Annotated in this window: 45 protein-coding genes, 2 tRNA genes, 1 rRNA gene, 1 other RNA gene and 1 riboswitch (1 of these 50 only partly in view); of the genes, 36 read left to right on the top strand and 13 right to left on the bottom strand. The window is 65.7% G+C overall.

Translation table 11 applies throughout. The annotated features are described in order from the left end of the window. Window positions 1–613: the 3' portion of an SPFH domain-containing protein gene (locus B5F40_RS08490; protein ID WP_239442969.1), read on the top strand. The gene continues 389 nt to the left of window position 1, outside the view; the window shows 613 of its 1,002 coding nt (coding positions 390–1,002); the start codon falls outside the window, past its left edge; its stop codon occupies window positions 611–613. Window positions 614–662: 49 nt separating this feature from the next. Then, window positions 663–857: a hypothetical protein gene (locus B5F40_RS08495; protein WP_087193953.1), complete on the top strand. Its 195-nt coding sequence runs from the start codon at window positions 663–665 to the stop codon at window positions 855–857. Between the two features lie 128 nt (window positions 858–985). Here B5F40_RS08495 and B5F40_RS08500 read toward each other — a convergent pair whose 3' ends face one another. Then, window positions 986–2,296: a hypothetical protein gene (locus B5F40_RS08500; protein WP_087193900.1), complete on the bottom strand. Its 1,311-nt coding sequence runs from the start codon at window positions 2,294–2,296 to the stop codon at window positions 986–988. A 204-nt stretch (window positions 2,297–2,500) separates the two neighbouring features. On the opposite strand from B5F40_RS08500, the gene map reads away from it, so the two are divergent. Next, window positions 2,501–3,271 carry a type I methionyl aminopeptidase gene (gene map / locus B5F40_RS08505; protein WP_087193901.1) on the top strand — a complete coding sequence of 257 codons (771 nt, stop codon included), beginning with the start codon at window positions 2,501–2,503 and terminating at the stop codon, window positions 3,269–3,271. Between the two features lie 29 nt (window positions 3,272–3,300). Here map and B5F40_RS08510 read toward each other — a convergent pair whose 3' ends face one another. The 3 genes from B5F40_RS08510 to B5F40_RS08520 form a co-directional block, all read right to left on the bottom strand. After that, complete coding sequence (locus B5F40_RS08510; RefSeq protein WP_087193902.1) at window positions 3,301–3,639, bottom strand: DUF1648 domain-containing protein; 339 nt, start codon at window positions 3,637–3,639, stop codon at window positions 3,301–3,303. Window positions 3,640–3,664: 25 nt separating this feature from the next. Beyond that, window positions 3,665–4,954, bottom strand: a complete 1,290-nt coding sequence (locus B5F40_RS08515) for a carboxylate--amine ligase (protein WP_087193903.1) — start codon at window positions 4,952–4,954, stop codon at window positions 3,665–3,667. Between the two features lie 203 nt (window positions 4,955–5,157). Continuing rightward, window positions 5,158–6,705: an Ada metal-binding domain-containing protein gene (locus B5F40_RS08520; protein WP_087193904.1), complete on the bottom strand. Its 1,548-nt coding sequence runs from the start codon at window positions 6,703–6,705 to the stop codon at window positions 5,158–5,160. A 321-nt stretch (window positions 6,706–7,026) separates the two neighbouring features. Between B5F40_RS08520 and asnB the strand changes: the two genes are divergently transcribed. Next, complete coding sequence (asnB, locus tag B5F40_RS08525; RefSeq protein ID WP_087193905.1) at window positions 7,027–8,988, top strand: asparagine synthase (glutamine-hydrolyzing); 1,962 nt, start codon at window positions 7,027–7,029, stop codon at window positions 8,986–8,988. Between the two features lie 1,774 nt (window positions 8,989–10,762). Beyond that, window positions 10,763–11,128 carry a hypothetical protein gene (locus B5F40_RS15950; protein ID WP_140396458.1) on the top strand — a complete coding sequence of 122 codons (366 nt, stop codon included), beginning with the start codon at window positions 10,763–10,765 and terminating at the stop codon, window positions 11,126–11,128. Here B5F40_RS15950 and B5F40_RS08535 read toward each other — a convergent pair. Further along, entirely contained in the window at window positions 11,107–11,874 is a 768-nt protein-coding gene (locus tag B5F40_RS08535) for a nucleotidyltransferase family protein (protein WP_087193907.1), read from the bottom strand. The two genes, B5F40_RS15950 and B5F40_RS08535, sit on opposite strands and share 22 nt — an antisense overlap. An 816-nt stretch (window positions 11,875–12,690) precedes the next feature. Continuing rightward, window positions 12,691–14,796: a murein biosynthesis integral membrane protein MurJ gene (gene murJ, locus B5F40_RS08540; protein ID WP_087193908.1), complete on the bottom strand. Its 2,106-nt coding sequence runs from the start codon at window positions 14,794–14,796 to the stop codon at window positions 12,691–12,693. A gap of 65 nt (window positions 14,797–14,861) precedes the next feature. On the opposite strand from murJ, the gene B5F40_RS08545 reads away from it, so the two are divergent. Beyond that, entirely contained in the window at window positions 14,862–15,842 is a 981-nt protein-coding gene (locus tag B5F40_RS08545; RefSeq protein ID WP_087193909.1) for an NAD(+)/NADH kinase, read from the top strand. A gap of 116 nt (window positions 15,843–15,958) precedes the next feature. On the opposite strand, the gene B5F40_RS08550 is transcribed toward B5F40_RS08545, so the two are convergent. Next, on the bottom strand, window positions 15,959–16,732 hold the full coding sequence (locus B5F40_RS08550) for a hypothetical protein (protein WP_087193910.1): 774 nt from the start codon (window positions 16,730–16,732) through the stop codon (window positions 15,959–15,961). Between the two features lie 176 nt (window positions 16,733–16,908). On the opposite strand from B5F40_RS08550, the gene B5F40_RS08555 reads away from it, so the two are divergent. Further along, complete coding sequence (locus B5F40_RS08555; RefSeq protein WP_087193911.1) at window positions 16,909–17,505, top strand: helix-turn-helix transcriptional regulator; 597 nt, start codon at window positions 16,909–16,911, stop codon at window positions 17,503–17,505. 128 nt (window positions 17,506–17,633) lie between these two features. Here B5F40_RS08555 and B5F40_RS08560 read toward each other — a convergent pair whose 3' ends face one another. After that, complete coding sequence (locus B5F40_RS08560) at window positions 17,634–19,115, bottom strand: DUF1846 domain-containing protein (RefSeq protein WP_087193912.1); 1,482 nt, start codon at window positions 19,113–19,115, stop codon at window positions 17,634–17,636. 246 nt (window positions 19,116–19,361) lie between these two features. On the opposite strand from B5F40_RS08560, the gene B5F40_RS08565 reads away from it, so the two are divergent. The 20 genes from B5F40_RS08565 to B5F40_RS08660 all read left to right on the top strand — a co-directional run bounded on the left by B5F40_RS08565 (window position 19,362) and on the right by B5F40_RS08660 (window position 42,648). Then, entirely contained in the window at window positions 19,362–20,276 is a 915-nt protein-coding gene (locus B5F40_RS08565) for a site-specific tyrosine recombinase (RefSeq protein ID WP_087193954.1), read from the top strand. Window positions 20,277–21,152: 876 nt separating this feature from the next. Then, complete coding sequence (locus B5F40_RS08570; RefSeq protein ID WP_087193913.1) at window positions 21,153–21,608, top strand: division/cell wall cluster transcriptional repressor MraZ; 456 nt, start codon at window positions 21,153–21,155, stop codon at window positions 21,606–21,608. A gap of 12 nt (window positions 21,609–21,620) precedes the next feature. Further along, the gene (gene rsmH / locus B5F40_RS08575) at window positions 21,621–22,577 is read left to right on the top strand and encodes a 16S rRNA (cytosine(1402)-N(4))-methyltransferase RsmH (RefSeq protein WP_087193955.1); all 957 of its coding nucleotides are present in this window, start codon (window positions 21,621–21,623) and stop codon (window positions 22,575–22,577) included. An 89-nt stretch (window positions 22,578–22,666) separates the two neighbouring features. Then, window positions 22,667–23,131: a cell division protein FtsL gene (locus tag B5F40_RS08580; protein ID WP_087193914.1), complete on the top strand. Its 465-nt coding sequence runs from the start codon at window positions 22,667–22,669 to the stop codon at window positions 23,129–23,131. A gap of 155 nt (window positions 23,132–23,286) precedes the next feature. Continuing rightward, window positions 23,287–25,056, top strand: coding sequence for a peptidoglycan D,D-transpeptidase FtsI family protein (locus B5F40_RS08585; RefSeq protein WP_239442972.1), 1,770 nt, complete (start codon window positions 23,287–23,289; stop codon window positions 25,054–25,056). Window positions 25,057–25,066: 10 nt separating this feature from the next. Continuing rightward, window positions 25,067–26,602, top strand: a complete 1,536-nt coding sequence (locus B5F40_RS08590; protein WP_087193916.1) for a UDP-N-acetylmuramoyl-L-alanyl-D-glutamate--2,6-diaminopimelate ligase — start codon at window positions 25,067–25,069, stop codon at window positions 26,600–26,602. A 1-nt stretch (window position 26,603) separates the two neighbouring features. Next, complete coding sequence (locus tag B5F40_RS08595; RefSeq protein WP_087193917.1) at window positions 26,604–28,109, top strand: UDP-N-acetylmuramoyl-tripeptide--D-alanyl-D-alanine ligase; 1,506 nt, start codon at window positions 26,604–26,606, stop codon at window positions 28,107–28,109. Further along, window positions 28,109–29,155 (top strand): phospho-N-acetylmuramoyl-pentapeptide-transferase, encoded by a 1,047-nt coding sequence (gene mraY, locus B5F40_RS08600; protein ID WP_087193918.1) that lies wholly within the window; start codon window positions 28,109–28,111, stop codon window positions 29,153–29,155. The genes B5F40_RS08595 and mraY overlap by 1 nt, the downstream gene beginning before the upstream one ends. 3 nt (window positions 29,156–29,158) lie before the next feature. Then, complete coding sequence (gene murD, locus B5F40_RS08605; protein WP_087193919.1) at window positions 29,159–30,670, top strand: UDP-N-acetylmuramoyl-L-alanine--D-glutamate ligase; 1,512 nt, start codon at window positions 29,159–29,161, stop codon at window positions 30,668–30,670. 8 nt (window positions 30,671–30,678) lie between these two features. Next, window positions 30,679–31,956, top strand: a complete 1,278-nt coding sequence (locus B5F40_RS08610; RefSeq protein ID WP_087193920.1) for an FtsW/RodA/SpoVE family cell cycle protein — start codon at window positions 30,679–30,681, stop codon at window positions 31,954–31,956. 3 nt (window positions 31,957–31,959) lie between these two features. Further along, window positions 31,960–33,084: an undecaprenyldiphospho-muramoylpentapeptide beta-N-acetylglucosaminyltransferase gene (gene murG / locus B5F40_RS08615; RefSeq protein WP_087193921.1), complete on the top strand. Its 1,125-nt coding sequence runs from the start codon at window positions 31,960–31,962 to the stop codon at window positions 33,082–33,084. A gap of 126 nt (window positions 33,085–33,210) precedes the next feature. Beyond that, window positions 33,211–34,650: a UDP-N-acetylmuramate--L-alanine ligase gene (murC, locus tag B5F40_RS08620; RefSeq protein ID WP_087193922.1), complete on the top strand. Its 1,440-nt coding sequence runs from the start codon at window positions 33,211–33,213 to the stop codon at window positions 34,648–34,650. Between the two features lie 7 nt (window positions 34,651–34,657). Beyond that, window positions 34,658–35,584, top strand: coding sequence for a UDP-N-acetylmuramate dehydrogenase (gene murB, locus B5F40_RS08625; RefSeq protein ID WP_087193923.1), 927 nt, complete (start codon window positions 34,658–34,660; stop codon window positions 35,582–35,584). Further along, window positions 35,538–36,569 (top strand): cell division protein FtsQ/DivIB, encoded by a 1,032-nt coding sequence (locus B5F40_RS08630; protein ID WP_087193924.1) that lies wholly within the window; start codon window positions 35,538–35,540, stop codon window positions 36,567–36,569. Before murB ends, B5F40_RS08630 begins: the two co-directional genes overlap by 47 nt. Before the next feature lie 1,271 nt (window positions 36,570–37,840). Continuing rightward, the gene (ftsZ, locus tag B5F40_RS08635) at window positions 37,841–38,977 is read left to right on the top strand and encodes a cell division protein FtsZ (RefSeq protein WP_087193925.1); all 1,137 of its coding nucleotides are present in this window, start codon (window positions 37,841–37,843) and stop codon (window positions 38,975–38,977) included. Between the two features lie 14 nt (window positions 38,978–38,991). Further along, the gene (locus B5F40_RS08640) at window positions 38,992–39,837 is read left to right on the top strand and encodes a polyphenol oxidase family protein (protein ID WP_087193926.1); all 846 of its coding nucleotides are present in this window, start codon (window positions 38,992–38,994) and stop codon (window positions 39,835–39,837) included. A 1-nt stretch (window position 39,838) separates the two neighbouring features. After that, window positions 39,839–40,543: a YggS family pyridoxal phosphate-dependent enzyme gene (locus B5F40_RS08645; protein WP_087193927.1), complete on the top strand. Its 705-nt coding sequence runs from the start codon at window positions 39,839–39,841 to the stop codon at window positions 40,541–40,543. 72 nt (window positions 40,544–40,615) lie between these two features. Continuing rightward, window positions 40,616–41,485 carry a cell division protein SepF gene (gene sepF / locus B5F40_RS08650; RefSeq protein ID WP_087193928.1) on the top strand — a complete coding sequence of 290 codons (870 nt, stop codon included), beginning with the start codon at window positions 40,616–40,618 and terminating at the stop codon, window positions 41,483–41,485. Between the two features lie 40 nt (window positions 41,486–41,525). Continuing rightward, window positions 41,526–41,786 carry a YggT family protein gene (locus tag B5F40_RS08655; protein ID WP_087193929.1) on the top strand — a complete coding sequence of 87 codons (261 nt, stop codon included), beginning with the start codon at window positions 41,526–41,528 and terminating at the stop codon, window positions 41,784–41,786. Between the two features lie 49 nt (window positions 41,787–41,835). Beyond that, a complete protein-coding gene (locus tag B5F40_RS08660; RefSeq protein ID WP_087193930.1) occupies window positions 41,836–42,648 on the top strand; it encodes a DivIVA domain-containing protein in 813 nt (270 codons plus the stop codon). 111 nt (window positions 42,649–42,759) lie between these two features. Here the strand turns inward: B5F40_RS08660 and rnpB are convergent. Beyond that, window positions 42,760–43,119, bottom strand: an RNA gene (rnpB, locus tag B5F40_RS08665) — RNase P RNA component class A. A 259-nt stretch (window positions 43,120–43,378) separates the two neighbouring features. Between rnpB and B5F40_RS08670 the strand changes: the two genes are divergently transcribed. After that, window positions 43,379–44,011: a thiamine diphosphokinase gene (locus tag B5F40_RS08670; protein WP_087193931.1), complete on the top strand. Its 633-nt coding sequence runs from the start codon at window positions 43,379–43,381 to the stop codon at window positions 44,009–44,011. 36 nt (window positions 44,012–44,047) lie between these two features. Here the strand turns inward: B5F40_RS08670 and B5F40_RS08675 are convergent, their stop codons facing one another. Continuing rightward, window positions 44,048–44,266, bottom strand: coding sequence for a helix-turn-helix domain-containing protein (locus B5F40_RS08675; RefSeq protein WP_087193932.1), 219 nt, complete (start codon window positions 44,264–44,266; stop codon window positions 44,048–44,050). A 360-nt stretch (window positions 44,267–44,626) separates the two neighbouring features. Continuing rightward, window positions 44,627–44,754: riboswitch (TPP riboswitch) on the top strand. On the opposite strand from B5F40_RS08675, the gene thiC reads away from it, so the two are divergent. The 5 genes from thiC (at window position 44,743) to B5F40_RS08700 (ending at window position 49,361) form a co-directional block, all read left to right on the top strand. Next, complete coding sequence (gene thiC, locus B5F40_RS08680) at window positions 44,743–46,083, top strand: phosphomethylpyrimidine synthase ThiC (protein WP_087193933.1); 1,341 nt, start codon at window positions 44,743–44,745, stop codon at window positions 46,081–46,083. (Overlaps the previous riboswitch by 12 nt.) Before the next feature lie 109 nt (window positions 46,084–46,192). Beyond that, window positions 46,193–47,029 (top strand): hydroxyethylthiazole kinase, encoded by an 837-nt coding sequence (gene thiM / locus B5F40_RS08685; protein ID WP_087193934.1) that lies wholly within the window; start codon window positions 46,193–46,195, stop codon window positions 47,027–47,029. A 10-nt stretch (window positions 47,030–47,039) separates the two neighbouring features. After that, entirely contained in the window at window positions 47,040–47,690 is a 651-nt protein-coding gene (gene thiE, locus B5F40_RS08690) for a thiamine phosphate synthase (protein ID WP_087193935.1), read from the top strand. 107 nt (window positions 47,691–47,797) lie between these two features. Then, entirely contained in the window at window positions 47,798–48,589 is a 792-nt protein-coding gene (gene thiD, locus B5F40_RS08695) for a bifunctional hydroxymethylpyrimidine kinase/phosphomethylpyrimidine kinase (protein ID WP_087193936.1), read from the top strand. Between the two features lie 7 nt (window positions 48,590–48,596). Further along, entirely contained in the window at window positions 48,597–49,361 is a 765-nt protein-coding gene (locus B5F40_RS08700) for an aminoglycoside 3'-phosphotransferase (protein WP_087193937.1), read from the top strand. 19 nt (window positions 49,362–49,380) lie between these two features. On the opposite strand, the gene B5F40_RS08705 is transcribed toward B5F40_RS08700, so the two are convergent. Next, window positions 49,381–51,021, bottom strand: a complete 1,641-nt coding sequence (locus tag B5F40_RS08705) for an amidohydrolase (protein WP_087193938.1) — start codon at window positions 51,019–51,021, stop codon at window positions 49,381–49,383. Between the two features lie 391 nt (window positions 51,022–51,412). Between B5F40_RS08705 and B5F40_RS08710 the strand changes: the two genes are divergently transcribed. Together B5F40_RS08710 and B5F40_RS08715 are read left to right on the top strand one after the other, a co-directional pair. Continuing rightward, window positions 51,413–51,486: transfer RNA gene (locus tag B5F40_RS08710), tRNA-Gln, on the top strand. 27 nt (window positions 51,487–51,513) lie between these two features. Beyond that, window positions 51,514–51,590: transfer RNA gene (locus B5F40_RS08715), tRNA-Glu, on the top strand. An 87-nt stretch (window positions 51,591–51,677) separates the two neighbouring features. Here the strand turns inward: B5F40_RS08715 and B5F40_RS08720 are convergent. Further along, window positions 51,678–52,397 carry a CDGSH iron-sulfur domain-containing protein gene (locus B5F40_RS08720; protein ID WP_224759209.1) on the bottom strand — a complete coding sequence of 240 codons (720 nt, stop codon included), beginning with the start codon at window positions 52,395–52,397 and terminating at the stop codon, window positions 51,678–51,680. A 175-nt stretch (window positions 52,398–52,572) separates the two neighbouring features. Then, on the bottom strand, window positions 52,573–53,988 hold the full coding sequence (locus B5F40_RS08725; protein ID WP_087193939.1) for a CCA tRNA nucleotidyltransferase: 1,416 nt from the start codon (window positions 53,986–53,988) through the stop codon (window positions 52,573–52,575). Window positions 53,989–54,623: 635 nt separating this feature from the next. On the opposite strand from B5F40_RS08725, the gene B5F40_RS08735 reads away from it, so the two are divergent. Further along, a 16S ribosomal RNA gene (locus B5F40_RS08735) occupies window positions 54,624–54,971 on the top strand; the annotation flags it as partial.

Genomic DNA, 54,971 nt, shown 5'->3' on the forward strand with positions numbered 1-54,971 from the left:
GCCGGCAGCGCTGTCCACGAAGGTCTCGCTGCGCGCCCGCACGTACAACGGCGAGCATCTGAAGGTGAACGACAAGTGCGGCAACCCCATCGAGATCGCCGACGTCATCGTGTGGCGCGTCGAGAACACGGCCAAGGCCCTGTTCGACGTGGACGACTACAACTCCTACGTGCACACGCAGAGCGAGACGGCGCTGCGCCACGTGGCCACCACCTACGCCTACGACCAGATGCCCGGCGAGCCCGAGGGTGAGATCACGCTGCGCAGCAACATCGAGGAGGTGTCGGCCGCCCTCAAGGAGGAGCTGGCCGTGCGCCTGGAGAAGGCCGGCGTGGTCATCGATGACGCGCGTCTCACGCACCTGGCGTACGCGCCGGAGATCGCCCAGGCGATGCTGCGCCGCCAGCAGGCCGACGCCGTGATTGCCGCGCGCGAGAAGATCGTACAGGGCGCCGTGGGCATGGTGGAGATGGCGCTGGGCGAGCTGTCGCGCAAGAACGTGGTAGACTTGGACGACGAGCGCAAGGCCGCCATGGTGTCGAACCTCATGGTGGTGCTGTGCGGCGAGTCCGACGCCCAGCCCGTGCTGAACACGGGGACGCTGTACCAGTAGGGAAGGGCGGGCGGCCCGCGCGTTTGCCGGGGTGCCCGCGGTGTGCGGCATGGCGAAACGCAAACAATACCCGCTGCGCGTCGACCCGGCTCTCTGGGAGGCTGTCGAGCGCTGGGCTGCGGACGACCTGCGCAGCGTGAACGCGCAGGTGGAGTTCATCCTGCGCCGGGCGCTGAAGGATGCCGGCCGATTGAAGCCGCCCGGCGACGGTCGTGCCGGCGACGAGGGACGGGACGAGGCGTAGGGCAAAGACTGCGCCCTTCTACCATCTGAAGGCGATCCCGGCCAGACGGCAAAAGAAAACTCCCGCCTCACGAAAACAGGGCGCCCGCCGGGCGCCCTGTTCGCTTGCCAGCAGTGGGTGGTGTGCGTTTACGCGAGCACGGCCTCGCGCTCTTCCTTGGCCTGCCGCTCCACCTCGTGGGCGCTCTTGCCGTAGCCCTGCACGCGGGCGAGCTTGGTGTCGTCGTTCTCGCGGTCGCGCAATTCCGGGATGGGGTTCTCGGCGTCCTCGGAGCGGTAGTCCTCGCCGTCGCGCTCGATGAGCTGGTTCACGGCCTCATGGCTCGGCACATCCTGGACGCGGCCGTTCACCGTGTCGTTCCACGTGAAGAAGCGGAAGTCGCTCGGCACATCGTCGATGTCGACGAACTCCTCGTCCTGCGCGGTGAGCGTGACCTGCTCGGCCAGAACCTGGCGGACGTAGTCCTTCGAGGGGTGGAAGTCCAGAAGCTCGGGGAACTCGCCGTCGGGGATGACCTGCTGCCATTCGGTGTTCTCGTACTTTTTCAGGAGGTCGCAGGCCATGGCCAGGTGCATGCACTCCTGCTCGAAGTGCATCTCCCACATCTTCTTGACGCGAGCGTCGACCTCGGTCTCGTAGAAGGAGTAGTACAGGTAGCATTCCTGGTACTCGTGCCACAGCAGCATCTCGAGCCAGCTCATGGACGGGTCGATGAGCGAGCCGTAATGCGTCACGTGCTGCTCCTCCACCATGCCGATCTCCTGGTAGAGGTCGCGGCCGGGGCCCTCGGGCACCGTGTTGCCCAGGTTCATGTAGAAGTTCATCGTCTGCTGCTCGCCGGCGGTGAGGATCAGCGCGCCGAGCGTGGTGCGGATGTCGCCCGTCTTGGAGTTGCGCGGCATGCGCACGGAGTCGAACGGATGGCGATGATGCGCGATGGTCGGGCGGCCCGGCGTGATCTCGATCGTGTCGCGGACGAGCTTGTGCGCGGGGATATCCTCGTCGAACTTGAGCTGGTCGGCGTAGCGGTACAGGTGGTCGAAGTCCTCGAGGAGCGCGAAGTCCATGCAGGACTTGGCGTACTCGTCGGGTTCGTGCATGGCGAGCCAGGCCGTCAGGTCGACGGCGAGCTGCTCGTAGCCGATGGTCAGTTCGAGCGTGGACTCGTTCGACGGGCTCATCCAGTTGATGCGCTTCTGCTGCTCCTGCTCCATGCGGCGGCACAGGGCCAGGTCGCGGCGCAAGTCGTTGTCCTCGCAGTGGCGGTTGAAGTTGTGGCCGAACATCGCCGCCTCAACCTCGATGCCGTTCATGAGGATGATGCGCGCCTTGGTGTAGGGGTCGGCCTCCAGCTTGTCGTAGGGCTTGACGGCGAGCTGCTTCCAGTTGGGGACCATGTCCATCAACGACTTCTTCGGCTTCTGCTCAAACGGGTTCATAGAGCCTCCTTCTTGCTGGTTCGGTGCGCTCCGGCCGGGGCGGCGCGGACGCGGATTCCCCTCCATGCTAGAGGGGTGCGCAGGCGGCCCCGGGGCGTGCGTGCAGGCGTTTTCCGAGCGTGGGGGATGCGTAACGGGGTGGAAAGGGAGTGCTATACTGGACGGCAGCAAACGGACGCGACGTGCGGAAGGTGTGGGCGAGGCATGATCATCAGGAAGTCACCGGCCGAGATAGAGGCCATGAAGGAAGCCGGTCGTGTGTCGGCCAAGGTGCTGCGAGAAGTGGGCGCGCAGGTGCGGCCTGGCGTGTCCACGCTCGAGCTTGACGAGCTGGCCGAGACGCTCATCCGCGCGGAAGGCGGCATCCCCGCGTTCAAGGGCTACGGTGGGTTTCCCGGCTCCATCTGCGCTTCCGTGAACGAGCAGATCGTCCACGGCATCCCGTCCGCGGGCGTCGTGCTGCAGGAGGGCGACATCATCTCCATCGACACGGGTGCCATCGTGGACGGCTGGGTGGGCGACAACGCCTGGACCTATGCAGTGGGCCGCATCTCGCCGGAGAAGAAGCGTCTGCTCGAAGTGACCGAGCAATGCATGTGGGCGGGCGTGGACGCGGCTCGACCCGGTAATCGGTTGGGCGACATCGGGCACGCGGTGCAGTCCATCGCCGAAGCGGCGGGTTTCGGCGTGGTGCGCGAGTACGTGGGGCACGGCATCGGTCGCGACATGCACGAAGAGCCGAACGTGCCGAACTTCGGCCGCAAGCACACCGGCGTGCGGCTCGAACCCGGCATGGTGCTGGCCATCGAGCCCATGATCAACCAGGGCACCTACAAGACGCGCCAGATGCCGGACGGTTGGCTGGTGTGCACGCGCGACGGCCTGCCCTCGGCCCACTTCGAGAAGACGGTCGCCATCACCGAGGACGGCCCGGTGGTGCTCACCTGCGAGGAGGGGCACCGGCGGCCGGTGTAAGAAGAAGCTCGCATCGCGCGGGCTTCTTCTTACTTCGTGCCGAACGCCATCCAGACGAGGAAGATAAGCTGCCAAACGTTCATGAGGGCGAGGGCGAACAGGAGCAACACGCGCCCGCTGTGCGCGTCGCTGTCGTACTTCGCGGCCAGCCGATCCATGCGCGCGTAGGCGACCGTGGCCAACGCGCCGAAGCTTACCAGGAAGGGGGCTAGTTCGAACGCGTCGAGCTTCGAGCCGATGCGGTCGATGCCGCTTGCGCCTGCATGGAGCGGGATCGTGTCGGGAAGCACGAACAGGACGGCGAGCCCGGTCGTGACGAGCGGCAGCACCGTGAGCACGATCATCGCGACCAATCCCCAGCGTTTCATTCCCGAACCCCTCCGTTTGTCCGTGCTACTTCAGCTGCTTGCCGTCGGTGTCCCAGTAGAAGCGCTTGAACTTGGGGATCTGGTTCACGTGCATCACGCGCGCCCAGAAGTTGTGCAAAAACGAGTCGGGCGCGTAGTGCAGCGGGTAGGGCTCGGGCGTGCGGCGCAGCACCTCGAGGGCCTGCTGGAGGCGCGCACGGTTCTCCATCGAGCGGTCCAGCACGTAGCGCGGCACGCAGGAGTAGACGAAGGGGTCGTACGCCTCGCGGTACTCGATGGGCTCGCCCAGGATGAACTCGCGCACGATGAGCTCGACGAAGTTCTGGCCGCCCAAGCTCATGTAGTAGGTGTTGCGGCCGCAGCGCGTGTTCACCTCGAAGAAGCGGAAGCTCCCGTCGCGCTCGTCGAGCTTGATGTCGAAGTTCGCGAAGCCGCGGTAGCCGACTTCCTTGAGGAAGCGCCGCGCGCCGTCGATGATGGCCTGCTCGCGCTCGCCCATGATGCAGAGCGGGTTCCCGAGCGCGGTGGGGTCGTGGTCCTGCAGGCACACGACGCCGCCCGACACCACGCGCAGCTCGCCCGATGCGTCCGAGAACGTGGTGAGCGTGCGGATGGCGTCGTCGCCGCCGGGGATGAAGTCCTGCAGCACCAGCTCGTTATCGTAGTCCGACGTGCGGATGGAGCGCCACACCTCTGCCAGCTCCTCCGGCGAGTCGATCTCGTAGATCTTGCGCCAGCCCTCGATGGTCGCTTCTTGGAACTGCGCCGAGTTCGAAGGCTTCGCGATGAGCGGGTAGGGGAAGTCGTGGACGGGCAGCTCCTCGGGACCGTCCGGGCCGCACGAGAAGTACCAGGTGCGCGGGTAGGGGATGTCCAGCTGCGCGCACAGCTCGTAGAAGCGGCGCTTCTGCGTGATGTCGTCGAGCAGGGCGAAGTCGAGGTAGGGCACCGTGTAGCCGCCGGCCTCGAGGCGCGGCTTGCCCGACGAGAGCATGCGCGCGTGACAGTCGTCGCAACCGAGCACGAGCAGCACGCGCTCGGGGTCTGCCGCGCGCACCTCGGCGGCCACGCGCTCGAGGGCGTCGTAGAGGCCCTCCGGGTCGTGGACGTTCGGCTCCAGGCGGTAGTCGGTGAAGCGGCTGGTCGAGAGCATCTTGATGTTGTGCGCGGCCAGCACGATGGTGCGCTCCACGCCGTAGGCGCGGTGCAGCTCGCGCACGTAGCTGTACGCGAGGATGTCGCCGCCCACCACGACGGGCTGCAAGCGGCGCGCCACGTCGGCGGCGGAGGCGATGCGGGGGGAGTTGTCGGTCATGTTCGGTGAATCTCCTTCAAGTGCGGTTGACCGGGCTATTATCCCATAGCTCGCCCGTCCTGCGTACGCTCCATGGAAAGAGTCAATAAGCGTACTGTGCGCCGGTGCGCACCGCGGGATGGTGCACGCACCGGCGGCGAATTGGCTCGTAGCCGGTGCGCAGAACCTAAGACCTCATCTCCCTGCCAGCGCCAGCGCGATTGTCAGGGCTTGCATTTTTTGCAAGGCACATACCCGAGGTTGATGGCTTCATCCCTTGACGATAGATAGGCTCGGTTCTTCTCGTCGGGAAGCGATCCGCAGGTCGGGCGGTGAAACTTGTGAGTATTCACGTTTCCGATGTACTCCCCGCCGCTTGAGGGGCTGCTCTGGGATGCAGCGGCGTTTTCGGCTTGGGAGACAGCAGCTGCGGCAGCGGCCGCCGCTGCCGCTTCTTCAGCGGCCTGCCGTTCCGCTTCTGCCTGGGCGGCCGCTTCCGCCTCCTTCTGCCTCTCTGCCTCCTGAGCGGCCAGGAGGGCCTTTTCGTCTTTGACCAATACCAGCGTGAGCAGCTTGTCCTTGGTGCCGTCGAAGGTGCACTTAGGCGAGCTCGCTGTGAACGGGATGCCGTTGCAGACGAGGGACTCCCCGGTAACGGAGATCGCATAGTCGCCGGCATCGCACGGGTACTCGTAAGTTGTGCCCACAAGGACTTCCCGCTGGTCGGAAACGATCGTCCCGTCTGCGGTTTTTCCCTCGATGGACACCTTCACGGGTATGCTCTTGTCGGGCCAGTCGGTTCCGACGACCTTGAAGGTGAGCACGCCGTTGGCGCTTTCGGGTGCTTCCTGCATCGACGTGGGAGGGCTTGCGGCGCCGTCTTGGCTCGACGATGCGCTCGGGGAGGACCCCGAGCAGGAGGCAACCGCCAGGACGAGCCCGAGCAGGATCGATGCGGCGCCTGCCCAAAGCGTCGCCTTGGGTGCCGTTGGATTGCCTGAGGCGCCCTTGCCAGCCTCCTTCGCCCTTAGAAAGAGGCCTGCGCCTCCAAGGATCGCCCCTGGCAGCCCCCATTGCGCAAGGCACAGGGCAAGCCCCAGCGCTACCAGTGCGAGTGGGATGTACTTCCGGTACTTCAGCCAGGTGCTTTCCGCTGCAGCCGAGACGGCTGCAGAGCCGGTTGGCTTTGCCGGCGCGGTGCCCGAGGCTGCGCTTGGGGCAGGGGCCTTGGGTGCTGGCTTGGGCTTTCCCGCAGCGGCTGTGCCCTTTCCGTGTGCGGATTCGTCTGCCGGTTCCGCATCCATACCCTTTGCTCTGTGTGGGGCGTCACCAGGGTTCTTGTGGCCGGCTTCGCCCTGGGTGCGCTCGGCATCCGTGGTTGCGGCTTCGCCTTTGGCCGATGGGGTGGCTTTGCCGGTGGCCTGGTCGGCGCCCCGGTCCGCACCTTTCCGCGCCGCAGCATCCCCTTGCCCTCCGCCGGCGCTTTCCGCGGTGCGAACAAGTTTCATCTTGCCATGTGAGGGGTATTCTATCAGGCCCTCTGCCTTCAGCTCCGACCGCGCTTTCTCGCACCTGTTCTCTAGCAAAGTAGTCTTGCTTCCCTTGATCTTATAACCCCGCTGCTTTGCCGAGAGACCCAGGCTGGACGAGACGTCTTTCACGACGGCCTTGCACGAACGCGCCCGCCCGCTGCCGAGCTCGGCCAGGATGGCAACCTTCAGCTCCTCAACCTGCGGAACGTCGTTGCGGGTGATGTTGTCTTCGTTGCTCATGGAATGGGCCTTTCGCCGTCTTGGCCGGAAACGGGCCTGACGGCTGTCATCCTAATCGGCTATATCTATGCCAGCGATGCTTATATTACCGCTACGGTTTGAGTTTTGGAAGCGTGTGGAAAGGTTGGCGGTAGGGTGCGCGCGATTGAATAGCAGGGTAGCCCGAATGCACCGGCGGGTTTCGCGCATCTGCAAGGCTGATGGGGTTTCCGTTGCCTTTCTTGGGGTTTGCTCGGTGGTGGCGTATCATACCGAAGGATACGGACGAACCGTGCCGCGCCGCTGCGCGCCTTGGCACGCATGCAAAGGAGAACCAGCCACATGTGCGGATTCGTGGGATTCACCGCGGTCGATTACGACCGGGAGACCAACCAGGCCGTCATCAAGGACATGGCCGACCGCATCGCCCACCGCGGGCCCGACGACGAGGGCTTCTTCGTGGACGACGACATCGCGATGGGCTTCCGCCGCCTGTCCATCATCGACCTCGAAGGCTCCCGTCAGCCCATGCAGAACACCGACGGCACGGTGACCGTCACGTTCAACGGCGAGATCTACAACTTCCAGGAGCTGCGCGCCGAGCTCGAGGCGATGGGCTACCGGTTCAAGACGAACGGCGACACGGAGACCATCGTCCATGGCTACGAGGCGTGGGGCGAGGGCGTGTTCGAGCGCCTGCGCGGCATGTTCGCCATCGCCATCTGGGACGCGCCGAAGAAGCGGCTCGTGTGCGCCCGCGACATCTTCGGCATCAAGCCGTTCTACTACCAGCACGACGGCGACCGCCTCATCTACGGCAGCGAGATCAAGGCGTTTTTGGCGCACCCGGCGTTCAAGAAGGAGCTCAACCGCGAGCAGCTGCCGCAGTATCTGTGCTTCGAGTACATGAACAACTCCGAAACCATGTTCAAGGACGTGCACAAGCTGCTGCCCGGTCACTTCATGGTGTTCGAGGGCGGCCAGCTGCGCACCGAGTGCTTCTACAAGATCACGTACAAGATCGACGACTCGAAGTCGCTCGACGAGTGGGCCGACGTCATCGTGGGTGCGTTCGACGAGTCGGTGGCGGCGCACGAGATCGCTGACGTGGAGATCGGCAGCTTCCTGTCGGGCGGCATCGACAGCTCGCTCGCCGCGTACTGCATGGGCCAGCACGCGCCGGACATCAAGACGTTCTCGGTGGGCTACGACATCGGCTGCGAGGACAAGCTGGCCGAGATCGCCGCGCAGTCCGACTTCGAGATCAAGCTGAACGAGCTGGAGGACGCCGAGGAGTTCGCGAAGTGGGCCAACCTGCCGAACTGGCAGGTGAAGGTGAGCGCCGAGGAGTTCCTCGACATCGTGCCCACCGAGCAGTACCACATGGACGAGCCGCTGGGCGCGCCTTCCGCCATCCCGCTGTTCTTTGTGAGCCGTCTCGCGCGCGAGCAGGTGAAGGTGGTGCAGTCGGGCGAGGGCGCCGACGAGCTGTTCGGCGGGTACTGGATCTACCACGACCAGTTCGAGTTCGGCAAGTACTTCAAGGTGCCGCGCCCTCTGCGCGCCGCCGCGGGCGCCGTGGCCGAGAAGCTGCCGCCGTTCCACGGGCGCCGCTTCGCCATGCGCGGTTCGGGCGGGCCGGAGAAGAGCTACCAGCGCGCGAGCATGAACTACATGTGGGACGAGATCCCGAACGTGCTGCGCGACTACGACGGTCCGTGCAAGCCGTGGGAGTGGTGCAAGCCGCACTTCGACGAGGCGGCGAAGCAGGACATCGACATCATCACGCAGACGCAGTACGTGGACATGGTGAGCTACATGCCCTTCGACATCTGCCTGAAGGCCGACAAGATGTCCATGTCGCAGTCGCTGGAGCTGCGCGTGCCGTTCCTCGACAAGAAGGTGCTCGACGTGGCGCTGCAGCTGCCCACCGCGTGCCGCGTCGACGACGAGCACGCCAAATACGCCCTGCGTGTGGCTGCGAGCAAGCTGGGCTTCCAGAAGAAGGTGGCGAACATGCCGAAGCAGCCGTTCATCACGCCCCTCACCGTGTGGCTGCAGACCGACCTGTACTACGATCGCATCAAGGAGGCGTTCACGAGCGAGTCCGCGCACGAGTTCTTCAACGTGGACTACCTCGTGCAAATGCTCGACGATCACAAGTCGGCCGACTTCTCCACGGTGGAGGGTCGCGGCAAACTCAAGATGATGCGCATCTGGAACATCTACTGCTTCCTGTGCTGGTACGAGGTGTTCTTCGGGAAGAGCAGCGAGAAGCTGGCGCCGAAGACGAAGGTGGCGTAGGGGCGCGCTGCAGCACGCTGCGGGTGCAAACGGGTTTGCTGAAAACGGGGCTGTCGCCGGGGGCGTCGGCCCCGTTTGGTTTCTTCGGAGAAGGGGCAGGGCTCGCTGGTACTCGCCCTTCGGCTTCCCGGGTTGCGATCGGTTTGCGCTGGTGCGCGAAGGAGGGAGCCGATACGGTGCCGACAGGCCGACGGGGAAAGCAGGGGACGATCGGCCGTGATCTCGTTTCGCTTGCGATTGCTCGGGTTGGCGGCTGGAGCGCTGAAACGCAATGCAAGGGGGGGGGCGATGGCCGACAGGATCGAGGTGGCGATCTGAATGAGGGCTTCCCGCGTGGGGCTGAGGCGGCTGCGTGATAGAGAGAGGGGCAGCCTCGTAGGAATTGCGTTTTGCGCGGTGAGGCTGGAAGCGCATCGGAGATGGGTTGGTGGAAAGTTTCGTTTTCGCGATCACTTTTTTCGTTTGGTGAACGCTTTCGCTCCGTTCGGGCGCTCGAGCTATTCCGGAGGGCCGCGTTTCAGGGACTTTGCCGTGGTCTAGCGTTGCTTTCTTTGACCGCGGCGTGAAAAACCGTTCACCAAACGTGAAAAATGTGCCAGAAAGGGAAACGCTCTGTCAAGTCGGCGTCGGCATGAATCTATGTTCTTTGGAATTTGGATGGGATCCTTTTCAGTCAAGCGATTGGAAAGGCCTTCACCTTGGACGAAGGCGCTTTTTCATGCCGAAGTCCGGGTTCTGCGCAGTGGATTGACCTCGACTGTGCCAATGGCGCTTTGGCGTAGATACGGAAAAGCTCCTGATGGGCAGGTCCGATGCGACCGTCGCGCTGCCCTCCTCTTGCTCGGAAGCGATCCCTGTTCGCAATTTGGATCGACGGACGGAAGGTACTGAAAGCTCGCCGCGTCGGTCGCAGTCTTTCGGAGGGCGGCGGAGCGTCGCGTGAAGGGGAAGGGCGTGCATTGACAACGGCTCGGCGGGAAAGCGAAAATCGGCTGCGATATCGACTGCGGAGGGGGATGGGCCTTGCGCGGAGCGAATTGAGTGCGGGCTCTTAAAAAACTTTGCACGGATCTAAAACGGATCTTGCGCGGTTCTAGTGCGAAGCTTGCATGGATCTGGCGCGGGGAAAAGTCTGGCGATTACTTGGATTCGACCATGTTAAACTGCGGAAATGCTCGCTGTGATCAGTCACATATCGGCGCTCGAGTACTGGCGTTCGGTGGAGTTTCTCCCTCGCTCCGTCTCTGCACGTGGCGGGGACTTTGTCGGGGTGAGGGCTGCATGCGCGCTTGCGCCTTTCGAGCACGGGATCGTGTCTTCCCCGATCCATCTTCTCTCTCCCTATGCGGCGACTTCGCGTGATCCGGAGAAAGTCGTTTATCACAAATCCCCCTCCCTTCCTCGTGGTGCGCTCTATCGGGTCTCGAGGGACGTTGCGGTCACCTCTCCCGAATGGTGCTTTGTGGCGTTGGCGTCGCAGCTTTCGCTCGCGGAGCTCATAGGCGTCGGATGCGAGTTGTGCGGTTTCTACGCCCCGTCTGACGAGGACGAGGGATTCACAGTGCGTGAGCCGCTGACGACGCCCGTTCGCTTGGGCAGGGCGGTTCGCGCGGCTCGGGGAATGCATGGGGTCAAGCTCGCCCGTCGTGCGTTGTCGTACGTGATGCCGCGCTCCCGCTCGCCGATGGAGACGGCCCAAGCTTTGCTCCTATGTTTGCCGAGATCGCTCGGTGGGCAGGGGTTCGCGCATGCTCGTCTCAACGAGCGTGTTCCTTTGGCGAAAGCCGCGCGCAGCCAGTTGGGCAGAGATCATGTGGAGTGCGACCTCTATTGGCCGCGCATGCGCGTGGCCGTCGAGTACGACAGCGACCGCTACCATACCGGTCCCGAACGCATCGCGCGCGATGCACGGCGAAGAAACGCCTTGGCCGAAGGAGGGGTGACGGTGTTCACCATGACGCGCGACCAGCTCTTCGATCCTGCGGCGTTTCGAAGGTGCGCGAGGATGATCGCAACATGCTTGAAACGAAGAGGCCCCTCATACGACATCGAAAGCCTTCGAAGGGAAGACGATCTCAGGCGGGCAGTGCTCGGATCCGGTGGCGTTTTGCGGTGCCGTCATCCGGGGAAACTGGGATGACGAACGTGCGCTTGCGGAGTCGGAGGCGCTTCGAAGGGCTTGAGGGTAGAGGGGCGCTCTCGTTCAGGGTTCGAGGGGCTTGTCGAGGCCATGACGCTCTCCGACCAGCGAAGCAGCAGGTCGGTCAGCTTTTCTGCCCCTTTGACACCTGCGGGGCGATGCGCCTCCCAATCCCGTCCGACCTCGAGGATGAGCGCCTCTTCTCCGGCAAGGTGCTTTGCGAGGTCGCGCTTCGTTTCGGGATAGCGTCCCGTGCGTGCGAATTGAAGCGCCTGAAGCACGAAGAACGCTTGTTTGAAGAGCGGTTCCAAGATGGTCTGCTCGTCGTCGCCGAAGACGCGGGTGTGGCAGAGCGCATGGTAGATTCCCGACGCGCCGATGCGGGCTGCGCAAAGGGCGTCGTCGGGGACGAAGCGCGCGTCTATGATGGAGCTGAGATCTCCGTGGACGGGGCGTGTGTCGTGGGCGAATTGGAAGAGTTCGTGGCGGGGCCATGAGGCGATGGCCCGCGTGGATCCGACGAAGCCGCAGGCGAGTTCTTTTCGGGGCATCTTCTGAATGACGGCTCGGCAGCGGCCAAGGTCGTCTGCGGTGATGCCGTCGAGCAGCACGACGAGGTCGATGTCGCTGTCCTCGCGAGCCTCGCCCCGCGCCCTGCTGCCTTGAAGGCCGACGAACGAGAGGCGGTCGCCGAACTCGCGCTCGAGCGCAAGCGCCGCATCCTCTGCCCATGTAAGCGCATCCATGAGTATCCTTTCAATCGCTGGTGGACGCGTTATTATATCCGATCATCCAACGAGTCGCCTTTTTTCTCACGCTCGGCGAAGGCTGGGGTGGAGTGATCGTGGACGTAAAGGTGGAGGGCGGAATAGACGATGGGCGTTTCGGGGAAGGGCTTCGCATGCGGAAGGTGCGCCTATGTGGTAAAGAATTTTCGTTTGGTGAACGGTTTGGAGGGTTTTGGGGATGGGAAGGGGGGAGGGCGGAGGAAAAGGCCCAGCGGCGTCAGCCCTCTCGGTCTCAACGGTATTCAGGATGCCGTCGAGGGAGGCAAAACCGTTTACCAAACGACAATTTTCAACAGAATGAGCGGCATCGCTAACGAATCGCCAATTGATGCAGACCGCGTTAGATCGCTTCGCAAAGCCCCGTAGGCGGAGCGGAGGGTTCTTTCGTCCGACGGGGTTTCCGCGCCGCCTGGTCACAACGGGACGATCCGAGTTTCGGCAGATGCTGGCTCATGCCGATCCTGGTTTAACCAGGGGGGGCGATTTCGGCGTTGGAGCGGAGGCGGCGCGAGGCCGTTCTGCTCGACCGGGGTCGATGGAGACGGTTTAGCGAATCTAGGTCGCCCGTCTGCATGCCCCCCTGGCTCGGTGCCCGGGCTCGCGCTGATTGCCGATTGCTGTTTTGCGAAGGGACCGATTCCCGTGCAGCGCGGGGCTTTGTGGAAGATTTCCCACGCCGCGCCCCATCGGCGCGCTTTCGTCGGCATGGGATTTGCTCAGGCGGGGAAAGCGCAGGTCGGCAGCGGGCGGCTTGCGAGCGAGGTCGGAATGCGGTCAGCGGCCTAGCTTCCCCTTCACCTTGTCGGCGATGTTGGCGAGGAACGCCGCCTCCGGCACGCGCAGCTTGAGGGCGAGGCCGAACGTGACGAAGAGCGATGCGAGGCCGCCGGCTGCCACGTAGGCGAGCGCCTGGGGGATGGAGCCCGATAGCGGGGCCGCCCACGTTTGCAGCGCGAACAGCACGCCCGCGCCCACCGCCGCTCCCAGCCCGCCGAGGGCGAGCGAGCATGCCAGCGTGCGCGCCGTGGAGCGCAGCCCGAATGCGCCGAGGTGGTGGCGCAGGTAGGCGAACAGGCACGCGTCGGCCACCGCGTAGAATGCCGCCTCTGCCACGGCGATGGCCTCGAACGGCAGGTCGATCGCGCCCGAGGCGGCCAGCATCGTGAGGCCGATCTGCACGCCACCGGCCACGAAATTGAATCCAGCGAACACGCCCATCTTCCGAACGCTGGAATACACCTTCTGCAGGTAGGTGTTCACGCCGTAGAACGGCAGCGCCACGGCCAAAACGGCCAGATAGTCGGCGATGGCGCCGACGCTTTCCATCGTGAACGCGCCCGCATGGTACAGCGTGACGAGCGGCATGGCGAACACCATGAGGTACAGGGCGAAGGGCACCATGAAAAAGAGTATCTGGTTCGTGCCGCTCACGATGCCGCGCTTCACGCCCTGCGTGTTCCCCTCGGCTTGCATCTCGGCCAGCTCGGTGAACATGGTGGTGGTGATGGGCACCGCCAGAAACGCGTAGGGCAGCGTGAACCACAGGCGCGCGTAGGCCAGGACCGACGGCCCGCTCTCGGAGAAGCTGTACGAGGCGGCCGTCTGCACCGACACCACGGCGAACGAGCAGATCATCACCAGCACGGTGGGCGCGCCGATGGACAGCGTCTCGCGCAGGGCGGGGTCGCGCAGGTTCAGGCGCGGGCGCAAGCGGATGCCGTTGCGCCTGAGCGCGGGCATCTGAATGACGAGCTGGGCGAACACGCCGAGCGGGTTGCCCACCGCGATGAGGTAGAGCGCGAGCTGCGGGTCGTGCGGCGCCACGAATGCGTAGAGGGCGAACGTGGCGATGACGATGACGTTGTTCGCCACGGGCGCGATGGCCGACCACAGGTAGTCGCGGTTCGCGTTCAGCAGGCCCTGCAGGACGGCGCTCGCGCCGTAGAACACCACTTGGACGGCGAAGAACTGGAACAGCAGCGTGGCCGTGGCCATCTCGGCCTGGTCGGAGTAGAAGCTTTGCGTGTAGATGATGGCCGAGGGGAACAGCATGCACAGCGCCGAGACGACGCCGAGGAGCACGACCACGATGGTGAGCAGGTTCGAGGCGTATTCGTTGGAGGCGCGCTGCCCCAGCTTCTTCTTCACCGACAGGTACACCGGCAGAAACGCCGTCACGAGCATCCCGCCCACCACCAGCTCGTAGAGCTGGTTGGGCAGGGTGTTCGCCACCTGGTAGGAGCTGGAGAGCAGCGTCGAACCCAGCGCGAAGGCCATCGCCCACGTGCGGGCAAAGCCTGTGATGCGCGAGATCATCACGCACACGCTCACGAGGGCGGCCGACGCGCCGACGGCGGCCGCGGCGTTCTCGGGCTCGGGGGCCGCCGTCGGCGACGGTTTGGCGCCAGCTCCGAATCCGGCGCTGTCGCTGCGCTCGGTGCGGTCGGGGCCTGCGTGTCGGCCGCCGACGAAGAAGGCGCCGGTCGACTCGGAGCGCGCGGTCCGGGCCTGTGTCGTGAGCGGCTCGGGGGTGGATGGCTCGAAGGGGTCGCGTTGGGGCGTCGTCCGGTCGCATCCTGCGTGGCGTCCTCCGATGCATATCTCGGACGTCTCGCCCGGGGGAGCAGCCTTCAGGCGCGCCTTCGCGCTCGCGGGATCGAGCGGCGGCTCGGGTCTTGGGACGACGTGCTGAGCGACTGCCGCAGCGATGACGGTGCGGTCGAGGCCTGCGTGACGCCCGCCGACGAAGATCTCGGACGTCGAGCCGGGGTCGGCCGCGCGAGCGTGTGACGCCCCGAGGCGGCCGGGTGTTGTCGCGGTGCGCGCGGGATCCGGGACGTTTGCGCGCATATGTCGAGCTCGTGCGAGCTTGTCGGACATGAAAGGACGCTTTCTGGGCATCGGATATAATGGCCCATCATAGCAAACTCGGAAAGAGGACCCTCATGCATATCCTCATCGTACGCAATAACTCCAACTCGCAGGCTGTGGACGCGTCGTTGCTGCTCGCCGCTTACGTTTCCTCGCAGGGTATGGAATGCGCGCTCGTGAATTCCTCCGAACTTTCGGATCGTGACGGTCGCGAGCGCTTCGACGCCGCCCTCGCGGCGGGCGCGAGCATGGCGGTGGTGCTGGGCGGCGACGGAACCATCCTGCGCACGGCGCATCGAATCGGGACGTCCGGAGTGCCCATCCTCGGCATCAACTTCGGTCATCTCGGATTTTTGGCGAATTCGAGCGAAGAGGGGGCGGTCGCCGTCGTCGCGGCGGCCCTATCGGGAGACGTCGTGGCCGAGCGGAGGACGAACCTGCGCATCGACGTGGTGTGCGAGGGGGAGTCCGATCCCTGGGCCGACGGGGCCGATGAAGAGCCCGTATTCGACGGGCGGGTCGAAAGCGGTGCGCGCGACGCGTCCGACGGCTCCGACGATGGGGGAGAGCGGGGGTTCTTCGCGCTCAACGAGCTGGCTGTTACGCGCGGCGCGAACGGGCGCGTCATCGACTTCGGTTTGAGCATCTCGGGCGCGCTCATCGCCGAGATGCGCGGCGACGGCCTTGTGGTGGCCACGGCCACCGGTTCGACCGCCTACGCGCTGTCGGCGGGCGGGCCGCTTGTGGCCCCCGGCTTCACGGGGCTCGTGGCGGTGCCGCTCGCGCCGCACACGCTGCATTCGCGCGCCATCGTCACGGCTGGCAGCGACGTGGTGGAGATGGATCTGTCGAAGAACGCCGACGCGCGCGAGGCGACGCTCTTCGTCGACGGCGAGCCGCTTTCGTTCGATCGGCCGGTGCGCCGCGTCTACGTGAGCCGCGGCGCGGCGCCCACCGTGCTTTTGCGCTACCGGGGGGAGGGCTTCTACGAGCGCGTGTCGAAGGTGTTCTTCGAGCACGATGATGCGGGCCGGTCGCCGCTGGCTCGGAGCTAGGCGCCGCCCGGTCGGGACCGGTCCCGGCCGGGCGGCGCGCTCGGCGAAGGCTCGTGGATGCCGCCGGAATCTCCGCGTCGGACGGCTCCGTCCGGCTTTCCTCGCGCGGGTGTCGCCTATAGCCACAGGCGGTACGTGGCGTTCGCCGCGTAGTCGGACGTCTGCAGGGCGAAGTCCGATGCTTTCGCGTCGTCGAGCGCGGACGGATCGGCGAGCGCGCCGCTCACGAGGCGAAACGGCAGCACGATCTCTTGCGTCTCGCCGGGAGCGAGGTCGACCGAGATATCCTGCTCGCCCTCGCTGGGATTCAGAAGCGAGAACGCCTCTGCGTCGAGCGCGATCCCCGCGCCCATCTCGTCGTCTGCCGCGAGAAGGCCGCTCCACAGCGTGAACGTGGGCAAGGTGGCCCACCAGGCTTCGTAGTGCTCGTCCGAGGCGTTGGCGATCGAGACGGTGACGAGGACCATCTTGCCGTCGGAGGGGATCTTGTCCCAACTGTAGTAAGGGGGATTGAGCTCCCCGAACGACGCGACCGACGCTATGCGGACCTGTGTCGCCGTTACGTCGAGGCGGGGCGTCGTGCGCTCCCACAGCCCCATGCGCTCGAAGCTTCCGATCGCTCGCTCGGGCAGATCGTCTTGGGCGGCGTCGCTCAGCTCGTGCGCGCGTCCTTGCAGCAGCGCGGGCAGCTCCATCGTCGTTCCCGGTTCGAAGTCGATCACGCTTTCGGTGGCGCGGCCGCTTCCTGCCGCAAGCACTTCACGCGCATCGGCGGTCGGCATGGCCGGCTCTCCCGGAACGTAGCGTCCGGCGAACCACCCCATGACGAGCGAGGCGGCGATCAGACAGATGGTTCCGGCGACGATGCGGGTTTTCCGGTCGATCCTCATGAGGGCTCCAATCGTGAGAGACGCGGGCGGCGGTGCGCCCCTTGCGCGTTCGAAGCTAGCATCGCTTGCCGGTTCGCGGCAACGGTGAATTATTTCACCCCTGCGCTTTGCCGCCTCGCGTGCTATGGTTTCCTCTGACGAAACGTTCGGGAGCGGTCGATGACGAGGAGGCGGACATGACGGAGCTCACCTTGCTGGCGACAAGGGGGATCGTGCTCGTCGGCGTGGCCCTGCCGTTCGCGGCGGCGTGCGCCTCCGTCGTGCGCGCGTCGTACTTCGATGAGCCCGCCCGCTCCGACACGCTCCTCGCGCTGTACCGCCTCGTCGCGTTCGCGGGCGCGGTCGTTGGCAGTCTCGCGCTCGGCGAGGCGCAGGGGGACGCGGCGGCGGCCCTGTTCGCAGTCGCGTTCTGCGCGGGGTCGCTTGCGGTCGGGGCAGTGCTCGGACGCACGTGGCGCGCGGCCGAGGCGGCCGAGGCGCGCGCGGTCGAAAAGCTGCGCGCGCTCGTGGAGCGCTATCGCGAAAGCGAGTCGTCGCCGCAGACGCGCTGCGTCCGCGCCGCCCGCGCCTACGGCCTCACGCGGCGGGAGGAGGACATGCTCTTGCTCATCGTGGAGGGGCGCACCCAGCCCGAGATCGCTCGCGAGTTGTACGTGTCCCGCGACACGGTGAAGACCCACGTGCGCAACCTCTACCGCAAGATGGGCGTTTCGGGCAAGGCCGAGCTCGTGGAGGCGATGAGCGCCGCCGAGCCGGCCCGCAGGCTCGGCTGAGCAGCCTTTTGGAAGCCGCCGCGTTGGGGGCCTGCCGGCTCGGCGGCGGTGCCGCGCCGGCAGGCCCTTCCCGCCCGCCGGAACCGTCGCAAGCGGACAGGGAGGGGACGGGAAGAGCGGGGACGCGCTTACTTATGGTAGTAGCGGTGCTGCTCGTACTTCGGCTCGCAGCACACGTTGATGCCGAGCGTGCGGTAGAGCTTCTCGTCGGTGGCCGACAGGATCACGCTGAAGAACGCGTCGCAGCCGCGCAGGTCCTCCACGTGCTCGATGAGCTTCGCGGCGGCCTCGTCGGTGGCCGAGCTGATGGACAGCGCGATGAGCGTCTCGTCCGAGTGCAAACGGGGGTTGCGGCTGCGCAGCTGCTGGGTCTTGAGGCGGCAGATGGGGGTGATGGCCTCGTCGCTCAACACGTCTTTGTCGTCATCGACGCCCGCCACGCCCTTGAGCGCGTTCATGAGCAGCGACGACGCCGCGCCCAGAAGCGCGGAGGTCTTGCCCGTCACCACCGAGCCGTCGGGCAGCACCATGGCGCCGGCCGGGCCGCCGGTCGTCTCCTCCTTCAGCAGCGCCGCCGAACGCGCAGGAGAGAGGCTCGCGTTCACGCCCGCCTGGTTCATCAACAGCTCGAGCCTCTCCAGCCTCTCGTGGCCGATTCCGGTGCGTTTCACCTCCACTGCGGTTTGGAAGTAGCGGCGCACGATCTCCATCTTGGCGGCGTCGCGCACGGCGTCGTCGTCCACGATGGCGTTGCCGGCCATGTTCACGCCCATGTCGGTGGGCGACTGGTAGGGGCTTTCGCCCGAAATGCTCTCCAGCATGGCCTTGAGCACGGGGAATATCTCCACATCGCGGTTGTAGTTCACCGTCGTCTCGCCGTAGGCTTCAAGATGGAACGGGTCGATGGTGTTTGCGTCGTCGAGATCGACCGTGGCCGCCTCGTACGCGATGTTCACGGGATGCTTGAGCGGCAGGTTCCACACGGGGAACGTCTCGTACTTTGCATAGCCGGCCTCGACGCCGCGTGTGTGCTCGTGGTAGAGCTGCGACAGGCACGTGGCCATCTTGCCCGAGCCGGGGCCGGGGGCGGTCACCACGACGAGCGGGCGCGTTGTCTCGACGTACTCGTTTCTGCCGTAGCCTTCGTCGCTTACGATGTGGTCGATGTCGTAGGGGTAGCCGGCGATGGGGTAGTGCAGGTAGCTTTTGATCCCCAGGCTGTCGAGGCGCTTGCGGAACGCGCCGGCCGAGGGCTGGTTCGCGTAGTGGGTGATCACGACGCCGCTTGTGGCGAAGCCCATGGTGCGGAAGATGTCCATGAGGCGCAGCACGTCCTCGTCGTAGGTGATCCCCAAGTCTCCGCGCACTTTGCTCTTCTCGATGTCGTTCGCGTTGATGGCGATGATGATCTCCACGTCGTCCGCGAGGCTTTTGAGCATGCGGATCTTGGAGTCGGGCTCGAAACCGGGCAGCACGCGAGCGGCATGGTAGTCGTCGAACAGCTTGCCGCCGAATTCCAGGTAGAGCTTCCCTCCGAACTGCTCGATGCGGCTGCGGATGTGCTCGGCTTGCAGTGCGATGTACTTGTCGTTGTCGAATCCGTTGCGCATGGGATGGCGGCGCTCCTTTCTGGGGATGGCGGCGGTGCGCGCGGCGCCCTTCGGCGCTCTCGTCGCACGCGACGATTATAGCCTACCTTGGCGCGAAGCGATGTTTCCGGCATGTGAATTTGTCTGGAAGGCAGGCCGACTGCTATCCTGTGGGCGTAGCCCGTAGCCCGTAGCCCGTAGCCCGGAACGCGATCTGCGCGTCGTCATCCGGGCGGGAGGAGGGAGGATCGCGTGCAGGACGAGGACATGGTCCGCGAGTACCTGGTTCATCTGCGCATCGAGCGCGGATGCTCGCCGCTGACCGCGCAGGCTTACAGGGTCGATCTCGCCGACTTCTCCTCCTTCCTCGACGGGCGCGGCGTCGCGCGTCTGGCGGACGTCGATCGCGAGACGGTGGTGGACTACGAGGCCGATCTTATCGAGAGAGGCTATGCGGCTTCGAGCATCGACAGGCGCGTCTCGGCGATCAAGGGGCTGTACCGGTTCCTTGTGCGCGAGGGCTTCGTGCGGCACAGCCCTGCCGTCACGCTGCAGCTGCCGAAGGCTCCCGAGCGTCTGCCCGACGTGCTGAGCGTGTCCCAGATGGACGACTTGCTGTCCTCTCCCGTCGAGCGCGCTCCGATCCCCTTGCGCAACCGCGCCCTCCTCGAGGTGCTTTACGGGTGCGGCTTGCGCGCGAGCGAGTGCACGGGCCTCGACGTGCCCGACGCTGCGCTCGACGAAGGGTACCTGCGCGTTGTTGGCAAAGGCGGCAAGGAGCGCATCGCGCCTATATCGGGCGCCGCCTTGCAGGCGTTGGCGGAGTACCTAGCCGAAGGGCGACCCGAGCTCGTGCGCCCATGCGCGAAGCCCGTGTCGGCCGTGTTCCTCAACGCGCGCGGCGGTCGTCTTTCGCGCCAGAGCGTCCATGCCGTTGTGGCAGAGGCAGGACGCTCGATCGGCGTTGCGAACCTGCACCCGCACACGCTGCGGCACTCGTTCGCAACCCATATGCTGGAGGGCGGGGCAGACCTGCGCGTCATCCAGGAAATCCTTGGACATGCCGACATCTCCACCACGCAGGTGTACACCCATGTGGGTCGTGCGCATCTGCGCGAGGAGTACCTGAGTGCCCATCCGAGAGCCCGCGCCTGCCCGCCCCCCGAAGCGGAACGGCCGTAACGGGCGGGACTCCCCCTCTCCACTGCGCCGACCGGCTTCGTTTCGTGCCCCGTTTTTCCGATCGGCGCCCCTCTCCTTGTTAGAATATCCGGTATTTTGGCCGCGAAAGCCCGTTTTGGCACGCTTCGGGGCGCTCAGGCCTATGCCGATTTTTCCGACCTGGGGTTTTGTCGCGCATCGCATCTTTTTTGACAAGGGAAGCCGGATTTCGCGTCAGAGCGGGGTTCCGTGGCCAAAAAGAGGCGGTTTCTTGGCATGAAGGCGAAACGGACCCGCATTGAGCCTTCGCAAGTATCCGATGCGCGAGGGCCGGCGGGCAGGCTATTTCGCTGCGTGCAAAGAGGGGAGCGCGGCCCGGATGCTGGGAGAAGGCGCAGTCCGGATACTGGAAAACCCGGTCGTTGCGCGTCGCTTTGCTTCTCGCCGTGTCGTCCGATGCGGGGCGTCCGTCCTGCCCAAGGCGCGATATGCCGCCCCGGCTACCCCTCTCGCGGGCGATTCTCCGCCGTCCCTCGCAGCTGGCTTTCCGATTGCCGCGCCTCCGCCTTCCTAGCCCATCCCGCTTCTCTGCAGCCGGTTGCCTCCCTGTCGCGTCGTGCCACTCGCTTTGCCGGTGCCACAGATTCCGCACAACTCTCCCACTTCATCCCACCGGCAGCCAAGCGGCCCATATCTTGTGTGCCTTTCCGCGCTGCCGGCCTACATGTGGATGAGGCTTGTTCGAGGCGGGGCGGGCTAAGTTGACAAGTGGGCGAATGGTGGGTTTCGAAATGCTTAAAAACTGGCCAAATGCCCAATATTTGTTGCGAAGTGGGGCAAAGTGGGATAGAATTCCAAACACCGAAAGGCCGCGCGTACGACGGCGGAAAGGGAGGCATGGCGGAAGACGTCAACAAGGTTGTCGATCTGAACGGGGCGTACCGCCACAAGGTGGACGCGAAAGGCCGCATGTCTCTTCCCGCGTCGTTTCGCAAGGTGCTTTCGACGGACCTGGTGGTAACCCGTCATCCCGACGACGAGTGCCTCTACGTGTTCGAGCCCGACGGCTTCAACGCGTGGGTGGCGGGCGTTTTCGAGGACGCGTTTGGGAAGTTCGATTCGTCGAACGACCTGCACGTCAAGCTGCGCCGCAAGCTCAAGTCGCGCGCGGTGGACGTGTCCATCGACGCGGCGGGCCGCATCATGCTCTCTGCAGAGCAGCGCGCCTCCGTCGGCATCGGCAAGGACGTCGTCGTCGTGGGCAACACGGGTTATTTCGAGGTCTGGGACGCGAAGCGCTACGACGAGCAAGACGAAGAAGTCGATCTCGGCCTTCTCTTCAAAAAGTCGTAAGGCGTGAGCGCTGTGACAAGCGAATACCGGCACATACCAGTCCTGCTCGCCGAGTGCCTCGAGCACTTGAACCTTCAAACCCAGCACACGTTCGTGGACGCCACGCTCGGCGGGGCAGGGCATTCTTTCGAAGCCGCCAAGCGCCTTGGAGGCGCGGGCACGCTCATCGGCATCGATCAGGACGAGGTGGCGCTTGCCGCCGCCCGTCGCAAACTCGGGACGCTGCCGAAGGACGCGAGCCCGCGCATCGAGCTGGTGCGCGGCAACTTCGGAGACATGGACGAGGCGCTTCTCGGCGCCGAGGTTCCCGGCGTCGATGCGGTCCTGTTCGATCTCGGGGTGTCCTCGGTGCAGATAGACACGCCGTCTCGGGGCTTCTCCTTCAAAGAGGACGGGCCTCTTGATATGCGGATGGATCCGGGTAGACAATCCCTCACCGCAGCAGAGATCCTCAACACCTATACCGCAGCAGATCTCGCTCGGATCATCCGCGCCTACTCGGACGAGAGGTGGGCAAGCCGCATCGCCGATTTTGTGGTGCGTGCCCGTCAGAGCGCTCCCATCGAAACGAGCGCGCAGCTCGTGGACATCGTCAAGGCCGCCATCCCCGCTTCGGCTCGTCGGGCGGGAGGCCATCCGGCGAAGCGCACGTTCCAGGCGCTGCGCATCGAAGTGAACGGTGAGTTGGATGTGCTCAAACGGGGGCTCGACGCGGCCGTGCGCTGGCTCAATCCCGGCGGCAGGCTCGTGGTGATCAGCTACCACTCGCTTGAGGATCGCATCGTCAAGGAGACGTTCGCGCGGTGCGCGAACCGCTGCACCTGCCCGCCGGATCTGCCGGTGTGCTCGTGCGGGAAACAGCCGGTGCTCGACATCGTCACGAGAAAACCGATCCTTCCGAGCGCGGAGGAGATCGAACGCAACCCCCGCGCGCGCAGCGCCAAGCTGCGCGTCGCGCAGAAGCGCTGAGCGGCCTGGCCGCCTTCGGCGCGCAAGAGAACAGAACCGCATCGCACACGACCGCCGCACGCATCCGATACGAAGAAAGGGGGTTGGCCATGAGCGCACAGCCGGCGTACTCGCAGTATCCCGAACGCTCTTTCGAACGCGCTCCGCGCGAGCGCATCAGCGTCGTTCCCGGCCGTGGCTCGCGCACCCAGGCCCCGACCCTCTCTCCAGGCGTCGTGTTTCTCGCGAAGCTGGCCGCCGTCGTGTTCGTGGCAGTGGCGCTTGTGGCGTTCGCCCGCATCGGCTTGACGTCGGCGACGCTGTCGGCCACCATGCAAGCCAACGATCTGTCTCAGCAGATCGACGATGCCCGCTCCCGGGGCGCTGAGCTCGAGGTGTCTCAAAGCGCGCTGTCCAACCCGACAAAGGTCAAGCAGCACGCTGGCAAGCTGGGCATGGCTGCGCCTGGGTCGGCCGGTGTCATCGACCTCGAAAAGGATGTCGTCGCCACCGACGAAGCGGGTGCGCTGTCTCTTTCGCAGAGCGTGGCGAACGCGTTCGACCCCGAGGCGTAGGTGCCGTGGTCGACAAGGGTCACAAGCAGAGGGGCGCACGTCCCGCCCGCGGTCGCGGGGGTCGCTGCTCCGCAGCCCGCCCTGCGCAAGGCCGCGCCTCGCGATCCGGCGCGGCCCGTCGCGGTCGCTCCGCGGGCTTCTCTTGGTCGAATCGCGTGACGGCCGACTCCTTCGTGGCCGCGCCCAATCCCAATTCCAGCCGTCCGTTTCTCCCCGTGCTCGCTTTCATCGTCGTTGCGGCGCTGCTCGCGTTGCGCCTAGGGTATTTGCAAGTGGTCGCTGCGCCGGCTCTTGCCGCGCAGGCCGAAGACGCGCGCATGGCCTACGATTGGGTCGAGCCGCGTCGCGGCACCATCTACGACCGCAACGGCGTGGTGCTGGCGACTTCCGTGGAATCGACCACTATCTATGTCGACCCTGCGGAGGTGGACGACGCGAACGTTACGGCAGAGGTGCTTGCCGAGGTGCTCGGCGGCAAGAAGTCGGACTACCTTGAGGCGGCGACCATGGCGAACACGCGCTATGCGCTTGTGAAGAAGCAGGCCGACGTGGAGGTGGGCGAGCGTTTGCGCAAGCGCACGGCCGAGCTGTCGGCAGAAGGCGGCGAGCGCGAGGGCATGGACTTCGGCATCCGCTACAAGACGGAATGGCGGCGCGAATACCCCAACGGCCGCGTGGGCGGCCAGGTCATCGGCTTGTGCAACCTGGAAGTAGATGCGGAGAACAACCGAGAGTACTACGTGGGCGCAACCGGGCTCGAGCTGTACTACGACGACGTGCTTTCGGGCGAGGCCGGCTACACGCGCGAGGAGCGCGCTACCGACGGCACGCCCATTCCCGGAGGCAAGCGAGAGTCGAAAGAGGCTGTTGATGGCGAGGACATCGTCATCTCCATCGATATAGAGCTACAGCAGACCGTAGAGGAGCGGCTGGAAGCCGATCAGGAGAACCTCACGGCCAATGGCGGCAGCGCGATTGTCATGGATGGCGGCACGGGCGAAATCTACGCGGCGGCTTCGCTTCCCCTGCTCGATCCAACGGACAGGACGCAGATGGAGGACGACGCCCCCAGGCTCAAGTGCGTGACCGACTTGTTCGAACCCGGCTCCATCTTCAAATCGGTCTCCACGATGGCCATCCTTGAAACCGGGACGATGGGACCCGACGACATGCTGTTCTGCCCGGCAAGCATCACCGCCGACGGCTACACCATCTCCGACGCGCACGAGCGCGGCGATGCGACGTTCACGCTGCGTCAGATCCTCGACCAATCGTCGAACGTGGGCATCTCCCTGGCCACCGAGAAGATGGGCTTCGAGGAGCTGTACAACCACATCCTCGCGTACAACTTGCACGAGAAGACGGGCGTCGATTTTCCGGGCGAAGGCGAAGAGGGAACCGATATTTTGGGCTTGCTTTCGGACTTGGACCAGTGGAGCACTGTTCAGGCCTACAACGTGAGCTTCGGCCAAGGCGTCTCGCTCACGCCGCTTCAGATCACGCGCTTCTACGGCGCGCTCGTGAATGACGGAGTGGAATGCACGCCTCACTTCCTCGTCTCGAAACCCCAAAGCGGCGAGACGCCCGAGTATGCCACGGAGGACGTCATAGAGAACAAGGATGCGATCGACGAGATGACGAGCATGCTCGAAACGGTGGTGACCGACGGTACGGGCAAGGCCGCTGCCATCGAGGGCTTCAACGTGGCCGGCAAGACCTCGACGGCCGAGATCTACGACGAAGAGAACGGCGGTTATCGAAAAGGGGTGTACAATCTGGCCTTCACCGGTTTCCTTGCCGACTCTTCAAGCCAATTGGTTTGTTTTGTGGGTGCGAACGAGGTTCCCATCGACAACGTGGTCACGCCAATGTTTAAGGATATAATGACAGCAGCCATCGACCGTTTCGACATCTATCCGGAATGAGGGAGTCGCCATGGGTAAGACCTGCACGGAACTGTTCGCGGGCGTCGACTGCACCATCATCGGAAATGCCGACGACGAGGTGAGCGGAATCGCCTACCGCAGCGATCAGGTGCGACCAGGCGACGCGTTTTTCTGCATCGTGGGCTTCACGACCGACGGTCATTCGTTCGCGCAGGACGCTATCGACCGTGGGGCGAAAGTGCTCGTGGTTGAGCGCAAAGTGTACCTGGCCGACGCCACCGACGTGACCGAGGTCGTGGTGAAAGACACGCGCAAGGCCATGGCCGCAGCCGCCGCGAACTTCTACGACCACCCGTCGAAGGATCTCGCGCTCGTAGGCGTTACTGGAACGAATGGGAAGACCACCACCACCTACCTTGTGGAGCATATCGCGCGCGTGGCGGGCAAGCGCACGGGTGTCGTCGGCACGGTGGGCATCCGGATCGGAGACGCTTTGGAGGGCTCGGAGCACACCACGCCCGAATCGCCCGACCTGCAGCGGTTGCTCGCCCGCATGCGCGATGCGCGTTGCGACACGGTGGCCATGGAGGTGAGCTCGCATGCGCTCGATTTGGAGCGGACGTGGGGCACACGGTTCGCCGTCACGGCGTTCTCCAACCTCACGCAGGATCACCTCGACTACCATCACACGTTCGAAGCGTACTTCGAAGCGAAGGCGCGCCTGTTCTCCGAGGACTATCCCGCAAAGCGCGTTATCTGCATAGACGACAAGTGGGGCAAAGAGCTTTTGCGCCGTTGCTCGGTCGCTGGGGACAGCGTGGTCACGACGGGGTTCGATCCGTCGGCGCAGATACACCCCGCAGGCGTGGAGTACGCCCCCACGCACACCTCCCTCGAGCTCGACGTGCGCGGCAGTCGCTTCGCGTTCGACTACCCGCTCGTGGGGCGCTTCAACGTGGAGAACGTCATGTGCGCGTTCGCCATCGGCTTGCAGCTGGGTTTCCCCTCCGAAGCTATCGTCGAGGCGCTCGAGGAGGCCCCTCAGATTCCCGGTCGGCTCGAGCGTGTGAGCGCGGCCTGCGACGGCGGCGTGAGCGTTTTCGTGGACTACGCCCACACCCCCGATGCGCTGGAGAAGGCGCTCTCGTCCATCATGGCGCTCACCCCCGGTCGCACCATCTGCGTGTTCGGCTGCGGAGGCGACCGCGACGCAGGCAAGCGGCCCATCATGGGCAAGGCCGCGCTCGCGGCCGATCGCGCCATCGTGACGAGCGACAACCCCCGCACCGAGGATCCGCGCGCCATCATCGAGGACGTCGTGAGCGGCATGGGCGCGGGCGCGGGTCGATTCGAAGTGGAGCCCGATCGCCGTCGCGCCATCGCGCGCGCCGTGGCGCTTGCGCAACCTGGCGACTCGGTGCTCATCGCGGGCAAGGGCCACGAGGACTATCAGCTCGTGGGGGATCGGGTGCTCAGTTTCGACGACCGCGTGGTCGCCGCCGAAGAGCTCGAGCGCGCCTTCGGATGCGATGCGCCGGGTGCTGCCTTCGCCGATGGGGCGGGGCCTGCAGGCGAGGGCCGATAGCATGCGTCTGAACGAGAAGCAGATTGCGGCGTGCACGGGCGGCCAGTTCGCGGTGGAGCCCGCAGATGCGCGTGCGTTGGCCACGGGCCTTTCGTGGGACTCGCGGGAGGTGAAGCCGGGCGATGTGTACGTGGCGCTTTCGGGCGAGCGCGTCGATGGCCACGACTTCGTGGCCGCCGCCCTGCGTGCGGGCGCCGCATGCGCTCTTGTTATGCAGCCGCTTCCCGCCGAGGTGCTCGCGCTCGCCCGCGAGCTCGGCGCGGGCGTCATCGAGGTTCCCGACACGGCGCACGCCGTCACGGACCTCGCGCGCGAATGGCGCGGGCGCCTCAAGGGTCGCGTGATCGGCGTCACGGGCTCCACGGGCAAGACCACGACGAAGAACCTTGTGCGCGACGTGTTGGCTGCGGCGCACACCGTCGTCGCTACGGAGGGCAACCAGAACAACGAGCTGGGGGTGCCCAAGACGCTTCTCTCTGCGGAGCCGGAGACGGAGGCCGTGGTGGTGGAGATGGGCATGCGCGGCGCGGGCCAGATAGCGCAGCTGTGCTCGTTCGCGCGCCCGCACTGGGGCGTGGTCACGAACGTGGGCGAGAGCCATATCGAGCTTCTGGGCAGCCGCGAGAACATCGCACGGGCCAAGGCCGAGCTTCTGCTGTCGCTGCCCGTTGCGTCGGGCGCGGCGTTCCTGAACGGAGCGGACGACTTGGCCGATTTCGTCTACGAGTGCTCCGATCTGACGAAATGGCCAGCGCCGACCGTATGCTTCGACGGCTCGGGACGCTATGGCGCCGACGGACGCGACGCTTCGGGCTGGAGGTTCCGGCCGGCCGTGTGGGCGGAGGACGTGTCGCTCGACGACCAGGGGCGGCCTCGGTTTACGCTGTGCGCCCGCGGCTTCTCGGAAGGCTGGCCTCCCGACATGGTTGGCGACGCGCCAACGGAGCGGCACGAATGTGCGCTTGGCCTGCGTGGCGCCCACAACGTCGCCAACGCCTGCGCGGCCGCCGCGGTCGGGCTCGCTTTCGGCATGGACATCGCCATAGTCGCGCGCGCTCTCGAAGAATCCCTTCCCGAGGCGGGGCGTCAGGAGGTACTGCGCGCCCGAGGGGGCTTCACGGTGGTGAACGACGCCTACAACGCCAATCCCGACTCGATGCGCGCCGCGCTGACGACGTTTTGCGCGCTCGAGGTGCCGGGTAGGCGCATCGCCGTGCTGGGCGACATGGGTGAGCTCGGCGACTTCGCGGCGGCCTGCCATGCGGGCGTCGGCGAGCATGCCGCCGCTTTGCCGCTCGACCGTCTCGTGTGCGTGGGCGAGCTCGCCCAGATCATCGCCGACGCCGCAGAGCGCGCCGGCATGGATGCCGGGCGCATCGTGCGTGCAGGGTCGATCTCCGACGTGTTCGGCGATTTGGATGTCTGCGTCGAGCCGGGGGATGCCGTATTGGTGAAGGCGTCCCGGTTCATGGGTCTCGAACGCGTGGTCGAAGGGCTGGTTAATTGATGCTTTCCGTATTCTCCCACTATCCGACGTTTCTCGTGTTCCTCGCCATCGTGGCGGCCATCGTGCTGACGATGGCGTTCATGCCGGTGTGGATCAAGTTCCTCAAATCGAGCCATATCGGGCAGCAGGTGCGCGCCGACGGTCCCGAGAGCCATCTCGTGAAGCAGGGCACGCCCACGATGGGCGGCGTCGTCATGCTCGTCGCAGTGGTCGTTGTGGCCCTGTTCGTGGGCAAGCCCGTCCCCGAGACGTTCGTGCTTCTGGGCGCGACCGTCCTCACGGGGCTGCTCGGTTTCGTCGACGATGCGTCAAAGGTGGTCAAAGAGCGTTCGCTCGGCCTCACGCCGAAGGCGAAGATCGTGGGCCAGGTGGCCATAGCCAGCGCGTTCATCCTCGTGGCGGTGAACCTGCTGGGGGTCGAGCCCACCGTGGAGATACCTTTCGTCGTCGCGCTCGACTTCGGCATCCTCACCACCGTCGTGCCCGTAGGCGACGGCATCTCCATCCCATGGCTGTACTTGTTGTTCATGAACATCTTGCTCGTTGGCATGTGCAACGCCGTGAACCTCACCGACGGCCTCGACGGTTTGGCGGCGGGCACGGTGATGATCGTGATGATCGTGATGGCTGCCATCGCGTATCGCTCCGACCTGCTCGAGCCCGCCATCATCGCGGCGGCCCTGGCGGGAGCGTGCATTGGCTTTTTGTGGTTCAACTCGTTTCCTGCGGATATCTTCATGGGCGATACCGGATCGCTTGCGCTCGGCATGTCGCTGGGGTGTTTGGCCGTGCTCACGAAGACCGAATTCGTCTCGCTCATCATTGGCGGCCTGTTCGTGGCCGAGGCGTTGTCCGTGATGATTCAGGTGGTCTACTACAAGAAAACTCGCAAACGCGTCTTCCTCATGGCCCCTTTGCATCACCATTTCGAGAAGAAGGGCTGGAGCGAGACGAAGGTGGTCGTGCGCTTCTGGATCGTTTCCGGAGTGCTGGCTGCGACGGGCTTCTCGCTGTACTTCGCCGAGACGCTGATGGCGGTGTCGTAGGCTATGGCGCCGCGGGAGCTCATAGCGAATCGCAAACACGCGCCGCGCCGTCTGGGGCGCGTGCTCGTTTTGGGTCTGGGCAAGAGCGGTCGCGCTGCTGCGTCGTATCTGCTGCCGCTCATGGGCGAACGCGTGGACGCGCTGGCCATTGCTGCAGGAGAGCGCAACGAGGCGTCCGAGGCGTTCGCGAAGGGCGCTCGCGCGTCCGGTGCGCTCGTGGAGTTCGGAGATGGCGCTCCGGGCGTTTTGGCCGCCGAGGCGGGCGGTCCGTTCGACCTGTGCGTCGCGAGCCCAGGCATCTCGCAGTTCGCGACGTTCTACGAAGCGGCCGCGACCGTGTCGGTCGAGGTGGTGAGCGAAGTGGAGTTCGCCTGGCGCGAGAGCGCCGCCGACAGCCGCTGGGTGGCCGTGACGGGCACGAACGGCAAGACGACGGTCTGCGCGCTCGCCGCGCACGTGCTGGCGGGCGCCGGCCTGGCCGCCGCGGCCGTGGGCAACATCGGCGAACCGTGCATCTGCGCGGTGGGCGCGGGCGACACGGACGTGTACGTGGCCGAGGTGTCGTCCTATCAGCTGGCGTCTACTAAGCGCTTCGCGCCGAACGTGGCTGTGCTGCTGAACATCACGCCCGACCACCTGCACTGGCATCGCAGCTTCGAGGCGTACCGCGACGCGAAGCTCAAGCTGCTGGCGAACCTGGCCGAGGTGCCGGGGGCCGTGGCCGTGCTCGACGCGACGAACGACGTCGTGCGCGCCGAGGTGCGCCGCCTGCGCGCCTTGGGCGAGCGCGAGCGCGGCTTCGCGTACGTGCCGATGGGCACGGCCGAGGGCCTGGGCGGCGACATGCGCGCTGCGTGCGGCAGCGACAACGCCGCGTTCGTTGGCAGCGACGGCATGCTGCGCGTGGCGCTGGGTGGGAAGGAGCGCTCGATGGTCCGCGTCGACGAGCTGCAGATCAAGGGGGCGCACAATGCCGCGAACGCGCTGGCCGCATCCGTTGCCGCCCTCGCTCTCGGCGTGGATGCGCGCGATGCGGCCGCGCACCTGCGCGCTTTTGCGCCCCTCGAGCACCGCATCGAGCCGTGCGGTTCTGTCGCGGGCGTGCGCTGCTACAACGATTCAAAGGCCACGAACGTCGATGCGGCGCTCAAGGCCCTCGAGGCGTTTCCCGAGGCGCGTCCCGTGTTGCTGCTCGGCGGCGAGGACAAGGGAACCGACCTCGCGCCTCTCGTCGAGGCCGCGCATGCGCGCGCGTGCGCCGTCGTGTGCTTCGGAGCGGCGGGCGAGCGTTTCGCTGCTGCGTTCGACGCCGCCGCGCAGGCTCCGGATGGGTTCGCCGTCGCGCGCGCTCGGCATTTGGCAGACGCCCTCGATGCGGCCCTCGCCCTCGCGCCGGCGGACGGCGTTGTGCTTCTTTCCCCGGCATGCGCGTCCTTCGACGAGTTCAGCTCGTTCGAAGAGCGTGGACGCACGTTCAAATCCCTCGTCTCCCAGCGCTCGGCGGGCGCTCGCTAGGGGTTTCCATGTCCTGGACGCGTACGAGGCGGGAGGCTCCCGCGCACATCATGGTCCCGCAGATCATCTTGCTTTTGAGTGTGCTCGCGCTCGTTCTCATCGGATTCGTCATGATCTACTCGACCTCGTCGGTCATCACGCTTGCGAATTCCGATGCGCCGGGCGCGGCCAATCCCATGGCCGACGTGCTCGGGCAGCTGCGCTATGCCGTGCTCGGCATCGTGCTCGCTGCGGCCATCTGGAAGTTTCTGCCCTGTTCAATCTGGCGCGGGCCCTTCGTGTACGTGGTGTGGGGCCTTGCGGCGGTTTTGCTCGTGGCGACGATGTTCATCGGCGTGGGCGACGAGGAATGGGGGGCGCGCCGATGGCTTGCGCTCGGCCCGTTCAGCCTTCAGCCGTCGGAGTTCGCCAAGATCGCCCTCGTGCTCGTTGGTGCGCGGCTGTTCGCGGACCTGCGCGATGGCGCGCTGCCCTTCCGGGCGTTTTCCGTGCAGGTCTTCGTGTTCGTGCTCGCACCCATCCTGCTTATCTTGGCCAGGCAATCCGATCTTGGCACCGCGATGATCTGCGTCGTGGGGATCCTCGCGGTCATGTGGCTGGGCGAGGTTCCCGCGCGGACCATGCTCGTCGTGGTTGGCGTGGTGGTGGCACTGGGCCTGGTGGGCATCTTCGGCACGGAGTACCGCCGCGAGCGCCTGATGGTGTTCTTGAACCCGTGGAACGACGGCGAAGGGGGCTACGGCAACGGCTACCAGCTCATCCACTCGCTCTACGCCATAGCAAGCGGCGGCGTGTTCGGCGTGGGTCTTGGCAACTCGCATGAGAAGTACCTCTACCTTACCCAGTCAGACACCGATTTCATCTTCGCCATCATCGCCGAGGAGCTGGGACTCGTGGGGGCGCTCGTCGTGATCGTGCTGTTCGCGCTGTTTCTCTATGCCGGCATGCGCATCGCCCGTTCTTCGGCAGACAACTTCGGAACCATGGTGGCGGGCGGCCTCACCATCATGATCGCGTTCCAGGCGTTTCTCAACATGGCGATGGTCGTGGGATGGTTTCCCGTGGTGGGCAAGCCTTTGCCGTTCGTTTCGTCCGGCGGCTCGTCGCTCATTGCCACGTTGGCGATGGTCGGCCTCATCCTCTCGGTGTCGAAGGAGGCCGCCGCCCCCACCGTCTACGAGCGACGTCGGGCCGACCTGCGTGTCGTGCGCGCTGCATCCGACGCAGAAAGCGCGTCCGCTTCGACCCGCAGAAGACGGGGCGGGACAGGTTCTGACAGGAGGTAGAGAATGCTCGCAGTGCTTTCCGGCGGCGGCACCGCCGGTCATATCAACCCGGCGATCGCCCTTTCCGAGGAGCTGGTCGGGCGCGGTTGGGACGTGCGCTTCGCAGGGACGCCCACGGGTGTGGAGGCGCGGCTCGTCGAGCAGGCGGGCATACCGTTCACGTCGTTTGAGGCTCGTGGGTTCGACCGCGCGCATCCGCTCACCCTCCCGAAGGCCCTTGCGGTGATCCAGAAGAGCACGAGGCTCGCTCGCGCGTGGTTCGACGAGGTTCGTCCCGACGTGGTGGTGGGCTTCGGGGGGTACGTGTGCATCCCCGTGGCGCGCGCGGCCGAACAGCGCGGCATCCCCGTGGTGGTGCATGAACAGAACTCGGTCATGGGCATGGCGAACAGGTATCTGGCCAAGCGCGCCGCCGCCGTGTGCCTCACCTACGAGAGGGCTGCCGAAGCGCTGTCGGCGGATGCGCGTTCGCATGTGGTTGTGACGGGCAATCCCGTGCGCACAAGCGTGCTCGAGGCTACGCGCTTCGAGGGCCGCGTCGCGTTCGGCGTGCCCGGAGACGCGCTCATGCTGTTGGTGACCGGAGGGAGCTTGGGCGCGCGGCATCTCAACCAGGCTGTCGTCGGGCGCAAGGAGATGCTGCTTTCGCATCCCGACTTGCACGTGGTGCATGTGACGGGCCCGAAGGAGCTCGACGCGGTGACCGAGGCCCTCGCGCTCTCGCCCGAGGAGGAGGGTCGGTGGCATCTCATGGGCTTCACCGATCGGATGGGCGAGGCCATGGCCGCAGCCGACGCCATCGTCTCGCGTGCCGGAGCCACCTCGCTCGCCGAGATATCCGCTCGCGCGCTGCCGGCGCTGCTCGTTCCGTTCCCTCATGCGACCGAGGACCACCAGACCATGAACGCGCGCTCCTGCGTGGAAGCCGGAGCGGCTTTCATGGTCGCAGACGCCGAGATCGACGGCCCCGCGTTCGAGAGCGCCCTTCGCGTGCTCGTGGGGGATGCGGACGTGCGCGGGCGCATGGCCGAGGCGGCCCGAGCGCAGAAGGCCCAAGATGCCGCCGCGCTCTTGGCCGATGCTGTGGAGCGGGCGGCGGGGCGGGGCGCGACGGGAGGACGTGGATAGCGCAACGCTTTCTCGCACGCAGGATGCAGCAGGGCATTCGGGGCCGCGGCGTTGTCCCCGGCCTCCGCCGCGTCTCCCTGCGGTACAATGGGAGCTCGCAAAGCACGAGGAATCGAAGGGCGGAAGATGGACACACAGCGAAGCATCGAGCACATCCACTTCATCGGCGTGGGCGGCGTGGGCATGAGCGGCATCGCCCGCGTGGCGTTCGATCAAGGACTGAGGGTGAGCGGCTCTGACCTTAAGGAAAGCCGCTACACCAAGCAGCTTCGCGAAGCTGGCGTCGAGGTGCGCATCGGGCACGATCCCGCGAACTTGCCCGAGGGCGATCCGGTGGTGGTGGTGTCCACGGCCATCCTCGACAATAACCCGGAGCTCATCGCGGCGCGTGAGCGCGGCCTTGCCGTCTGGCACCGCGCCCAGATGCTCGCGTACCTCGGCATGGGGCTCGAAACGCTCGCCGTCGCCGGAACGCATGGCAAGACCACGACCTCGTCAATGCTGGCGAGCGCCCTCGATGCTATGGGGGAGGATCCGACGTTTCTCATCGGCGGTATCGTGCGCGCTTACGGCACGAACGCCCATTCGGGAACGGGACGGCACTATGTGGTGGAGGCCGACGAGAGCGACAAGTCGTTCACGTTCCTTGCTCCGCGCGCCGTTCTCGTGACCAACATCGAGGCTGACCACCTCGACCATTACCGCGACCTCGATGAGATTTACGAGAAGTTCTCGGCGTTCATCGGCTCGGTGCCAGCGGAAGGGGGGCTTGCCGTCGTGTGCGGCGAGGACGAGGCGCTCGTGCGCGTAGCGCGCTCCACGCGCCGGCGCGTGGTGACCTACGGCTTCGGCGAGGGCTGCGACGTGCGCATAAGCTCCTTCGAGCCGTGCGGTGTGGGCAGCTCTTTTTCGCTCTCGCTGCCAGACGGGCGTTCGGTTGCGGGTCGCGTCAAGCAAAATCCCGGCCGTCACAACGTCCTGAACGCCGCAGGCGTCATCGCGCTTTTGTGGGCGCTCGGATACGATCCGGGCGCGGCCGCCGAGGCGCTTGCGGGCTTTGCGGGCGTCAAGCGCCGCTTCGATCTGGTGGGCGAGGCGGCCGGCGTCACCGTGGTGGACGACTACGCGCACCATCCCACGGAGATCAGGGCCACCATCGAGGCGGCCTCGCGTCTTGGCTATGCGCATGTGCACGTGTTGTTCCAGCCGCATCGCTACTCGCGCGCGCCGCTGTTCACCGAGGTGCTGAAAGACGAGTTCGCCTCCGCGTTCGACGCGGCCGACGCCGTCACGTTCATGGACGTGTACCCTGCAGGCGAGGCGCCTGTGCCCGGTGTGAGCGGAAAGACCTTCCTGAACGTGGTGCTCGATCATCCGGGGCATCCCGACGCCGCTTACGTGCCGCGCCGCATCGAGGTGGTTCCGCACTTGACCTCTGTTCTCGAACCGGGGGATCTGCTCGTCACGATGGGCGCAGGCGACGTAACGGCCATCGGCCCGCAGCTTCTCGATGCGCTCGCGCGCGCGGAGGCCATCGCGGGTGCGCGAACCAACGAGGCGGAGTGATGCCTCGATGACCGCACGGCACACCTCCGAACTCGAGGCGCTCCTCGTTGACGACGCGTTCGACGGCGACGTGTATCCAAACGAACCTATGTCTCGTCATACCATGTATCGCATCGGCGGGCCGGCGCGCTTTTACGTGCAGGTGGGCTCCGTGGGCGCGCTCAGACACCTCGTGGAGACGTGCGCGCGTACTGGAGTGCCGTGGACGGCCGTGGGGCGAGGCTCGAACCTGCTCGTTGCCGACGAGGGGTATTCCGGCGTGGTGGTGACGCTCGGGCGTGATTTTCGCACCTGCCGCCTCGACGAGGAGACGAGGCGCTTCTGCGTGGGTGCGGGCGTGCCGCTGTCCTCAGTGGTGCAAGAGGCGTTTCGCCGATCGCTTGCGGGCCTCGAGTTCGCCGTGGGCACTCCGGGCACCGTGGGCGGAGCGCTGCGCATGAACGCCGGAACGCGCGAGGAGTGGATCGGTTCGCGCGTGGTGTCGGTGACCACGCTCTCTCCTGACGAGGGTCTCGTGCGTCGTGCTGGCGATGAGATCGCATGGGGGTATCGGCGAACCTCGTTTCGCTCGGACGAAGTGATCGTGGAATGCGAACTTTCCGTAGAGCCTGCCGACCCGTTCTTCATCCGCGGTAAGATGGAAGCCTCGCATGCGCGCCGCAAGAAGACGCAGCCGCAGACGGGCCTTTCGTGCGGAAGCGTGTTCCGCAATCCCGAGGGATACTCGGCGGGTGCGCTCATCGAGGAGGTCGGCCTCAAGGGGCGCCGCATCGGCGGAGCGCAGGTGTCCGAGGTTCACGCGAACTTCATCGTGAATTCGGGGGGCGCCACGGCCCGCGACGTGAGGGATCTGATCGAACTGGCACAACGTGAGGTGTACGAGGCGTATGGCATCGAACTACAACCGGAAGTCCGCTTCCTCGGGTTCGCGTAAGGCGTCCTCGCGCACTCGGGGCGCCTCCCGTCCCTCGTCTGCGCGCTCCTCCTCTTTGGGCGGCTACCGGGCCATCCCTGGCGGCCAGCTGCCGAAGCGCCGGGGCGCGGGGTCCGGTCGCACGCAGCCTCAAACTCAGACACGCCAGCCTCTGTCGTCAGTGCGCGTAGGCGATCTTGACCGTGTCGAGCGCAACGCCCGCGCCCAACGCGTCTATCGGCGTCATCTCGTGCGGCTCTCCATCGTTGGCGCGCTTCTGCTCGCGCTCGTGGCAGGCGGCGCGGCGCTCTACGTCTCCGATGCGTTCGCCATCGAGAGCGTCCAAGTTAGCGGGGTGGAGCATCTGACCGCCACCGAGATGACCGAACTCGCCGCCGTGCCTGCGGACACGACGCTTCTGCGCGTCGACACGGGCGCTATTCGCGACCGCTTGCTCAAGGACGCATGGGTGGAGAGCGTCGAGGTGCGGCGCGTGTTCCCCCATACGCTCGAGCTCGTCGTCGTCGAGCGCACCATCGCCGCCGTCGTCGAGGTTCCCACGGAGGACGCCGAGTCCACGCAGGACTGGGCGGTTGCTTCGGACGGCATGTGGCTCATGCCCATCCCTCCGAGGGACTCCGAAGCCGGCAAGAGCGTCAGCCCCAAAGTGTACGAGGATGCCGAGAGCGTGCTGCGCATCGTCGATGTCCCATACGGGACGAGCCCTGCGACGGGCGCGTACTGCACCGATGCGAATGTCAACAACGCTTTGTCCATCGTCGCCGGTATGACCACCGATCTGGCGGGGCAGGTGCGCGCCGTCGCCGCCACGGAGACGGAGTCGACCACGCTCACGCTCGAGAGCGGCGTCGAGATCGTGTTCGGCTCGGCCGAGAACATCCGTGACAAAGAGCGAGTTTGCCTCAAGATCATGGAAGAGCATCCCGACGTCGTCTACATCAACGTGCGCGTGGTCGATCGGCCCACCTGGCGCTCTCCGTCGTAGGAACCCTGCTCATGCTCCACGCCGTGTCGGCGCCGTCGCGCGCTGCCGACACCCGAGCTCCGGGCCATTGTCCGGGATCCGATTTGCCGCGGCATCGCCGTGCGTCTGTGCCCCCCCCCATCGACAAAAGGATCAGCGCTTCGATGCCGCCTCAGACGATCCCGCGCCCCCGGATTCTGCGTGTCGCTTCCTCTACGCGTTGCGCGCGGCGCTCGGGCGACTTGGGCGTCGTCATGCTGCCAAGCAGCATGCTCCTCCATACGGCCGCCTCCCCTTCGCATGCTGCCGTTCTCTCCTTTGCCTTTCCGTCTTCTCGCTCCTGCTGCTCGAACAGCCTGCTTCGCAGGGGCGTTCGGCGTTCGGAGGCAAGTCGATGTCGGAAAGGACGCGGGTCCGCGGACGCGCCGAAGGGGAGGGCCTCGGTGCGCCTTGCGGCTGCTGGGGTGATTCTTGCGCAAAAGATTTCGCTTTGCTGCCGGTGGGCGGGCGAAAGGAGGGTGCTTGCGGGTCTTTCGCTGGCGTGATCGCTGCGTCGATCTTTTCAATCTGGCAACGCCGCGTGCAGCCGTCCAGGAGTGAAAAACACCGGTCGTCTCGGTAGCGGTCTGGTGAATTTCGCCGCAAAAGAGGTTCGTCCGCCGTTCAACCGAAATCGACGTGAGCCGGCGTTTTTCGTGCTCCGGCTCGAGCCCCTTGCGACCGTGCGGGCGGAGGCCGCTGCGCTGGGCGAGGGCTCTTTCGAATGCCGGCGGGGTTTCGCGCGGCGGGCCTGCATGGCCTTTGCCGATCTTGGTTTGGCGGCGGTTGGGGCCTTCCGGGCCGGCGGTTCCTCGTCGATGGCGTTTTCGGCACCCTCTCCGCGCGGGGAGGGTACGTCGATCGTTGAGGGCGACGCGTGGGGCATAGCCGTGATCCGGCCCCGCTTTTCAGGCGGGGGTGAAATCCGAAGGACGATGTGGCCGAAGCTCGCAGCCGGCAGGGCGGCCTGGGCGTGTTTGCGACCTTTGGACGCGATGTTGCGAGAAGGGCCGGGTCGTTGCAAACGCCGAAGAGCAGACGCCGAGGCGATGCGAAGGAGGGGGCGTTGCGAAACCGTCCACCGTTTTGTCGTTGCCGTTTGCGCCGTGTGCGGATTTCGTATTGTGGACGTGCGGTTTTCATTGTCACAGCGCAATTTGCAAATGGGTTGTCATCGTGTACAATAACCGCACGTGAGTGTACCCACGAAGGGAAACGCAGCATTTGAAATCGCAGCAGGTGTGGAGGATACAATGCCAAACAAGATAGGTTCCGAGCATTTGGCGGTCATCAAGGTCGTCGGCGTCGGTGGCGGCGGCACGAATGCCGTGAACCGCATGGTCGAGGCCGGCGTGCGCGGCGTGGAGTTTATCGCCGTGAACACCGATCGCCAGGCGCTGCTCATGTCGGATGCCGACAAAACGATCCACATCGGCGAGGAGCTGACGCGCGGTCTTGGCGCCGGTGCGAATCCCGAAGTGGGATGCCAGGCGGCCGAGGAGAGCCGCGCCGAGATTCGCGAGGCCCTCGCCGAGGCGGACATGGTGTTCGTCACGGCCGGCGAGGGAGGCGGCACGGGCACGGGCGCCGCGCCCATCATCGCCGAGATCGCGCGCGAGGAGATCGGCGCGCTCACGGTTGGCATCGTCACCAAGCCCTTTTCGTTCGAGGGACGCACCCGCCGCAACCAGGCGGAGCAGGGCATCGATCTCCTATCGCAGAAGGTTGACACCCTCATCGTCATCCCGAACGACCGTTTGCTCGAGATCGTCGACAAGAAGACGAGCATGCTCGATGCGTTCCGCATCGCCGACGACACGCTGCGACAGGGCATCCAGGGCGTTACGGACCTCATCACCATTCCGGGCCTCATCAACCTCGACTTCGCCGACATCCGCACGGTCATGAAGGATGCCGGCACTGCCATGATGGGCATCGGGCTGTCATCGGGAGAGAATCGCGCGCTCGACGCCGCCCAGCAGGCTACGAACTCGAACTTGCTCGAAGCGTCCATCGCTGGCGCGTCGCGTGTCCTGTTCTCCATCGCAGGTGGTCCCGACCTCACGTTGACCGAGGTCGATGAGGCCGCTCGCACAGTCGAAGCGTGCGCCGACGAGAACGCAAACATCATCTACGGTCAGATCATCGACGAGAGCATGCAGGACCAGGTGCGTATCACCGTTATAGCGACGGGCTTCAAGATGGGCGCTCCGCAGCAGTCTTCGATGGATTTCTCGCGCAAGGACCTGTTCGCTTCGACCGCCGCCCCCGAGCCTGCCGTGCAAGCGGCGAGCGCTCCGACGTATTCGTCGTACTCGGGATCCGGCTCCGCATCGGGTCGTTTCGCCGACGAGGATTACATCCCCGACTTCCTCAAGCGCCAACGGTAGCGAACGTTCGCCGCATGGACGCGATCTGCCGCTTGCCAGCTCCGCATCTGAACGCGCGCCGTTTCGGCGCGCGTTCTCTTCCCGCGCTCACCGACGACGCTCTGTTCGAAACCGTGGGGGTGCGCGTGGCGTTCACCGGCCGCGAAGGCGGTGTGAGCGCTTCGCCTTTCGCTTCCCTCAATCTCGGCGACCATGTTGGAGATGACGCGCGGGCTGTCGACCGCAATCGCGCGCTCCTCCTCGAGGCCCTTGGCGCCGACAGGCTGCCCCTTGTCGTGCCGAGCCAGGTGCACGGCGATGCTGTGGTGGATGTGGGCGATGCCGCACCCGAGGTCGTGGAGGCTGCGCGTGCCCAGGCGCGTGCGGGCGCCGACGCCGTTGCTGTGGCGGTTCCAGGCGTGGCGGCGCTTTTGTGCTTCGCGGATTGCCTCCCCGTCGTCATCGTGTCGCCCACCGGCCGCTTTGCGGTCGTGCACGCGGGGTGGCGCGGCGTCGTGGGTGGCATCGCGACGAAGGTCGTGAGGTTGATGGCGGAGCGAGACGCTGAGGAAGTGGGCGAGCGGGCTGAAGGCGGCTTCAACGTGTACGTGGGGCCGCACATCTGCTCTAGGTGCTTCGAGACGGGAGAGGACGTGCGCGCACGCTTTGTCGAGCGCTTCGGCGAGGCTGTCTGCCCTGACGAGCGCCATATCGATCTGTTCGATGCGCTCAGACGCGACCTTTTGGACGTTGGGATCGTGTCCGAGCGCATCGTCCATGCGAGCGCATGCACCAAGTGCGAGTCCGAAAAATACTATTCCTTCCGTGCTGAGGGCGGCGTCTGCGGACGCCACGGCGCGGTGGCGTTTCGGGAGGTTTGATATGGGATTCCAAGAGCGCTACGAACGCGTGCTCGCCGATGTGGCCGCTTGCTGCGCGCAGGTGGGGCGTGATCCGCGCGAGGTGCGCGTGGTCGCAGTGTCGAAGGCGGCTGACGCCGACGCGTTGGGCCGCGCGATCGCAGCCGGCGTGCGCGACTTCGGCGAGAATCGTCCGGATCCTCTCCTGGAGAGGTCCGCGCGCTTTCCTGGACAAGCTTGGCACTTTATCGGCAACATCCAATCGCGTCGCATTCCCGATATTGTGAGGTCCTCGACGCTTGTCCACTCGCTTTTCCAGGAGCGTCACGCAGCGAAGTTCGAGGCGGCGGCTGCAGAGGTCGGCAAGGTTCAGGACGTTCTTCTGGAAGTGAACGTGTCGGGCGAGGCCAGTAAGAGCGGCCTGGCGCCCGAGGATGTCTCCGCGATGCTCGCGCGCTGTGCGTCTTTGCCCCATGTGCGCGTGCGTGGCCTCATGACGATGGCCCCACAGGGCGATCTCGCGATGGCACGGGAGTGCTTCGAAGGGCTTGCGCGACTGCGCGATGAGCTCAGGAGCGGCCTTGACGGCGAGCGCGCGGCGCAGTTCAATGATCTTTCTATGGGCATGAGCGAAGATTGGCGCGAGGCCGTGGCGGCGGGCGCTACCATAGTGCGCATCGGTCGAGCCCTCTTCGATGACTCTTTCGGAGGGGATCCTCGTTCATGACCATGCGCGGTTCGGCAACGTGAAACGCAACGGCGGTTCGACCGCCGGATGAAACGAAGCAGGTGTGACGGTATGGAGCTGCCAAAGATCAAGAAATCGGAGCATGGAGTGCTCGACGGCATCAAATCCAAGCTTGGCTTTGCCAATGCGGGCCAAGGGTATGATGACTACGACGACGATTACGACGGCGATTACGGTGAGTACGGCGACGATTACGCTGCGGTCGATGATCGCGACGATGATGCGCCTGGCTCGCGCTACGATCCCTATGCTCCCATCACGACGCGGCCGGCCCGTGCATCCCGGGCGCGCGCCTCTTCTCGTGGAGCCGGGGTGGTTCCTCCGAAACTCGTCTCGATCGATGACGTTCGCGCTCGTACGCAAGTTCCCGAGAGCCTCACCCGCGATCCTCTCCCGCCGCGTCGTGTGACTTCGAGCCCGCTGCGCGAGCGCACGATGGTCGATGCCGATACGCCGGTGCCCGCAAACACCCCCAACGCTCGCGCTGCCTCCGCCTCGGCCCGCGAACGTTCGGAGAGCCTGAATGCGCTGTTTTCCTCCACGGCGGAGGAAGCCTCCTCCGCCGCATCCGCTCCTGCAGCCTCGTCTGCTTCGGCGACGTCGTTCGACCCCTATGAGGCGCTCACCGGAACAGGGTCGGCGAAGCATGATCCTTCGCGCTCGCTCACGGTGCTCAAGCCTGCCAGCTACGGCGAGGTCGAGCGCATCGCGAAGGCGCTCAAGGCCGGCGACGCAGTTGTGCTCGCGTTGCGCAACACGCCCGATGCTTTGGCGAAGCGCATTCTCGATTTCTCGTTCGGCGTATCGAGCGCCCTCGATGCGAGCGTTGACTGCGTGGCCGACAAGGTGTTTGTCATCGCGCGCGGCTCGGGACTCACCGAATCCGAACGCGCGAGCCTTCGTAACCAAGGAGTTCTGTGATGGCCACGCGCCATCAGGATAGATCGAAGGAGCCTGTTCCGTGCTGAGCCTGAAGTACCTTATCGTATCGCTTGCCGACGCATACAGCATGCTGCTGTTCGTGTACGTGCTCATGTCGTGGTTTCCAACCGACCGGGGCATCCTCGCGGACATCAACAACGTGCTTTCGAAGGTCTGCGATCCGTATCTCAACCTCTTCAAAAGGATGATACCCCCGCTTGGAGGTATGGTGGACGTCACTCCCATCATAGCCCTGCTTGTATTACAATTAGGAGTACGTTTGCTGATAAACTTGTTTTAATGCATAGAATCGTGTTCGTGCAGGTGCGGACAGGACGAAGGGACGACAGATGGCAATAACCTCGGCTGAGATTCACAACCAAAGCTTCTCGATCGACCGCAAGGGTTACGATGTCGACGAAGTGGACGTGTTCCTCGAGCGTGTCGCCGACGAGATCGACGGCATGAATGCTCAAATCGCCCAGCTTGAGAACCAGCTTGAGGACAGTCGCTTCGACGGCTTCGACAAGCCGGCTCGAGTCGAGGCTCCCGTTGTCGAAGCCGACGAGAGCGCCCTTGCGGAGAAGGACGAGCGCATTGCCGAGCTCGAGCGTCAGCTCGAGGCCAAGAAAGCCGATGACAACGCGATCGCCCAGGCGCTCATTATTGCTCAGCGTTCCGCCGATGAGATTATCGCCAATGCGAATGCCCAGGCTGCCGCTACGGTCAAAGAGGCCGAGGAGGAAGCCGCGCGCATTGTGGGCAAGGCCGAAACCGAGAAGCAGAAGGTGCTCGACGCCATCAAGAAGCTCGAGGATGATCGCGAGGATGCGCGCGAGGAGTACCAAGAGTTGCTTTCCGACTTCATCAATGACGCCACGCGCAAGCTGGCGGAGATCGGCGGTTCGTTTCCCTCTCAGAGCATCGTGTCGACGAGTGCCCATGCCCGTCCGACCGCTGCCGCAGAGGATGGGTCGGCGAGCCATGCGGGCTCTTCGGCCCAAGTCCCCATCAACCGGGACGGTACCAGTGGCTATACCACGCCGCAAACGACTGCGGGTGCAGTCGTGGCGCCCGCCACGCCGAAACCCTCGGGAGTCGAGAAAGACCTCTCCGGTTTCGGTGACGCTGACGATGATTTCGAGTTCGAAGAGATCGACTAGCATCTTCGTTGGAGTAGTGGCGACCCATGCGGTAATGCAGAAGGCCCTCGCTGTTGGAGCGCGAGGGCCTTTTCGTGCGTGCGCTGCGCCGAAATGCGGTTCGCTGTCGTCGAGGCGAGCGGGCCGATAAGCCGGGTTCTGTCGTTGGACGGCCATTTATCTCGAACGCTTGTCGCCAAGCGCCTCAAGCACGCAACCCGAACGCACGACGGGCAACCGTGTCGCGTTCCTATTTGCGCTTGCTCCGGATGGGGTTTTCCAAGCCGCGCCGTTGCCGACGCGCTGGTGCGCTCTTACCGCACCGTTTCAGCTTTTCTCCCGTTGCCGCGCGCCGAAGCGCGTGTTCGCGGGGGAGTTTCCTTTTCTGTGGCACTGTCCGTCGGGTCGCCCCGCCCAGCCGTTAGCTGGCATCCTGCCCTGTGGAGCCCGGACTTTCCTCGCACCGCGGTGCGCGGCCGCCTGGCCCGCTCGCGTACGGTATTCTAGCATGCGGAGGCTGCGTTCGCGAGAAGAATCCTCTCCAGCCGCCTTTCGCGGGTCGATGCTGTTCGGAATCGCGCTTGCCGTGCGCATGTCTTTCTTCGCCGGATGCGGTTCGCGTTCGGACGCGCATATGGTATTCTGGCAAAATTCGATGCCGATCACAGGGGTTTTGCGTGGTTGCCGGTAGGTATCGCTTTGCTGTTTCCCGACAAAGCGTTTTCCGGTTTTCCGAGAGAGGGGTTCGCTTATGAAGACCTGCGCGCTCGTAGGGGCCGCCGATTTCAACGCCGCCGATTTCGTCGCGCGCCGCGAGGCGGGCGCGTTCAGCTTCGTCATCGCCGTCGATGCGGGGTTCGCGCACCTCGAGGGCATCGGCGTGGCGCCGGACATGGCCGTGGGCGACTTCGACTCGCTCGGATACGTGCCGAAGTGTCGCCGCGTGTCGCGTCACCCTATAAAGAAGGACAAAAGCGACATGGAGCTTGCCATGGAGAAAGCCGTCGATTGGGGGCATGGCGAGCTTTTTGTGTACGGGGCGCTGTCGGGGCGGCTCGACCATACGGTCGCGAATCTGCAGCTGTTCGCGAAGTTCTCGGAACGGGACGTTCTCGTCACCGGCATCGGCGGCGATTTCGCCGTGCGGCTCCTCACCGGCCCCGATGTGTTCGAGCTGCCGGAAGGGCTGGATGCGGGCACGGTGTCGGTGTTGTCGATGAGCGATAAAGCGGAAGGCGTCATCGAGTCGGGTTTGCTCTACTCCATTGACGACGAGCCTCTTTCCGCGCGCACCTCTCGCGGGCTGTCCAACGAGTTGACGGGTCAACCTGCCGTCGTTGCCGTTGAGAAGGGCACCCTTTGCGTCTTCCATCCGTTGGGGTAACGCTGCGTTTGCCGTTTGGGAATGCGACGTGCGACACTACGGGCGTTCTTCCAGCCGTTTGCCTATTGTCGAAGTGATTTCGTCGAAGGGGATTTCGAGCGCATGGGCGTAATCGAACAATTCGTGCAGGTGCAGGCTGCGCTCCCCGGTCTCGATCTTCGATACGTAGGACTGGGCCTTTCCCAAGCGCTCTGAGAGTTGCATCTGAGTCAAACCTGTTTCTACCCGCAACTTCCGCAGGCAATCGCCGACCATTCTGTTCCTGTTCGCGTCCACGCGGAAAACAATATGGTATAAAGTGAAATATCCCAATTTGGGATATTTGAGACAGGAATGGATTGGAGGGTTTGCGATGGATCAGGGTCAGAATCAGGATCGAGGCATCCGGGTCATAGACGGGTTTCGCTTCACGATAGGGGCGTTCCTTGCGGTTTTGCTCATTGCCGTTGTTATATTTTTGGTAAGGCTTCTGTTCACGGTGTTTTTCGGAATTGGAATGGTTGGGATTGCCGGCAGCGTTGGTTAGCTCTTTCCGATAACCGCTCATGCGAATGATCGGAACGTTCGGCGCATACGGCTGAATGTCGGAGTATAATCAGCCCGAAGGTTTTTACAACCTCATATCCGGGGAGCTTGCTGTTCGCTGAGGCGACGGGCGGGCTGAGAGGAAGCGCCGGCACACGCTTCGACCCGACGAACCTGACATGGGTAATGCCAACGAAGGGAGCTCTATGACGCAGATCAGCGCCGCAGCGCGCGGCAATCCTGCACCCGTCACGCAGATCGACCACGCCCGCGCGGGCGTGGTCACGCCGGCCATGCGCACCGTGGCCGAGAAGGAGGGGCGCGACCCCGAGTTCATCCGGGAGGGCGTGGCGGCCGGGCGCATCGCCATCCCCGCGAACATCCACCATGCGAGCCTCTCGCCCGAGGGCGTGGGCGGCGGCCTGCGCACGAAGGTGAATGTAAACTTGGGGATCTCGGGCGACGTCGCCTGCGAGGCCGAGGAATGGAAGAAGGTCGACGTGGCCCTGGAGCTGGGCGCCGAGGCCATCATGGACCTGTCGAACAGCGGCAAGACGGCCGCGTTCCGGCGCGCTCTCATCGAGCGGTCGCCGGCCATGATCGGCACCGTGCCGATGTACGACGCGATCGGCTACCTGGAGAAACCCCTCGTGGGCATCAAAGCGGCCGACTTCCTCGACGTGGTGCGCGCGCACGCCGAAGACGGCGTGGATTTCGTCACCATCCACGCCGGCATGAACCGGCGCACCATCGAGAGCTTCCGCGAGGCGGGCCGCCTCACGAACATCGTGAGCCGCGGCGGGTCGCTCATCTTCGCCTGGATGGAGGCCACCGGCAACGAGAACCCGTTCTACGAGTTCTACGACGAGGTGCTTGCCATCCTGCACGAGCACGATGTCACCATCAGCCTGGGCGACGCCATGCGCCCCGGGTCCACCTACGACGCCACCGACGCGGGCCAGATCGCCGAGCTCATCGAGATCGGCAAGCTCGTGCGCCGCGCATGGGACGCGGGCGTGCAGGTGATGGTGGAGGGGCCGGGCCATATGGCGCTCGACGAGATCGCCGCCAACATGAAGCTGGAGAAGCGCCTGTGCCACGACGCGCCGTTTTACGTGCTCGGGCCGCTCGTCACCGACATCGCGCCGGGCTACGACCACATCACGGCTGCCATCGGCGGGGCCGTGGCCGCCGCCTCGGGCGCGGACTTTTTGTGCTACGTGACGCCCGCCGAGCATCTGCGTCTGCCCGATGCGGCGGACGTGCGCGAAGGCCTCGTGGCCACGAAGATCGCCGCGCACGCCGCCGACATCGCGAAGGGTCTGCCCGGCGCGCGCGATCGCGACAACCGCATGAGCGATGCCCGCCGCCGCGTGGCGTGGGACGAGATGTTCGACCTCGCGCTTGATCCCGCGAAGGCGCGCAGCTTCTACGAGAGCGCGCCGCCCTCCACGGAGGGCACCTGCACGATGTGCGGCGAGATGTGCGCCATGCGCACGGTGAACCAAATCATGGATGGCTTGACAGTTGATTTGGGACAAGAATAACCTTCCTCTTTGTCATCCTGAGCGGAGCGCCGCAGGCACGGAGTCGAAGGATCCCGTGCGGTGCCAGCCTTACCCTGCAATTATCTGACTATCAGAAAGAAGAACGACTATGACCCCCTTTGCTCTGAAGAACGCTCTGAACAACGTCCGTGCGACCACGCCGCTCGTGCACAACATCACGAACTACGTGACGGTGAACGACTGCGCGAACGCGCTGCTGGCCATCGGCGCGAGCCCCATCATGAGCCACGAGCCCGCCGACGTGCGCGATATCCAAACCATCTGCGGCGGGCTCACGCTCAACATCGGCACGCTTGACGAGCGCTCCATCGCGGGCATGTTCGCCGCCGGCGAGCGCGCGGGCGAGCTCGGGCACCCCATCGTGCTCGATCCCGTGGGCGTTGGCGCGTCGGCGCTGCGCACGAAGACGGCGGGCGACCTGCTCGACCGGCTGTCCGTGTCCGTCATTCGCGGCAACATGTCCGAGGTGAAGGCGCTCGCCGGCGGCGCGGCCTCCACCCGCGGCGTGGACGTGTGCCCGGACGACGCCGTCACCGAGGGCAACTTGGCCGCGAGCGCCGCGTTCGCGCGCGCCTTCGCCGCGAAGACCAGCGCGGTCGTGGCCATCACCGGCGCCATCGACGTCGTGGCCGACGCCGAGCACGCCTTCGCCATCCGCAACGGCAGTGCGCTCATGGGCCGCATCACGGGCGCGGGCTGCATGCTGTCGTGCGTGTGCGCCGCGTTCGCGGTGGCGAACCCCGATGCGCTCTTGGATTCCCAAGTGGCCGCCGTGGCCGGCATGGGGCTTGCAGGCCAGGTCGCCGAGGAGCGGATGGGCGGCCTTGACGGCAACGGGTCGTTTCGCACCTACCTGCTCGACGCGCTGTTCAACCTGGGCGGCGACGCGCTCGAAGCGGGCGCGCGCGTGGAAGAGCTGGCGTAAGGGGGCGGCTGTGCATTCGCGGGAGAACCTTCGTCGCGCCATGGCGCTCTATGCGGTGACCGATCGCTCGTGGCTCGGCGGGCGTACGCTCGCCGACTGCGTCGCGGCAGCGCTCGCGGGCGGCGCGACCTGCGTTCAGTTGCGCGAGAAAGGGGCCTCGACCGCCGCCGTGGCGGCGCAGGCGCGCGCTTTGCTGCCGCTGTGCCGCGCGGCGGGCGCTCCGCTCATCGTGAACGACGACGTGGAGGCGGCCCTGCTCGCGGGGGCCGACGGCGTGCATGTGGGGCAGGGCGACGCCGCATGCGCCGAGGCGCGGGCCGCCCTCGGTCCGGATGCCGTCGTGGGCGTGTCGGTGCAGACGGCGGCGCAGGCGCTCGCGGCGCAAAAGGCCGGGGCCGACTATCTGGGCGCGGGCGCGGTGTTCGGCACGCCCACGAAAACGGATGCCGTCGTCACGGGCGTGGACGGGCTTTCCGTCATCTGTGCGGCGGTGACCATCCCCGTCGTCGCCATCGGCGGGCTGAACGCGCGCACGCTGCCCGCGCTCGCGGGCAGCGGAGCCGACGGGGCGGCCGTGGTGTCGGCCCTCTTCGCAGCGGACGACATCGAAAGCGCGGCCCACCAGCTGCGCGCGGTCGTGCGGGAGGCGTTGGGGGCGTAGCGTTTCGCGCCTTGTGCGGCGCGCCCCGAAGGCATCCGAACGTTCGCCCGCCTTCGACCCTTCTGCTCCGAGCGGCCGTGCGAAGCGGCCGAAGAAAGGACGACATCATGAAAGCAGTGCTCAGCATCGCGGGATCCGATTCGAGCGGCGGCGCCGGCATCCAGGCCGACATCAAGACCATCGCCGCCCACAAGCTGTTCGCTGAGACGGCCATCACGGCCATCACGGCGCAGAACACCCTCGGCGTCGCCGGCGTGCGCGAGGTGGAGCCGGCGTTCGTGGCAGCCCAGATCGACGCCGTGTTCGACGACATCCGGCCCGACGCCGTGAAGATCGGCATGGTGTCGTCGGCCGCTATCATCGAGGCCGTGGCCGAGCGGCTTGCGGCCTACGGTGCGCGCAACGTCGTGGTTGACCCCGTGATGGTGGCCACGAGCGGCGCGCGCCTCATCGACGAGGATGCCGTGGCCGCTCTGCGCGCCCGCCTGCTGCCGCTTGCGGACGTCGTCACGCCCAACATCCCCGAAGCCGAGGTGCTGTGCGGTTTTCCCATCGCCGACGAGGCCGCGATGGAGCGCGCCGCCCGCCAGCTGATCGGGATGTGCGGCGGGGCGGCGCTCGTGAAGGGCGGCCACGGCGCGAACGACGCGAACGACGTGCTGGCCCTTCCCAACGGCACGGTGCGGTGGTTCCGCGCCCCCGCCATCGACACGGGAAACACCCACGGCACCGGCTGCACGCTGTCGTCGGCCATCGCGTGCGGGCTGGCCGCGGGGAAGGACATGGCCGAGGCCGTGGCGGGCGCCAAGGCGTACGTCACCGGCGCGCTGGCCGCCGGGCTCAACCTCGGGCGCGGCAGCGGCCCCCTCGACCACATGTGGGCGTGGGGAGGGAGGTAGGGCTTCTATGGACGTTGCGAGCGCATGCGCGTTCGAGGCGCGGCATCCCGAAAAGGTTCGAGACGTGAGCGGTTCGTCGGGCGCCCTCACCGTGCGCCTCGATGCCGACGACGGCTGCTATTACCTGAAGTCGGGAGAGGCGGGCTCTTTGAGGCGAGAGCACGAGGCGCTTCGCTTCTTCCATCCGCTCGGCCTTGCGCCCGAGGCCTTGGGCTACGAGAGCGGCGAGCGGGATCGTCTGCTCATGCGCCCGCTGCCGGGTTCGCCCGCCGTCAGCTCGCAGCTCATGTCGCATCCCGATCGCCTCGCCCGCGCGCTCGGCAGGGCGCTGCGCGATTTCCACGACCGCGGCATCGGGGACTGCCCGTTCTCCAACAGCGCAGCCGACATGCTCGCGCGTGTGGAGCGGAACCATCGCGCCCGCGAGCTTGACGAGGTCATGGCGCGCGCCATCGGAGAAACGGACATCGACCGCATCTACGAGCGCATCCGGGCAGGGGCCCGTCTGCTTGAAGACGACGTGGTCGTCCACGGCGATTTCTGCCTGCCGAACGTGTTCTTCGACGGCGAATACCGCTTCGCCGGGTTCATCGACCTGGGGATGGCCGGCCGGGGGGATCGGCATTACGACCTGTACTGGGGTCGATGGACGCTGCGCTACAACCTGGGCACCGACGCGTACGGGGATGCGTTCTTCGACGCGTACGGCGCCGCCGACATCGATCCCGCGCGCATAGAGGTGGCGGGCCTTATCTCCTGCCTGGACGGATGAGGCCCCTTTCAGATCCCGATCACGCCTCGAACACGCACCGCCCTCCCGTGAACGTGGCCAGCACCCGCGTCTTCTGCACGTCGTCGGGCGCGCACGAGAGCACGTCGCGGTCGAGCACCGCCACGTCGGCCAGCATGCCCGGCTCGAGCGTCCCCAGTTCGTGCGCGCGTCCGGCGGCCGCGGCGCTGCCCTGCGTGTAGGCGCGCAGGGCCTCGGCCATCCCGATGCGCTCGGAGGCCAGCCATCCGCCCGCCGGCTCGTGCGTGGCCGGATCTTGCCGCGCCGTCGCGCTGTACAGCACGTCCATCGAGTTCACGCCCACCACCGGCGAGTCCGTTCCGAACGCGAGCGTCGCACCCGTGCCCAGAAGCGTGCGGAACGGCCACATGAGCTTCGCGCGCTCGGCTCCCAAATCGCGCTCGGGACCGCCGGGATCGAGCGTCATGTGCGGCGGCTGCACGGCCGCCACCACATCGAGCGCGGCGAGCCGCTCCACGTCGTCCGGCAGGAAGTTCTCCACATGCTCCAGGCAGTTGCGCCGCCCTTCGGGCAAAGGGCCGTACGTCGCGCGGGCCTCTTCGAAGATGTCGAGCGCCGCGTGGATGGCCGCGTCGCCGATCGTGTGGATGCGCACGGGGAATCCCTTTGCCGCCGTGGCCATCACGAGCGAGCGCATCGTCTGCGCGTCCACGGTGGGCCGTCCGCAGTCGCCTTCGAAGCGTGCGTTCGCGTACGGCTCGGTCACCCAGGCCGTGTGCTGGCTCGACACGCCGTCGAAGAACTGCTTGAAGCCGGACGCCTGAAGCATCGGGCCCGTGTACGCCTCCCGCATGGCCTCGAAGCGCCCCATGTCGGCAAGGAGGGTGGGGAAGAGGTGCACGCGCGCCGTCAGCTCGCCGCGAGCGAGCAGCGCCGCATGGACGTCGTCGCGGATGAAGTCGAGCCCGGGATGCGCCATGAGCGACATGTCGCATACGCTCGTCACGCCGTTTTGCGCCAGCTTGGCGAGAAAGCCCCGGTAGGCGTCGGCAACCTCGGAATCGGAGAAGGCACCCATGATCCTTGGCATAAGCTCCATGGCGGCCGCCTCGCGCACGACGCCCGTCAGCTCGCCGTCCTCGAAGCGGTCGTACGACCCTCCTGCGGGCGGCTCGCTCTCGCGCGTCAGGCCCAGTTCGCGCAAGGCGGTCGAGTTGAGCCACAGCGTGTGGGCGTCGCCCGAATACAAAGCCACGGGGCGCGCGGGGAAGGCCTCGTCGAGCGAGCGCTTCGTGGGCATGACGGGAGGGTTCCAGCGGTACTCGCGCCATCCTTGGGCGAGCAGCCAGCCTGTCGGGCGGCGCTCGGCGAAGCGCTTCATGCGCGCCACGCAGTCGGCCTCGCTCTCTCCCAGAAACGTGGTTGCAAGCGCGGACGCGTACACGGCCGAGTGGAAGAAGTGCAGGTGCGAGTCGTGGAAGCCCGGCACTACGAGCGCGTCTTCGAAGTCGCGCACCTCGGGAGCCGCCGCGTTGCCGTTCGTCTCCCGTGCGAGCGCGCGCATCTCTTCGCGCGGCCCGATGGCGGCGATGCGGTCTCCTGAGATGGCCACTGCCGCCGGCATGACCGCGTCGCCGCCGGTGAACACGCGCTCGCTCTCGATGATCGTGTCGATGCGCATACGTTGCTCCTTTCCGAACGTGCCGCTGCGCGTTCGCATCGTCGTCTTGCGCTCCGCTCATCATCCGAGCCTTCCGCGTCGCGCAGCCGCCATTGTACGCCTCGCGAGCGCGGGGCGAAACGGCATGCGGGCCTATGCGAGGGTTTTCGGTCTTCGGACGGCGCTTCGTCGAGGCGAGCGGCGTGGTCGTACGCCTCGGCGGGCGCAAGGCCGTGCACGCTTACGGTCTTGCGTCCGGCACTGGGTTCGGACGGAAGGGCCGAAAGGGTTTTCGGCGGCTTTCTGAAAAAAATCGAAAACAGGGCTTGACGATTCGACGCGCACCCCGTAATATACTTGCTCGCGCTCGCACCTTGCTTTTGAAGTGGCAGGATGCGCATCGGGAATCCGATGGGGTGTCGTCTAATGGCAGGACAGCGGTTTCTGGTGCCGTATGTGAGGGTTCGACTCCTTCCACCCCAGCCATTTCCGACAAGAGAAGCGCAATGATGTGGCTCCGTCGTCTAGCGGTTTAGGACGCCGCCCTCTCAAGGCGGAGGTCGCCGGTTCGAATCCGGTCGGAGCTACCAGGACGCTACAGGCCGGAAGCGGTTTCGCTTCCGGCCTTTCCCTTTTTCGCCATCGTCTGCATCACGAGGCAAGGCTTTCGCGTTCGCTCAGCGTTTGCGCGCGTCGTCTGCGGGGTCTTCGGACTCGGCGGCCCGTTCCTCCAATCCGTCGTCGAATCCGATGGCCGCGTGCATGGCGTTGCAGAAGGGCTTGTTCCCCGAGGCTCCGCAACGGCATAGCGCATAGCGGTTGCGAAGCTCGTACTCCGACCCGTCCGCGCTCGCAAGCGGAATGCCGCCGCGCACGAACAGCGGGCCGCCGACGCCTTCCTCCACGTCCTCGAGCACGGCGATCGACGGCTTGAGGCGCGGCTCGTACCTGGTTCCCTCGAGGGCGTCCACGTGCACGAGGCGTCCGGCCGGGCAGTCCGAGGACGCCTTCACGGCTTCGCGTTCGAGGCGCTCGTCGAAGGAGAGCTCGGTGAGGGTCCAGGCGTCGCCGTCCTCGCGATGGCAGAAGCGGGCGAACGCGCAGCGGCCGTCGTCGAGCAGCGTCACGCGGGGTCCGGGATAGACGTCGGCGCGCTCGTCGAACGGCGCTCGCGAGGCCGTCTCGGCGCCGTCGAAGCCGACGCGGCGGTGCGTGCCGTCGCAGAACGGGGCCTCGTTCGAGCGCCCGCAGCGGCACAGCGCGTACTCCTCTTGGGGAGGAAACGTGCGCACGGTGCGGTACTCGTAGTGGCCGCCTGTCGGCATGATGGCTTGCTGGATCAGGGGGACGCCCCCGCTCACGAGGTACGGCCCGTCGGGCGAAATGGCAATGCTCATGCGCTGCTCTGCGACGGGCTGCCGCTCGGCGGTCGGGCGCGTCGCTGTCGGTGCGGAGATGGAGGGCATGCGTTCCTCGCTTTCGCTCGTTTGGGTTGAACGAGGCAAGTATAGGAGGGACGGCGCGTCGCCCTTTGCTTTCGAGGGAAAGCGTCAAGGCCCGGTCAACCTGCCGTCACGACCGCGCTTTGTCGGCGTGCTCGGCAAGCCATTCGGCGAGGAAGGCGCGCAAGGCTCCGGGGTCGTTGGGCGCTTCGCCGTCGATCACGGCGTCGAGCGCCGCGTCGAGCGCCTGTCCCACGATCGGGCCGGGCTCCGCTCCGAGCGCGAGGACCGTCCGTCCGTTCACGGCGAGGTGTCCAAGCGAGAACGCCTCGTCGGCTGCGAGGATGTCGTCGAGCAGCGCTTCGACCGCGTCGACCTCCTTGATGCGGCTTCGGCAGAAGGGTGCCTGTCCGGCTGCGTCGCCGCGCTTGAGGTCGCACAGCGCGCGGAACAGCTCGACGTCGCCGCCAAGGCTTGCAAGCATTCGGCGCACCGACTTCGGCGTGGGGGAGAGGGCGTCGTCGTGGCGCCTCACCAGTTCGAGCACCCGTGCGGCGAACGCCGAGGAGAGCGAGAGCCGCGCCATCGCCCCGCGGGCCATCGACGCGCTGAGGGCCGGATGGCCGTAGAAATGCCCGATGCCGCGCGCGTCGGCGAAGAACAGAGCCGGTTTGCCCATGTCGTGGAAGAGCGCGGCCCAGCGCACGAGCGGCTGCGGCGGCGTCGCATCGACGACGTGGGCCGTATGCTCGAGGACGTCGTGCACGTGGTAGGGGGTGCGCTGATCGAACCCCTTCATGGCCACGAGCTCGGGCAGCACCGCGGCCAGCACGTCGACGCACGAGAGCAGCGCCGATCCTGCGAACCGTCCGACGAGCAGCTTTTCGATCTCGCGCGTTGTCCGCTCGGTCGACACGCGCACAAGCAAGCCCTTGTTCGCCAGCATGCCCTCGAAAGTCTTCTCCTCGATGCGAAATCCGAGTTGCGCGGCGAACCGGCAGGCTCGCAGGATGCGAAGCGCGTCCTCAGAGAAGCGCCGCGCCGGATCGCCGACGGCTCGAATGATTCCCGCATCAAGGTCGGCCCGCCCTCCGTACGGGTCGAGCAGACCACGCCGGGGGTGGTAGGCGAGCGCGTTCATGGTGAAGTCGCGGCGTGCAAGGTCCTCTTCTATGGAGCGCACGAACGACACGGACTTCGGATGCCGGGCATCCTCGTCGTAGGGTCCGTCTGCGCGATAGGTCGTCACTTCGACGGGGGAGCCGTCTGCTATCACCGTCAGCGTGCCGTGTTTCGTCCCCGTCTCGTGCGTGCGCAAACCCCGCGCCTCGAAGGCCCGTTGCGCCTCGCGCCATGTTGCCGAGGAGGCCACGTCCACGTCGCCGCTCGGACGTCCAAGCAATGCGTCGCGCACGCATCCGCCCACGGCCCAGGCCTCGTGCCCCGCCCCCTCGAGGACGTCCAGCACGCAAAGGGCGGTCGGAGGCAGTGCGATGACGGCGGCGGGCTGCGCAGCGTCTTTCTTTTGGCTGGCGGGTTCTGACATCGCGGACGCTCCTTCGTGTTCGGTCGGCTCTCATGCTCCTTATACTAATAGAAGCGAGGCGTTTCGTCGCGCTGGGGCTTCTGCTTGCTCTTTTGGAGCGCCTTGCCGACGACGCAACTGTTCTGTTGGCGCAGAGGATCGAGTGGCAGCATCTGCCGGACAAAGCCACCGGCTTGTCTGTTCGTGGTTTTCGCAGTTCGGAGAGGCGAATCGCGTGCTTCTTCGGTGTCGCCCAAACTTTTTTCAAAATTTTGAAAATTGGGTCTTGCGCTCATAGGGCCAAGTGAGTATTATATTCGAGCTGCGTTTTTCGGGGAGAGAAACGCAGAGCCGGTTCCCCGGCTTTTCGAGAGAGATGTTCAACGGATCGATCGAAAAAAACTTCCGAGAACTTGGAAAAAAGTTCTTGACAGCGGGGAGGCGGGCGGGTAACATATCTCCTCGCGCTTCGGCGGAAGGCCGGAGCGGAGGGGCCCGGAGGGCCCCGCGGGAACCTTGAGAACCGGATACTGAGGAGCAAGGAAAAGCCAGTCGACGACGAGTCGATTCCGAGACGGCCGCGCGGCCCGCCCCGAGGGGAGGGCCCGCGGAGAGGCGCCAAGATCGAGACTCCGGCGGGGGAGGCCCCGCCATCTCAAACGGAGAGTTTGATCCTGGCTCAGGATGAACGCTGGCGGCGTGCCTAACACATGCAAGTCGAACGGTTAAACCGCCCTCGGGCGGACATAGAGTGGCGAACGGGTGAGTAACACGTGGCCAACCTGCCCCCCTCTCCGGGACAGCCGCGGGAAACCGCGATTAATACCGGATGACGCCCGGGCCCCGCATGGGGCCCGGGCCAAAGCCCAGGCGGAGGGGGATGGGGCCGCGGCCCATCAGGCAGACGGCGGGGTGACGGCCCACCGTGCTTTCGACGGGTAGCCGGGTTGAGAGACCGACCGGCCACATTGGGACTGAGATACGGCCCAGACTCCTACGGGAGG

The sequence above is a fragment of the Gordonibacter sp. An230 genome (assembly GCF_002159915.1).
In the GTDB taxonomy this organism is placed as follows: Bacteria; Actinomycetota; Coriobacteriia; order Coriobacteriales; family Eggerthellaceae; genus Rubneribacter.

Excerpts from the sequence above, each read along its gene's own strand:
- B5F40_RS08495 (WP_087193953.1), top strand. The coding sequence starts at position 663 with ATGGCGAAACGCAAACAATACCCGCTGCGCGTCGACCCGGCTCTCTGG.
- B5F40_RS08500 (WP_087193900.1), bottom strand. The coding sequence starts at position 2,296 with ATGAACCCGTTTGAGCAGAAGCCGAAGAAGTCGTTGATGGACATGGTC.
- map (WP_087193901.1), top strand. The coding sequence starts at position 2,501 with ATGATCATCAGGAAGTCACCGGCCGAGATAGAGGCCATGAAGGAAGCC.
- B5F40_RS08510 (WP_087193902.1), bottom strand. The coding sequence starts at position 3,639 with ATGAAACGCTGGGGATTGGTCGCGATGATCGTGCTCACGGTGCTGCCG.
- B5F40_RS08515 (WP_087193903.1), bottom strand. The coding sequence starts at position 4,954 with ATGACCGACAACTCCCCCCGCATCGCCTCCGCCGCCGACGTGGCGCGC.
- B5F40_RS08520 (WP_087193904.1), bottom strand. The coding sequence starts at position 6,705 with ATGAGCAACGAAGACAACATCACCCGCAACGACGTTCCGCAGGTTGAG.
- asnB (WP_087193905.1), top strand. The coding sequence starts at position 7,027 with ATGTGCGGATTCGTGGGATTCACCGCGGTCGATTACGACCGGGAGACC.
- B5F40_RS08535 (WP_087193907.1), bottom strand. The coding sequence starts at position 11,874 with ATGGATGCGCTTACATGGGCAGAGGATGCGGCGCTTGCGCTCGAGCGC.
- murJ (WP_087193908.1), bottom strand. The coding sequence starts at position 14,796 with ATGTCCGACAAGCTCGCACGAGCTCGACATATGCGCGCAAACGTCCCG.
- B5F40_RS08545 (WP_087193909.1), top strand. The coding sequence starts at position 14,862 with ATGCATATCCTCATCGTACGCAATAACTCCAACTCGCAGGCTGTGGAC.
- B5F40_RS08550 (WP_087193910.1), bottom strand. The coding sequence starts at position 16,732 with ATGAGGATCGACCGGAAAACCCGCATCGTCGCCGGAACCATCTGTCTG.
- B5F40_RS08555 (WP_087193911.1), top strand. The coding sequence starts at position 16,909 with ATGACGGAGCTCACCTTGCTGGCGACAAGGGGGATCGTGCTCGTCGGC.
- B5F40_RS08560 (WP_087193912.1), bottom strand. The coding sequence starts at position 19,115 with ATGCGCAACGGATTCGACAACGACAAGTACATCGCACTGCAAGCCGAG.
- B5F40_RS08565 (WP_087193954.1), top strand. The coding sequence starts at position 19,362 with ATGGTCCGCGAGTACCTGGTTCATCTGCGCATCGAGCGCGGATGCTCG.
- B5F40_RS08570 (WP_087193913.1), top strand. The coding sequence starts at position 21,153 with ATGGCGGAAGACGTCAACAAGGTTGTCGATCTGAACGGGGCGTACCGC.
- B5F40_RS08580 (WP_087193914.1), top strand. The coding sequence starts at position 22,667 with ATGAGCGCACAGCCGGCGTACTCGCAGTATCCCGAACGCTCTTTCGAA.
- B5F40_RS08590 (WP_087193916.1), top strand. The coding sequence starts at position 25,067 with ATGGGTAAGACCTGCACGGAACTGTTCGCGGGCGTCGACTGCACCATC.
- B5F40_RS08595 (WP_087193917.1), top strand. The coding sequence starts at position 26,604 with ATGCGTCTGAACGAGAAGCAGATTGCGGCGTGCACGGGCGGCCAGTTC.
- mraY (WP_087193918.1), top strand. The coding sequence starts at position 28,109 with ATGCTTTCCGTATTCTCCCACTATCCGACGTTTCTCGTGTTCCTCGCC.
- murD (WP_087193919.1), top strand. The coding sequence starts at position 29,159 with ATGGCGCCGCGGGAGCTCATAGCGAATCGCAAACACGCGCCGCGCCGT.
- B5F40_RS08610 (WP_087193920.1), top strand. The coding sequence starts at position 30,679 with ATGTCCTGGACGCGTACGAGGCGGGAGGCTCCCGCGCACATCATGGTC.
- murG (WP_087193921.1), top strand. The coding sequence starts at position 31,960 with ATGCTCGCAGTGCTTTCCGGCGGCGGCACCGCCGGTCATATCAACCCG.
- murC (WP_087193922.1), top strand. The coding sequence starts at position 33,211 with ATGGACACACAGCGAAGCATCGAGCACATCCACTTCATCGGCGTGGGC.
- murB (WP_087193923.1), top strand. The coding sequence starts at position 34,658 with ATGACCGCACGGCACACCTCCGAACTCGAGGCGCTCCTCGTTGACGAC.
- B5F40_RS08630 (WP_087193924.1), top strand. The coding sequence starts at position 35,538 with ATGGCATCGAACTACAACCGGAAGTCCGCTTCCTCGGGTTCGCGTAAG.
- ftsZ (WP_087193925.1), top strand. The coding sequence starts at position 37,841 with ATGCCAAACAAGATAGGTTCCGAGCATTTGGCGGTCATCAAGGTCGTC.
- B5F40_RS08640 (WP_087193926.1), top strand. The coding sequence starts at position 38,992 with ATGGACGCGATCTGCCGCTTGCCAGCTCCGCATCTGAACGCGCGCCGT.
- B5F40_RS08645 (WP_087193927.1), top strand. The coding sequence starts at position 39,839 with ATGGGATTCCAAGAGCGCTACGAACGCGTGCTCGCCGATGTGGCCGCT.
- sepF (WP_087193928.1), top strand. The coding sequence starts at position 40,616 with ATGGAGCTGCCAAAGATCAAGAAATCGGAGCATGGAGTGCTCGACGGC.
- B5F40_RS08660 (WP_087193930.1), top strand. The coding sequence starts at position 41,836 with ATGGCAATAACCTCGGCTGAGATTCACAACCAAAGCTTCTCGATCGAC.
- B5F40_RS08670 (WP_087193931.1), top strand. The coding sequence starts at position 43,379 with ATGAAGACCTGCGCGCTCGTAGGGGCCGCCGATTTCAACGCCGCCGAT.
- B5F40_RS08675 (WP_087193932.1), bottom strand. The coding sequence starts at position 44,266 with ATGGTCGGCGATTGCCTGCGGAAGTTGCGGGTAGAAACAGGTTTGACT.
- thiC (WP_087193933.1), top strand. The coding sequence starts at position 44,743 with ATGACGCAGATCAGCGCCGCAGCGCGCGGCAATCCTGCACCCGTCACG.
- thiM (WP_087193934.1), top strand. The coding sequence starts at position 46,193 with ATGACCCCCTTTGCTCTGAAGAACGCTCTGAACAACGTCCGTGCGACC.
- thiD (WP_087193936.1), top strand. The coding sequence starts at position 47,798 with ATGAAAGCAGTGCTCAGCATCGCGGGATCCGATTCGAGCGGCGGCGCC.
- B5F40_RS08700 (WP_087193937.1), top strand. The coding sequence starts at position 48,597 with ATGGACGTTGCGAGCGCATGCGCGTTCGAGGCGCGGCATCCCGAAAAG.
- B5F40_RS08705 (WP_087193938.1), bottom strand. The coding sequence starts at position 51,021 with ATGCGCATCGACACGATCATCGAGAGCGAGCGCGTGTTCACCGGCGGC.
- B5F40_RS08720 (WP_224759209.1), bottom strand. The coding sequence starts at position 52,397 with ATGAGCATTGCCATTTCGCCCGACGGGCCGTACCTCGTGAGCGGGGGC.
- B5F40_RS08725 (WP_087193939.1), bottom strand. The coding sequence starts at position 53,988 with ATGTCAGAACCCGCCAGCCAAAAGAAAGACGCTGCGCAGCCCGCCGCC.